We start from the raw sequence: 45681 nt of genomic DNA, 5'->3' as shown, positions 1-45681 counted from the left end.
ACGATCGCCTCCCAATCCACTATTTCCTGATCGAGAAGGCAATCGAGTGCGCGCGCCAGCGTCATCTCCGCGTTGTGCGCAGGAACCACGATTGAAACCAGGGGAGCCGCCACGCCGTCTTACCCGCGCCTGGCTCGGAGGTAGAACAGGAGCCCCGAAACATAGCCGGCGATTTCCTGCCAGAGGAAACGGTCCTCAGCGACGCTGCGTCCGAGCAGTCTCCTGCGAACTCTTCCGAGATACCAGAGCGGCATCCTTTTGAAGGCTTGTGCCAAATTCGCCCTGACACCAGTCCGCTCATGCTGGACGAGCAATGCGGCCGAATGGCCGCGCATATAGAAGTAGATTTGCTTGGCCAGGCTCTCCATTGTCCGTCTGTGAAAGTGGAACGCGACCGAGGCAGGCTCGTAACGGCAGTCATACCCATTGGCGAGCAGCCGATACCAATATTCGGAATCGCCCGAACATCCGGCCTGACCGACGTCAAGGCGCTCGTCAAACATCCCGGCGCGGTCGAATACTTCACGTCGGAACGCCATGCTGGCGCCGGCACCAATTTTCCAGGAAGGAAACACCTCGTGCTTTCTCGCGGCGAAGTCGTCCGCGCGGAAGGTTTGTGGAGTATAGCCCTGCCCGAAGCTCCAGAATGTCTCGAAATGCCGCTGGGCTTCGGTGGCAATCTCGGCGGGCAGCACAAGGCCCGTCACGGCGCCGACCGAGCGGCTGTCGAACGCAGCAACCAATCGCTCAAGCCATTGCGGATGAAGCAGAACATCATCGTCAGTGTATGCAACAATAGCCGAGGACGCCCTCTGGGCTCCTCGGTTGCGCGCAATATCCAGGCCGGGTCGATCCTCGCGCAGGTAGATTGCACCCGCCGCCAGAACGACTTGGCGCGTTTCGTCGCCTTTCGATGCGTTGTCGACCACGATGATCTCTGTCGGCGGCAAACTTTGCTGAGGAAGCGAAGCCAGACAGCGCCGCAACTCGTTCGGCCTGTCGCGCGTGCAGATGACCACACTGGCGCTCGGCAGGTCCAGAACCGGTGAGGTCGGTCTCGAGTCTCGAGCGGCCGCAACCGGGGTTGCGCGGCACTGACCATCGCTTCCCCTGAGCAAATGCCCAACTGGCAGCCCGCAGCGCCACAAGACGATCATGCCGGGATCGCAGTCTTCCGGAGCAACGTGGATGTCTAGATCCATGTGGCGCACACCTGCGCAGTCAGCCACGCCGAACATTCTCCGCAGATCTGCCTCCAGCACATTTGCGCGCCAGTTTGGCGACATCTTCACCGACTCATTTCATCATAAAGCGGCCGAAATTCGGCGTTGCGCATCCGTTTCACCCCAACCTTCATCCAGCGAGGAACCAACCTGGCCCTGCAGTAAATGTCCACCATGTTGGGCAGGCGAGAAATCGCAGTGCGCGGATCCAAGATGAAGAGTTTCTTCGATAGTTCGCAGGCCGAGTAAAGCTGCCCGCCGATCAAAGCTCTTACCGCAAGCCAATGAATCATGTCGACCAGATGGGCGTCGAGATCGTTGCGGAACTGCGGATATTTTTCACGAAACTCGGCCAGAACAATCTCACACGAACGAAGCATCTGTATGACATCGCTCGACATGTTGACGTTCGTCATCCGGTAACCCACGAGGTGCTGGGGAACGACGCGGAATTCGTAACTTTCCGCTATTCTAAGGCACATAAGAAGGTCCTCGCAGCCTTGTGCATTCCTGGCCCTCAGGGAAGGATCGAATTGTCCCGCCCGCTCGAATGCGGAGCGACGCAGCAGCATCGAACTTCCGTTGCCGACAAAATTCATTCTGCACATCCGTTGCAGAACGCGGCCATCGGCATCGGGTCGGTATAGCGAGAATACCCGGCCGTTCTCATCGATTTGCGCAAACCAGCAATATGCCAGGCCCGCGGAAGAACCGCCTTCCTGCAGGGCGCGCAGTTGCAATGCGATCTTGGAAGGCGCCCACAGATCATCCGCGTCGACAAACGCCAGAAACTCGGCATCGGTAGAGGCCGCACCGCTGTTGCGGGCGTGCGCAACACCGGCGTTCGGCTGCCTCATCAGGCGTATACGCCGGTCTTTCTCAGCACAGGAGGCGACGATCGAGGCGGACTTGTCCGTCGACCCGTCGTCCACCACGACAATGTCCAGCGCCTGATGGTCCTGCTGGCTGATGCTGCTCAAGGTGGCGCGAATGGTGCGCTCGGCATTGAACATCGGCACCACGACGCCTACCCTGGCATTGTCCTGGATCATAGGAGCCTTTGTTTTGTCTGCAGGAGTTGGTAAACCGATGGCGCCAGCATTGCAATCAGCACCGCTCTTCAATGATCGGAGCGAATTCGAGGCAAATGAGGTCGGTCATTCAGCCTGGCCTACCGTAGCTGGCGGATTCGGACCGCGACGAAAGCAACGCCAAATCGGAAAAACAGACACAAGGATCGGTCGCGTAACGCTGCCTTATTAGCCTTTACTGAAGCCGGTCACCTGGCGCGGCGCGGATTGGCGGCCGCCCGCACGCCGGCCTGCGCGCGCGAGGCCGCGCTGGTCTTTGTTGAATGATGATTGGCAGCGACACTATGCCACTGGGCACGGGTCACCCGCCGAGGCAGCGTCGAGATCGACGATACATCACTCGGCCCGGCGCGAATAATTTGTCGCCGCAGCCTTGCCTCGTCGTATCGGTCGCTTCCCCGACTGCGGTTCGGATGCCTCCGTGCGATCCGGTGCCGAGACGTTTCCGACGAGCGATGCAAGTTCAGCCTCGCTGAGCGTCTCGATTTCGAGCAGCTTGCGCGCCGTCTTTTCCAGCAGATCCCGTCGCTCAGTGAGGAGCCCAACGGTTCGCGAAAAAGCTGTGTCGACGATGCTGCGAACCTCGGCGTCGATAGCCTCGGCGGTGGCCTCGCCGTAATCGTGCTCGCGCGGACCGCCGGCGAGTGGGTTGGGGCTCAGGAAGGAGCGCTGGTCCTTTTCCAGCGCCACATGGCCGAGCTTTTCCGACATGCCGTAGCGCGTTACCATGGCGCGGGCAATATCGGTCACTTTGGCCAGGTCATCGGCGGCCCCCGTCGACAGATGCCCGAACACGATCTGCTCGGCCGCCCTGCCGCCGAGCAGCACCGCCATCTTGTTCTCCAGTTCCTCGCGCGTCATCAGGAATCGGTCCTCGGTCGGCCTCTGGATCGTGTAGCCCAACGCGCCGACGCCGCGCGGGATGATCGATACTTTGTGCACGGGGTCCACTCCGGGCAGCGCCATGGCGACCAACGCATGGCCCATTTCGTGATAGGCGACGACCTCGCGTTCCCTCGGGTTCAACAGCCGGTTGCGCTTCTCGAGCCCGGCCACGATGCGCTCGACCGTATTGTTGAAATCGTCCATCGTGACGACATCCGCCCTCCGGCGCGTGGCGAGCAGGGTCGCCTCATTGACCAGGTTGGCGAGGTCGGCGCCGGTAAAGCCCGGCGTCAGCGCGGCGACTTTTTCGGCATCGACATCCGCCGCCAGCTTGGCCTTCTTCATGTGGACCTGGAGTATCTGGACGCGACCTTGCTTGTCCGGCCGATCGACCAGCACCTGCCGATCGAAACGGCCGGCGCGAAGAAGTGCCGGGTCAAGGATTTCCGGGCGGTTCGTCGCGGCGAGCAGCACGACGCCGATTTTCGGATCGAAACCATCGAGCTCGACCAGGAGTTGATTGAGCGTCTGCTCCTTTTCGTCGTGGCCGCCCATCATCGGGCCCGCACCGCGGGCGCGGCCCAGCGCGTCGAGTTCGTCGATGAAGATGATCGCCGGGGCTTTGGCGCGTGCCTGCTCGAACAGGTCGCGCACCCGGGCGGCGCCGACGCCCACGAACATCTCGACGAATTCTGAGCCCGAGATCGAGAAGAACGGAACTTTTGCCTCGCCCGCAACGGCTTTCGCGAGCAGTGTCTTGCCGGTGCCGGGCGGTCCGACCAGCAGCACGCCCTTGGGCATGCGCCCACCAAGACGGCCGTATTCCTGCGGGCTTCTCAAGAAATCCACGATCTCCTGCAGCTCGGTCTTGGCTTCATCGACACCCGCCACGTCGTCGAACCTCACGCCGGTATTGGCCTCGACATAGACCCTGGCCTTGCTCCTGCCGATTTGCATCAAACCGCCCATGCCACCGCCCATGCGTCTCATCAGCAGCATCCACAAGCCGAAGAAGACGACGATCGGGACGATCCAGGAGAGCAGGTCGCTCAGGAAAGTGCTTTCGATCTGGCCAGTGACGGTGACGCCGTGCTCCTGCAGCTGCCGCGCCAGATTCGGCTCGACGCGCGTGGTAATGAATAGCGGCTTCCCGTCCTGCGGCTCCTTGAAGCGGCCCTGGATGAAGCGATCGGAAACCTGCACGTCGGCGATCTTGCCGTCGCGTAGCAGGGTCTCAAACTGGCTATAGGGAATCTGCGCGACGTGCTGCGTGGCGGTGTAGACATATTGGAAAATCATCAGCACCGCGAAGGCGGCGATCCAGTACCAGATATTGAACTGCGTCTTCCTATCGCTCATGTCCATGGCGTGTCCTCCAGCGTCATATCGATGTAGGTCGCCGAACCGCCACGGCATCCGGGTCAATGAGGCCGAAGCACAAAAAAGCCGGTCCGGGGACATCCGACGGGCCAGTTGAGATCGGATCGCGAGGCCTGCCGTTCCCGGAGGCGGGGTCCGGCGATCATTTTCGCATGCCGGGTTGTAGATCAGTAAATCCGTCTAGTGCTCCGCCGGATACACGCCCTTTAGCACATCGTTGAAATGGTGGCTGACGGCGGCGTTGCACTCGCAAGCGAGCGATCGCAGCCTATCCACTTTGCGAATGGAAATGTGGCCGCGCCGTGTCTCGATAACCCCGCGCTGCCTTAGGTCGCGGATGACGCGGCTCAAATAGCTGCGCCCGACCCCCATCATGACGGCAAGCTGTTCCTGGGTCACCGTCATACCGTCGACTCCCGTCCGCTCGACCGCAGCCATCAGCCATCTCGCGGTGCGTTGCTCGATAGAATGCGCGGCGCCGCACGCGACCGATTGGAACACCTGGGCCATCAGGCAATCCGCGTAACGAGCGAACAGGTGGCGCAACGTCAAAGAAATTGATTTCGCTTCTTCCAAGTGGTTCAGATCGATTCTGAAGAACAAACCTCCCAGCTGAACTTCTGCTCGCGTGTAGGCCGGGAGCCTGCCTTGGCTGACGATGCCGCCCACAGCGCCTTCGCGTCCAACGAGCGCCGTCTCGAGCGCTCGGCCATCATTCAAGACGACAAGATACGAGACCAAGCTCGATCCACGGGGGAAATAGGCGTAACGAACAGTATCGCCGGGTTCATGCAGCAAGGTCCCCGTTGGCGCCGACCAGTGTTCGAGGCTCGGCCGCAATATCTTCCAGTCGTCGTTTCTGAGTGCCCGCAGCAGGTTATTTCCGATCGGCTCTCCTTGCTGGTGATTTTGCATCGCGCCCCTTTCTTCAAAATTCTGGCCGCTCATAACGCGGAGCCGGCAGAAATGTTCACTAGTGCGCAGACGAGTCGATCACGGCTATCTACAAATTACGCATAGGCGCTGATCCAGGCCTCACCGAGCGCAAGCCGTGGCGCATCGGCTTCCAGGCAAGACCGGCCGGTCGCCAGGGAGACAGGAATGCCGGCGAACTGGATTTCCTGGCGTGGCGCCTTGAGCACGCCGACCTGCAACATTCGTGCAGCCAGGCGTGAGATATGAGCCACAACAACCTGTCCGTCCTTCGCGGCGCGCTCCGACTCCATGACCACAGCTGATGTGACCCTCGTCGATCCCGTGCTCGACCGCGTCAAGACGGGCATCGAAGCGTTCGACGACCTTGTGATGGGAGGCCTGCCACGCGGGCGCACCACCATTGTCGGGGGCACGCCGGGCAGTGGAAAGACGGTGTTCGCGACCCAGTTTCTGGCCCACGGTATCACCGTTCTCGACGAACCGGGCATCTTCGTCACTTTCGAGGAATCACCGGCCGATATCGAAGTCAACATGGCCAGTTTCGGCTGGGATATTCGCCGCTGGCGCGAAACCAACAAGCTCGTCTTCGTGGACGCCAGCCCGCGCGACCACGACCAAATGATTGTCGGCAAGTTCGATCTGGCTGGCCTGTTGACGCGTATATTGCACGCGGCGCGAAACGCCGCCGCGCGGCGCATCGTGCTGGACTCGATAACCCAGCTCTTTGATCATTTCGTCGGAGAGCAGACGTCGGTACGGCGGGAACTCATGCGCATTGCGACGGCGCTCAAGAAGGAAGGCCTGACGGTGCTGATGACTGCCGAGCGCAACAGCGAATATGGCGAAATTTCCCGCCACCGGATCGAGGAGTTCGTCGCGGACACTGTGGTGATCCTGCGCAATGCGCTCGATCGCGAGCGGCGCAGACGGACCATCGAGGTTCTCAAGATGCGCGGCAGCCTTGTCCTCCCTGCGCCTCGAGCAGCAATCCAGCACGAAACGGGTGACGAGCGGCAATTCAGAGCTCGACCGGATGTGCGGCGGCGGCTTCTTCCGCGATAGCGTCACTCTTGTCAGCGGCGCGACAGGTACTGGAAAGACCCTGCTGGTAACCAATTTTCTTGCTGGCGGTGTCGCGGCCGGCGAGCGTGCGTTGCTGGTCGACTACGAAGAGAGTCGCGGTCAGCTGTTTCGCAATGCGCGCGGCTGGGGCGTCGATTTCGGGGCCATTGAGTCCGACGGCCGGCTGAAGATCGTTTGCATTTACCCGGAGGCCCAGAACTTGCCGGATCATCTTTTGATGATCCGCGAGCTTGTCGAGGAATTCAAACCTGACAGGATCGCGATCGACAGCCTGTCGGCTTTGGAACGGATCGCGCCGGAGACCGGCTTCCGCGAATTCCTGATCAGTCTCACCTCATTCATCAAGAAACGCGAGATCGCTGGTCTTTGTACCGCCACCGACAAGTCGCTTGTCGGCGGCCAAAGCGCCAGCGAACAGCATATCTCGACCCTCACAGACTCTATCATCCTGTTGCGCTACATTCAGGAGAGGCATCTCATGAACCGCGGGATCATGGTGCTGAAAATGCGCGGCAGCGAGCATGACAAGCAGATACGGCGCTTCACGATCGACGGCACCGGCATGCATCTCGGTGAGCCTTTCGACGGCGCACCCGACGTGTTCGGGGACTCCGCGGCGAGTTCTTCAGCAGCGTGAGGAGCAGGAGGGCATGGGCCAGAGCACCGCCGAAATCCTCAAACTATCCAACAAGGCACCGCTGACGGGCATCAGCCAACTGAACTTTCGACGTCTGATCGAAAACACGGCCGACGGGATCCTCGTCGTCGACCTGTCGGGCACAGTACTCTACGCGAATCCAGCGGCTGCACGGATCTTCGGCCATTCGCCTGACGATCTCATCCGAGTTCCACTCGGCCTGCCGGTCGTTTCCGGCGAAACCGCCGACATTACCGTCCACCGGCCGCGTCGGCCGCCGGCCGATGTGGAGATGCGGACGGTGGACGTGAGCTGGGACGCAAAGCCGGCGCTGCTTGCCAGCCTTCGTGACGTCTCCGAGCAGCGCGCGCAGGAGGAGCGCCGGCGGCAATCGCAGAAGCTCGAAGCGATCGGTCGCCTTGCAGCTGGGATTGTCCACGACATCAACAATCTGATTGCCGTCTACGAATCGGGGCTGCGGCTGCTTCAGAAGCAGCTGCGCGACGATCCCGCCAATCCGAACACGGCGATGCTGATCGAAGAGTTGCTCAAACGAACGCAAAACGGCGGTGCGCTGACGCAGCAATTGCTCGCCTTCTCCCGCGGACAGTCGCTGTATCCGGAGACAGTCGATCTAAACGCACGAATTGAGTCGCTTACCATGCTCCTGGAGCGGACGCTCGGGAGCGGAATCACGATCAGGCGCGATCTGGATCCTGCACTCGGCCCTGTTCTTGTCGACGCCAATCAGCTTGACGTCGCAATTCTCAATTTGGCTGTGAATGCCAAGGACGCGATGGCGGGGAAGGGCACGTTTTCGATCGAGACCAGCAATACTCCCGAAGACATCGAAGATGTGCGTTCTGGGGCCGTGTCATTTGTCCGCGTGACAGTTCATGACACGGGCTGCGGCATGAGCAAGGAAATTCTGGCTCAGGCATTCGAGCCCTTCTTCACCACCAAGGAGGAGGGAACGGGACTTGGGCTCAGCCAGGTTTACGGTTTCATCAAGCAGTCCGGGGGACATATACGGATCGAGAGCGCAGTTGGCGAGGGAACAAGCGTTCACCTGTTTCTTCCACGCCACCAAGAATGACGAGCCGCGAGCGCCAGCGGTGGTGAATAGCGGCTGCCGCGAATGTCCACGCCAGCCAGCCCGGCAAAAGAAGCCTTGATCAATCAGGCAAAAAAGCGGCCTCGATCAATCAGGCCAAAAAAGCGGGCCCGAATCCAGGCCCGCGAAAAGACCGTGGTCAGGCCGTCGAGTGCGGACGGTTGCCGAAGAACCAGAGGCTTCCGGCAGCGAGTGCCGCACATAATGCGACGCCTGCGACACAGCACCGTCGCTGCTTTGCAGCCAAGCCAACTGAAGGCGGTTCCAGACCACATCTGCACCGGCCTGCAGCCCTTTCTCAGCATCTGACGATGGGCAGCCGCGTGTTGCGGCCGCCGAATTACCATGGACGACATAGGCAAGGCCTTGGCGTTCGGCATAGTCGATGGCCGCCTGAAGCGTCGGAAAATCAAGCTCGACCTGGGTCAGCGTGTCTCCGCCTGCGGTGTAGCCCATCAGTGGTTCGATGACCGGCGCAGTACGGCGCTCGAACACCAGCCGTCAGCCCTTTGGCCGCGCACGGCCCGAGGTCATGACTGAGCGGCAAGGCTTGTAGATCCGCGCGACCGCCTCGCGCGGGAACTCGCCCTGTCCGAAAGACAGCGCTCTCCTGCTGATGTCGTTTGCCGGTTCGAGATTTTCTACAACTCGTGTGACTTCACTTTCTTGCTTCTGCATCATCCATCCCTCCCATTTTGGCGAAGGATGCGCCGGAGGCAGCGGCCTGCCGCCTCCGACTTTTCCATGCGTCAGTGGTTGATCGGAATGCGCTTCACCTTCGACTGCGCGTTCGGGTTCTTCGGCAGCGTCAGGGTCAAGACGCCATTGGCGAACGATGCGTCGACCTGGTCGTCCTCGACCTCGTAGCCGAGGGGTATGCGCCGCTCGAAGCGACCGTAGAAGCGCTCGGAATAATCCTTGTCATTGGTTTCCGACCGCCTTTCGCCACGCAGGGTCAGCACGTCGTCATCGAGCAGGACTTCGATGTCCTTCTCTTCCATGCCGGGGACCTCGGCGGTGACGCGAAGCTCGGTATCCGCTTCCGAAATCTCCAGCTTCGGCCAGCCGCCGTTGAACGGCGAGAGCTGTCCCAGCGAAGGAAAGCGCGTGCCAAACGTCCGCGAAACGTCGTCGAACAACCTGTTCACCTCGCGATGAAGCGAAAGGAACGGGTTCTGGTCGGCGCCGCGATAGACGCTCGGGGCCTGGCTGTCGTTGCGGCCCCACGGAATGAGATCACGCATATTCATGGTCATTACCTCCATGTTCAGCAGACATGCCTCTGCAAGGCACCGACGACCCGCCGGTGCCTTGCCGTTTCAGATGTGCGATGCATCACGCCGCGTTTTTACGCCGCGTTTTTCTCGCCTTCGATCTGCTGCGGCTTCGCCTTTGCCGCGCTGCCGGCGATAGCGATCCGGCGCGGTTTCATCTCTTCAGGAATCTCGCGCTTGAGATCGACGGTGAGCAGCCCGTTCTCGAGGCTGGCGCCGGCTACCTTGACATGGTCGGCCAGTTCGAACCGACGCTCGAAGGCGCGACCGGCAATGCCGCGGTAGAGATACTCGCCATTGTCTTCACCGTTCTGCGATCCGCTCACGACCAGCATATTGGGCTGGTGAGAGATCGTCAGCTCATCCTGCGAGAACCCGGCCACCGCCATTGTGATGCGGTAGTCGTCCTCACCAACTTTGGCGATGTCGTAAGGCGGCCAGTTATCGATCGTGGCGGCGCGGCTCGCATTCTCAAGCATGTTGAAAATGCGGTCGAAGCCGACGCTTGATCGGAACAGGGGTGTAAAATCGAGATTCGTCCTCATAGCCACATCCTCCTTTGAGCAACATGGAGTCAGGATGGCGCCAAGAGCCTTGACGCCTCCTGGGCTTGCGCCGGCCCCATGCGGCGACCGGCGATTATTGATTTAGAACAGTATGTTGCGCCTTCAAGAGGCACATAGGAAAATTTTCAGAGAGACGCAGCCCGCTAATGCATGTCGCGCAAAAGTGTGCAGCGGTTTTGCGATAACAACACACATGAAACAACAACTTAGAGCGCGTCGCATGAGGCCGGTCGAACGCGACGCGCTTTAGAGCTGGTCGACGTTTAGAGCTGGCCGACCGGGGCTGCGAAGCCGGTCAGTGTTGAGCCGTCAGCCTCGCGGCCACTGCCGGTGTGGCGGGATAGCTCGTCCAAATGGCGCAATGCGTCCATGATCGCATTGAAGGTGACCGGTGCGGTCGCGCCCGCCGGCATGCGCAGCGCCGGCACCGATTCTACCGCACAGGCGTCTGACGCCCAGGATGAAAGGATGGCGCGCTTTTCCTGGACGTCCAGCGTCATGTCGGTGAGCACGTCCTGCGGCCGCTCAAAGTGCCGCGCCGGGTGGAGCAGACGGTCGAGAAAAAGATCAGGGGTTTCAGGCGCAATCGGGGGAACAGCAACTTCTTCCATCGATGGTCCTCCGCTTCAAACATTCTCCTTCGTTGACGTTCTTCGGCGGCTCGCGAGAGTTTCACCTGACCGAAATTTTGGACGCCTTCGCCGAAATTTCAATAGGGTCCGATGGCTGCGCGCTCGCCATTTTCCGCACGCCCGCCTTGAACGCGAAAAATATCAAACCCAGTTGGATACCGCGAGGCCTACAGGAGCGGCCAGCACCGCCGGGAGGAGGATTTAGGGATTGCGGAATGCCGCCTCCGACCCGAAGCACTATTCAAGCAAAAACCCGCCCCGGTCTCCGGAGCGGGTCTGGTGCCTGAGGCGGAACTCAGCACATGTCCGCAGCCGCAAAGTCGCCTCGCGATGCTGAAGATCTGGTTAACCGGCCATATTTGATTCAAATCCAGCTGTGGATGTTCGGCTTTGGGTAAATCGAATTGGGCCATGCTTCTCGAACGGCGGGCAAAAGGAGAATCCATGACTAGTGACTTTGCCGCAGCCCACCTCCATCTTGAACGAGCCTGCCACTATTTGCGCGGCGATGACGAGACGAGCAGCGCGGCTCGCGCCGCCCTGGACATCCTGATCGATGCAATTGCCGCAGCCCAGTACAAGCGCCCGCCGGCGGACGTCGTGGAATTTCCCAAAACGGCAAGACAGCGTTAGTCGGCGAACTCTAAGCGGCGCATCCGCAGGATTAATGCTTCGCTTCAAGTTCTTGTTTCTATACATGTCGTTGTCTTGACATGTCGTTGTCTTGATACCGCTGCGCGCCTTGGCCCACATGCAGGTGCGGGTGAAACAAATGGAGCGGGATGGCCAGTTCAATTTAAACGCATCCCGCTTTGGGTCCGCCGTACCCTCTCCCAACGGCTGATGCTCGGTAGCAGGAGCTACCGACGACGCCGGATTGACTCTTATTTGGGCCCGTGCTGATGTTGCAGTGCAACATAGAGCAGCGGTTCCGAAGGCGGCAAGTCGTCCTCAGTTGGACGCCAAACGAACCTGCAGGGGAACTTGAGGGGCTTAGCTGGTGTTTATTGGGCAGTCGCAGTACTCAAGCGCGATACCGTTATGGAACGTTGGCCGCGGCAAAATCACGAAAGTCAGCGGACGGGACGATACATTTGACGGATTGACCGCATTTACCCCTTTCTGGGCAATGGCGGCGATCTTCAGTATCGCCGGTGATATCTACTCCATGCTTGGCTACAAGGGGCCGCTTTTTGCCGCTCTGAGCTGGTCGGTCGTCCTGTTCAGCCTGCTACTCCTGCTGTACCCGCGGCGGACCGAGTTCTTGATCGGGCTCGTGGTGGTATCGCTTGTGCTGTACGCGCTGCGCATGCCCGTCGCTTCGAACAACAAGACGATCACGGCGGTGATGAACGGGGCTATCCTGCTCAGCGCAGCGGTGCTCTATCTGCGGGCCGCCGGCCGCGGCGTCGCGCTGGCCCGGATGGAGCTTTATCAGCAGATCCGGATCGTCGCCCGATCGCTGCTCGCCATCATGTATTTCTACGGCATCTTCCACAAGATCAACACCGATTTCCTCGATCCTTCTGTGAGTTGCGCGGTGGGGCTCTACGCGCCGCTGGCTCGTCCGTTCGGCCTCGAGGACAATCTGTTTGGCCGGTATCTTGCGATCTTCGCCACCTTCGTCATTGAGGCGATCGCGATCGTGTCTCTCTACTGGAAGCGCTATTTCGCCGTGGGGTTCATCCTCGCGCTCGTCTTCCATTACGTGATCCCGATCTCGGCCTATTCCTGGTACATGGACTTTTCCAGCCTGGTGTTCGCGCTGTATGTGCTGAGCATCCCCACGCCCGCCAGCGAGGCGCTCTATCGCAGCTCGCTGGAGTTTACCAATCCGCTGCGCGAGATGTTCGGCCGGGTCGGGATCTTGCTGCCGGGCGCGGCCGTGATGCTGTTGGCGGTCACTCTCGTCATTGTGCTCACCTATGCTTTTCCCGGGCGCTCGTTCGACATGATGGTCCACTCCGTCTGGATCCTGATTTGGGCGGTAGTGGGCGGCGCGGCGATGGTCGTGCTGGCCAATGTGGCTCTGCAGAACCTGCCTTGCCGGACCGTTTCCTCGCCGCGCCAGCCGCTCTGGGTCTATTTGGTGCCGGGCTTGTTCTTCCTCTCCTGCCTGTCACCCTATGTCGGGCTCAAGACGGAGAGTTCCATCAACATGTTTAGCAATCTGCACACGGAAGCCGGCCAGACCAACCATCTGCTCTTTCCCAAGCCACCATACCTGTTCAACTATCAGAACGAGGTGGTGAAGATCGTTGATTCCTCGGAGCCCCATCTCGTCCGGCAGTCGCTGGCGGGCAATTACCACGTCCTCCTCGATCTGAAGAAACAACTGCGCCGGAAGCCCGAGGCTTGGGTGACTTACGTGAAGGATGGCGAGACGATTACCCGCGCCAACGCGTCGACCTTCGCGGGCGAAATGCCCAACCTCATCGAACGCAAGTTGCTTTTGTTCAAGTTGGTGGATTTCTCGCGGCCGAAGGCCTGCACCCACTGAGCGCCGCTCTCACGAATGAAACTGGTAGATGTCGCCGGGCAGTCGATTTAAGCCAACCATTTCGCCAGGAAATGTCCAAAGCGCGTCGCGATTGTAAGATTCACGCGTCGCTTTAAGTTGGCGACATGCTTTAGCGCCGTTCGAGGTCGGCAGGGATGAGCGAGCGGCCGCGAAGCCGCAGGGTGGCCCGGCGTCCGAGCTTGAGCGCCGGATAGATCAGCCGCGCGGCCGTCCTGTTTGAGAGAATCCTGCGGTTGAGCCAGCCGAAAAGCGTCGAAGAGGAACTGAGGATCGCCAGGAGATTGATGGCTTCCTCGCCGTGGTAGACGCGGTCCTCGAAAACGAAGAGCATGCCCTCGTTCAGGTCGAAGCCCTGCCGCTGAAACCCGACAACGCGCGGGTCGCCGGAGCGCGCGTCGAGCAACTCGACAGGACCGACCGCGTCGCGCAGCCGGGCAAAGCGGACATAGCTCTGGCAGAAGATGCAGTCGCCGTCATAGACGATAAGCGCCGTTTTGCCGGGTGGCTTCATTGCACCGTCGGATCCTGACTGTGCTCGATCGGTGCTTCTCCGGAGCCATCGATCGCGCAATTGCCGTAGAACGCGCAGCCGGAGACGACGGGCAGGTTGCTGAAGGCGTCGAGGATGGCGACGAGCACCAGCCCGACAATGCCGAGCATCAACATTTTCTTGTAGGCGGACAAGTCGCGAAGCATTCTGGTCCTTTGCTGCTTGAATCGGACCTAGTCGATCCGATGTCAAAGCGCGATCGATTTCAACAGCCGGCTGGCTGCACGAACGGCAGCCCGTGCCGGTTAAGGTTTCCTATCGCAAGCTCTTGAACTGCCATAGTCGGCGCCAGCCTGATATTGTGCAGCGCAACAATGGGTGAAGATCGGCGGAAAATCAAGCGAAATGCTGAATTTCGCCGACGGCATGTGACATTGCGTCGGCGGCAATTTCGATCGGCAATCCGGCAATCCGAGCCAATTCGCACTTGCAACAAAGTATGATGCGATGCACAATCGCCTTCGAAACCGAAGGACCGGGCCGGCCGATAGGCCGTATCCAGGACACGCTGAAGTTGAACCTGCCCCTACGTGAGACCTGGCTGGACACCGCCAAGGGCTTGGGAATCACCCTCGTCGTCATGGCCCACGTCCTCGACCACAGCACCTGGCAATGGGCGCAGCCGTTTCACTTTGCGGCATCGCTGTTCTTCATGCCGTTCTTCTTCATCATATCCGGCTACCTTTTTGCCGTCACGGAAAGGAAGGCGCTTTTCCGGAAGCGCGCCCAGGGCCTGCTCATCCCTTATGTGATGTTTCTCGGCGCGATCATGGCGAGCGTGCTCGTTGTCGACTTGTTGCGCGGCGACACCCCGGCGCCCTGGCAGATCAGGGAACTCATCACCGACGCCCTGCTGGGCGGTCGGCACCTGACGCGCGAACTCGGCGTGTTCTGGTTCGTCACCTGCCTCGTCGCCACGCAACTTGTCTACAACGAGGTCGCGATCAGGACCAGCGGGCCGACCGATCCCGGCATGCTGATCTTCGTCGGCGCATCCGTCGGCCTCGCCTATTCAATCCAGGCCTATTGGCAGGAGGTGCGCGCGCCGCTGGCTCTGACGAACGTGCCGCTCGCCATCGGCGCATTCTGGTTCGGACATTTCCTGCGCGAACGCGGCATGAGCGCGCTGTGGTCGGCGGTATTTGTCGTGGCGGTTGCCGGGGTCGCGCTCGCGGCGGCGCTGACGGGGTCCGACTTTACCTTCAGCATGAAGAACGCCATCTTCGGCCCCCCACTTCTCGGCCTGCTCGTTGCATTGGCGATCTCGACCTTTATCCTCGGCCTCGTCCGCTTCATGGCGATGCCGAGCTTGCGCATCGCTCCGTTGGCGGAAATCGGCGCGGCCTCCCTGGTGATCATGTTCGTCCATCAGTTCGTTCATTTCACGCTGCGTGACTTCGGAATGTCTTCCGAGTTGGCGCTGATCGCCCTGTCGCTCGGACTTCCCTATCTGCTCTATCGCGGACTGAGATCGTCCCGTATACTGTCACCCTGGTTCATCGGAAGCGGAGACCTGTCGCTCAGCATCCAACTGATGAGGCGGAGCCTCGCCTTCCGGGCAGGCTGAGCACGAACGCGTCCGGGTGACGGCAGCAGCGGTTTCCTTCCGGATCGGAGACGTCCAGCGCCCGGATCGTCGGCCCTGCCGGCGCGTTTCGGCCGAGCGTGTCGCATCCGAGGACGATCCCGGGGCAGGCCTTCCTGGCCCCCTGTTTCCGCGAGCGCGGCGGGCGTATTCTCGCGGTCCGACGGGTCGAAATTATCGGGGGAGCAGAGTTGCGATGGCTGAGGGAACGCGCCACGACGCCTGGCAGGCCGGGGATAGCTACGACCTCTATATGGGGCGCTGGAGCCGTCAGATCGCTCCACCCTTCCTGGATTGGCTCGATCCGGCGGAGGGTCTCGACTGGCTGGAGGTGGGTTGCGGAACCGGGGCGCTCTCGGCAGCCATCCTGGCCCGCCGCAACCCCACGAGCCTGATGTCCATAGACCCATCTGAGGGTTTTCTCGCCAAGGCGAGGGCAAACGTGCCGGACAAGCGTGTCGAGTTTCTCGCAGGCGACGCGCAGGCCTTGGCAGTCGAATCGGGCAGCAAGGACATGGTCGTGTCGGCGCTTGTCCTCAACTTCGTCCCCGGCAAGCAAAAGGCGCTTGCCGAGATGCGGCGAGTGGCCCGCCCTGGAGCGACGATCGGATTTTATGTGTGGGATTATCCTGGCGGCGGGGTGGAATTCATGCGGGCCTTCTGGACCGCTGCGACGGCGCTTGACCCCGCTGCCATCGACCTTACCGAGGACAGGCGTTTTCCATTTTGCAAGATGGACTGACCGATCTTGCGGAGAAGGCGGGCCTTGTTTCCATCGAGTCCACCAGGATTGAGATGCCCGCTGTGTTCAAGGACTTTGAAGACTATTGGCATCCCTTCACCCTGGGTGCGGGGCCGGCGCCCGGCTATTGCATGAGTCTCGACCCCGCAGCTCGCCAGAGATTGATGGAGAGGCTACGCGACAGTCTGCCGCGCGGCGAGGGCGGGACCATTCCCCTGAAAACGAGAGCCTGGGCAGTCAAGGCGAAGGTGCGCTGATGACTGCCAGCCCATGTCGCGCCAGACCGGCAGGCCGCAAACTGCTGTCCGGCTAAGAGCTGTCCAGCGCAAAGTTCGGGTTGACCGGCCTTGTGCGCGAAGCGACTATTCGTCTGGACAGCCGAGATGCCGGCATCAGGAGGAAATGCGATGGACGAGCCCGATCGGTGGCGTCACATGTCGAGCGCGCCAAGGGATGGCAGCCGAATCCTCGTCACGGTTCGGCCGTCGGAACAGGGGCCGGCGGAAGTCGACCTTGCTTACTGGTCTCGAGCCGACCAGTTCGGCAGCGAAGGCTGGCGCGCTTCCGACTCGTCGCCCGGACGCGTGGTTGAATACGCCGAACCCGAGCTGAAATGCTGGATGCCGCTGCCGACAGCCAATCTGAGCAAGGGTTCGTTGCCGAGCCCCTGGGACGAAGAAGATGTCCCGCTGCTCGATGGGTCGGGCATATGAGGTGAGCGGAAAGGGAACCTCCCCCAGTGGGGGAGATTGGCAGCTTCGCCCGTCGGCTCCTTCTCTTCAAGCTTGCCTCAGAACAGGAAAGCAGCCCTGGCCGGGTTCGCGCCCGTACGGCCGTCTGATGAATCCATGCCTCGAATGAGTTCGAGGTCCTTTGAATCCAGCTCGAAATCGAAGACGTCGAAATTGGCGACAATCCGGTCCTGATGGATCGACTTTGGAATGACGATCAGCCCTTCCTGAAGATGCCACCGGATGATCACCTGCGCCACGGACTTGCGGTGCCTTCCGGCGATCTTTTCGAGGGTCGGGTCGCTCAACAGCCGGCCGCTGCCCAGCGGGCTCCAGCTTTCGATTCGGATGTTGTGCGTGCTGTGAAATTCTCTGGTATGGCGCTGTTGAAACCGGGGATGGAGCTCGATCTGGTTGACTGAGGGTGTGACACCAGTCTCGCCGATGATCCGCTCCAGATGGTCCTGGTTGAAATTCGAAACGCCGATCGACTTGATCCGGCCGGATTGCCTGAGTTCGATCAGCGTCTTCCACGCCTCGACATATCTATCCTGGCTGGGCACTGGCCAGTGGATAGCGCAAGAACGAGCAGATGACTGTCGTGACCAAGGGCTTGAGCGATGAGGATATAGCTGATGTCGCCGCCTATTATTCATCGATCAAGGTCACCGTTCAGGTTCCGCCATGAGACCAGATCGCAGAACGTTCGCCGCCTGGCTACGTCACCAAGCGATCACGGGTTCCATCCGCCGCTGCCGTACTGACGGGTAATGATCTCGAGAAGATGACCGTTCGGGTCCTGGAAATAGACGCCGCGGCCGCCGTCGTGGCGATTGATCTCGCCCAACTGCGTCCGGCCAGGATCAGCCCAGTAGGGGAGGTCCCGTTCGCGAATCCTGCCGAAGATCTCGTCGAATTCGGCTTCGCTGACCAGGAAGGCGTAATGCTGCGGCGTGATTTCGCCACCGGTATCCATGTAGTCGAGGTTGGCGCCGTTTTCGGTGGTGACCATCTGGAATGGCCCCCAGCGCCTCGGAGCTGGAAGGCCAAGCATTTCCGCCAGGAACTTTGCCGACGCCGCGCTGTCGCGGGCCGGCAGTATTGTGTGGTTGAAATCGATAGCCATGCGACCACTCCCCTTTCTCCTCGTACGTCGTTGTCCACGACTGAAGCGATGCTGCACGAGATGGGGTTGAGGGCCATGATGCTCAAGCCGGCGCGGCAACCTGGCCGATGACCTGCACGGGGCCAGCTTCCGGAATACGGGCGATGGTCATTTCGCCGCTCTCCGGCACCTCGCCGGTCAAGCCGGTGATGTTGACCTGATGCGTGACAAGCACCACAGGTCCGCCGAAACGCTGTGCGCGAAGCCAGGCCAAAAGAGCCTCGGTGCGCTGCTCTGCGGCCGAACTGTCGCCAAAGAACGAATTGAGCAGCTCAAGAGGCACGACGTCGCCGATCCCGAGCAGGCGAGCGGTTTCCAGGCAGCGGCACCACTGGCTCGAATAGACGGCTGCCGACGAGATGCCATTCGCACGCAACAGGTCGCCGATCGCACGGGACTGCGCACGACCTTCTTCCGATAGGTTCCGCTGGGTGCTGCAATCGCCGAGCCTGAAGCCGGGCGGATCGCCGGAGCCTGGGGCCGCGGCATGGCGCAGCACGGCAATGGCTTCTCCGGATCGCAGGGCCGCCCAGAGTGGCTCGGAGGCATGTGCCCTGCCGAAGGCAGCCGCCCCGAGCGACAGGACTAGAAATCGCCGACGTCCAATTCGCATCTTGCTTCTCACCTTTCCAATAGCGGCCTCGAGTGCCGGCAAGCTACTGCAGGTCGCGAGCCTCGTCGAGCAATGCCGGGTCCCAGTGCTCGACGGCTTTGCCGTCCACGATCCGCCAACGAGCCGGTTCGACTTAGGCGTCCTCGCACTCGGGCGCCGTCGCGCTCTTAAGTCCAGGCACTCACAGGCATCATGCCGGACGCTGTCGAATGGGGAAGGCTTTTCGATAGAAGCCCGCTCATCCGGGGATGTCGGCGAACCGGAACAATGGTATCCTGCGGGGAGCATTCGGGGAGGCGACTGCATTGACCGAGAGCTTGGAAGCCGAAGGGGCGAGAGGTTGGTCGAATCTGCTGGTCGCGGCAGAAAGCGGCGATGCGGAGACCGTTCGCGCGGAATTGGCTGCCGGCGCAAATATCAACGAGGCGGACGGCGGCGGCTGGTCAGCCCTTCATCTGGCAGCCCTCAATGCCCGCACGGCGGCGGTCGAGGCGCTGATCGAACACCCAGCAATCGATGTGAATTCCAGAAACAAGTGGAAGAGCACGCCTTTGAGCCTTGCTTCGGCCAGGGGCCACTACGAATCGATTTTAGCTCTCGTGAAACATCCCGAAATAGAGATCAATGCAAGAGCCGACTACTACGGCAGAACGGCCCTTATTGAAGCAGCAAAGAACGGGCATCTGGATGTCGTCAAGTTGCTTGTCGAAAATGGCGCCGACGTGAATCTTACTGACAAGACCGGAAGAAACAACGCGCTCATCGAGGCTACCAAGGGACGGCACTACGAGGTCGCGGGATACCTGCTTGATTCTCGGAAAATGAACTTTCTCAACAAGGATATGAGACTGAACGCCCTGATCTGGGCTGGAAGCTGCCATAACCCACAACTCATCGAAAAGCTGGAAGTCTCGATTCATACTTTCTTCGAAGGCAAGTGAAGGTCTCGTTTCCGCTTCCGCCACGGCGATTATGTCCGCGGTCTTGCACTGGCCGAATGTCATCGAGCGCCGCAGGCCGCCTGTGGAGCTTCCTTGCAACATCATTCAACCGATCGGTTGACAATCGGAAAACGCAGCTCTATGTTCAACTACATGGTTGAATTAGAGACACCCCAGATGGACGCGGTTTTTCACGCGCTTGGCGACGCCACCCGCCGGCACATGCTTCGCGATCTCGCCGGCGGCGAGCGAACGGTGAGCCAGTTGGCGGAGCCTTTCGCCATGTCACTGGCGGCCGCCTCCAAGCACATCAAGGCGCTGGAGAATGCAGGGCTTATTCGTCGAGAGGTGAGGGGCCGCACACATCTCTGCCGCCTCGAACCCGGACCGCTGGCCAGCGCCCACCAATGGCTCGGCTTCTACGAGCGCTTTTGGACCAACCGTCTCGACGTCCTCGAGCGTCTGCTTCGCGAGGAGGACGCACGCAAAGCCCCGGGTGATTCCAGGGCCCAGGATGATTCCAGGAAATCGCCCACCTAAAAGGAAGGAGACGACCAATGAACCAGATGAAAACCATCGAAGCCTATGGCGAGCTGACGGAAGCCGCCACGTTCACCATCCAGCGGCTTTTGCCCGGCCCCATCGAGCGGGTCTGGGCTTATCTCACCGAGAGCGACCTGCGCCGGCAGTGGATGGCTGCCGGCCTGATGGAAATGAAGGCCGGCAGCCAGTTCGAATTGGTCTGGCGTAACGACGAGCTGACCGATCCGCCCGGCCAGCGCCCAGCGGGCTTCCCCGAAGAGCATCGGATGGAGGGCCGGATCACCGAGCTCGATCCGCCTTACAAGCTCGCCATCACCTGGGGAAACACCGGCGGGGTTTCCTTCTTGCTGGAGCCGAAGGGCAACGATGTGCTGCTCACCGTCATCCATCGCCGGCTGCCGGAACGCGCAATCCAGCTCAACGTCACCGCCGGCTGGCACATGCACCTCGACATGCTGGCCGCCCGCCTCGCCGGCAAGACGCCGACCTCGTACTGGGACGGCTGGAGCCGCCTGCGGGCAGAATACGACCGCCGCCTGCCGGCCTGACACGATCGCGTCGGCTGAAGTCACCGCCCAGCTTCCACCGGCATTCGCCCATGGAGGCTCGCACGCCAGCAACGATGAAACGATGAAACGTGCTTGCATTGGGCAAGCCTGAAGGAGGAAGTCATGCGCAAATTGATCGCCGGAATGAAGATTTCCGTCGACGGCAAGATGGAGGGGCCGGAGGGTTATGCCGATTGGGTCGACGCGTGGTCGGAGGACTATGGGCTGACGCCGCAGATCGATGCCTGCCTGCTCGGGAGTGCTATGTACGCCGGCTACGAGCGCTACTGGAGCGCCATCCAGAATGAGCCGGACAACCCGCTGCCGATGACCGGCAAATTGCCGATGCCGGCCGAGCTCGAATGGGCCCGCTTTGCCGAACAGACCCCGCACTATGTGCTGTCGAACACGATGACTTCGGCGCTTTGGCCAAAGACGCGCTTCGTGCGGAGCTTCGAAGACATCGCTGGTCTCAAGCAGCAGCCCGGCAAGGATATCTATCTCATGGGCGGTGCGCGAATGACCTCGAGCCTGATCGATGCCGGCTTGGTGGATGAACTGCGGCTTATCCTCTATCCGCTGCTCGTCGGCGAAGGGAAGGCGCTGTTTGGAACAACGCAAGCGCGTTGCGGGCTCGAACTGCGGAAGGTTCAGCAACTCACGGATGGGCGCGTGAGCCTGGTCTATGGGATTGGGTAAAGCGCGTCGCGCCTGCGAGGATTCATGCGACGCGCTTTAGGTTTTTGTTTTTATGCATGTCGTTATCCCAAAACCGCTGCGCACCCTCGGGTCAGGCCCGGGTCAGGCCCGAGGGCATGCTTTTGGGCGACATGCGTTAACTCAGCCGGTCTTCGCAGGCATCGCAGCGCTGCCCGGCGGAAACTTTCCTGAAAAGTACTTCGCGGGTCAAAGCGAGACCGATAGCCCACCGTCAACGGCCAGCACATGTCCGTTGACATAGGCGGCAGCGTCGGAGGCGAGAAACACCACGGCTCCGCCGAGCTCCTCAGGCTGGGCCCAGCGGCCCGCCGGGGTTCGTGCCTCGACCCATTTGGTGAAGGCCTCATCGCTCATAAGTGCGGTATTGAGCTCAGTGGCGAAATAGCCGGGGGCGATCGCGTTGACGGTGATGCCGTGACGGCCCAGTTCGGCGGCGGTCGAGCGTGTCAGCCCGTGCAGGCCCGCCTTTGCCGCCACATAGGCGTGAATGGTGGGACGGCCAAGGATCGCTGCAACCGATCCGGTGTTTATAATACGCCCGAACTTGTTTGGCAGCATCAGGCGCACCGCGTCGCGCATCATGCGGAAGCAGGCCGAAAGATTGACGGCAATCACATGGTTGAAATCTTCGTCCTGCCATTCGACCAACGGACTTCGATGCTGGATGCCGGCGTTGTTGACCAGAATATCGAGGCGGCCGTGGCGTTCGACGATTTCTTCGAGCGACGCCCTTGAGATCGCCGCGTCGGTGACATCGAACGGCAAGGCTTCGGCACCGATCCTTTCGGCCGCCGCGGACAACGCGGCCGGATCGCGGGCATTGACGATCACCGTCGCGCCGTTTTCCGCAAGTGCCTTGGCCATGGCGAAGCCGAGACCACGCGAAGCACCGGTGACCAGCGCGACACGGCCGTCGAGCGAGAACAATTCCGACATTGAGACTTCCTATGAAAAGGGCGGGCTATGAAAAGGGCGGGCTATGAAAGGGCGGGAGTTTCCTCCCGCCCAATAACGCTATTTGGCGATGCAGGTATCCGCTGTTTCCGGCGTGCAAATGTCAAGGCCGGTGTAGGTCGGGTCGGCCGGTGGAGCCTTGCCGTCCTTCATTTCCTTCAGCGCCATCATCGTCTTGTAGCCCATTTCGAACGGCCGCTGGCCGACCTGGCCAAGCGAGAATCCTTCCTTCATCTGGTCGATCTGAACGGGAAGCGTGTCGGCGACGACCAGGGCCAGGGCCTTCGAGGCGATCTTGTCCTTGTACGGCGCGACCGCGGCGCGGTTGGCATCGGGGATGAACTGCGGGAAGCCGCCGGTTGGGATGAACGCATCGAGGTCCGGGTTTTTCGCCATGATGTCCTCGAACTGCTGCACCGAGCGCGGGAAGTCGTCGTCGGTGTAGAGTGGGCAGCCCTCGATTTCGGTCCAGCCGTTCTGTCCGGTCAGGCGGTCGCCGGGTGAGGCAGCCGATTTGGTCCCCGAAAGCGTGTCGCGAATGCCCTGCATGCGCTCATTGTGGTTGGCCGCCGCCGCGCCGCCCGACTGGATACAGATCGTGCCGCCTTTGGGCTTGATCTGCATGGCGAGCTTGGCGAGGTTCGTGCCGATCTCATAATTATGCGTGCCGATATAGGCGACGCGCAGGTCCTTGTTCTCGGGCAGCAGATCGGAGTCCCAGGTGAGGACCGGAATGCCGGCGTCCTTGGCGGCCTGCAGCGCAACCGCCATCGCCGCGGCGTTCGATGGCGACACGGCGATGCCGTCCACCTTCTTGGCCACGAGATCCTGCACGATCTGTACCTGCTCGTCGCCGCCGCCGTGCTCGCCGGGGCCAATATACATGCACTCCAGGGCACCATTCGATTCGGCTTCGGCTTTCTTGCAGCCGTCGCGTGCCTGGTCGAAGAAAGGATTGTTCATGTTCTTCGGCACCAGGGCGAAGGTGTATTTCGCCTCGGCACCGGAAACGGCAAGCACCATTGCGCCAAGCGTGACGGCCGCCGTCAGCAGATGTTTTTTCATGTGATGTTCTCCTCCTTGGTGTGATGTCCCGCAGGCCTCCCGCCGGCGGGTTTCTAACGGCTTTTTTTGGGCATCAAGGTTGCCAGCGACGCGGCGAGGATCGATTTGCCGCCGGTTTGCATGCCCAAAAGAACCGCAAGAACGATGAAGGCGCCGACGAAGGCACCCTGCCAGTTTGAATCGATGCCGGCCATCAGCAGCGCATTCCTGATCACCTCGAGGAACGCCGAACCGATGATCGCACCGAAGGCCGTGCCGGCGCCGCCCATCAGGCTGGCGCCGCCAATCACCGTCGCCGCAATGACGCGCAGCTCATAGCCCTGGCCCATGGCATTGATGGCCGAGCCGTTGTAGCCGAGCAGCAGGAGCGAGGCGATCGAGGCGGTGAAGGCCGAGAAAAGGTAGGCCTGGAATTTAATCCAGTCGACCGGAACGCCGGTGAGCCGCGCCGCCTCCTCATTGCCGCCGATGGCGAACAGATGCCGGGCCCAGGCAGTGAAATTGAACACGAAGCCGACAATCAGCGCCAGGATCACCATGGTCCAGAACTGCGACGACAGTTCCGGTATCCAGTGCGGCGCCCAGTCCTCGGGTCCATGCCGCGGCCATTTCGCCTGGCCGATCGCCTTCACGATCGGAGCATCGGGCCCGAACTGGTAGAGCATCTGGTTGGCCGAGAATACCACCGCCAGCGAGCGCGCGACGGACAGCATGCCGAGCGTGACGACAAAGGACGGCATTCCGACGTAGGCGACAAAGAATCCGTTGACTGCGCCGCAGGACAGGCCGGAAAAAAGGCCCATGGCGAAGGCGATGTACCAGGGATAATGCCAGGTGAGGAACAGGCCGGCGACGATGACCACGAGGCCCATGATCGAGCCGACCGACAGATCGATGCCACCGGTGATGATGACGACCGTCATGCCGAGCGCCATGATGCCGAAAGGCGCGAAATTGCGCGTCACATTGGCGACGTTTTCGGAGGTGCCGAAGCTCGGCTCCATCGCCGTCATCAAGATGACCAGCGCGATCAACGCGATCGTCACCCAGAACGGCTGACTTGAAATCACGCGTTGGAACGCTGTCTGTTCCTTGGTCGGGACGAAGTCCGACATGGCCGACTGGCCGGCTTTCCCGGCTGGCTCCTGAGCAATAACCTGCTCCTGAACGCTATTCGCCACGGATGGCCCCCGTTATCAGTCCTGTTATTTCCTCGGGCGATGTGTTGCCGGTTTCCTTGTCGGCAACCTTGGAACCTCGCCTGAGCACGATGATGCGATCTGCGACGGCAAAAACGTCAGGCATGCGGTGGCTGATCAGCATGACGCCGACGCCTTGCGCTTTCAGGCGCCGGATCAATTCGAGCACTTCGGCCACCTGGCGCACCGAGATGGCGGCGGTCGGCTCGTCCATCAACACCAGCTTGGCGTTTGAAAGCCGGGTTCGCGCGATGGCTACCGCCTGGCGCTGCCCACCGGACATCTTCTTGACCAGGTCGCGCGGCCTGGTTTCCGATTTGAGTTCCCTGAACAGCGCTGCCGAGCGGTCGATCATCGCCTGCTTGTCAAGCACCCTGATCGGCCAAAAGCCTTTCTTGATCTCGCGGCCAAGGAAGACGTTCTGCGCGGCGGTTAGATTATCGGCGAGCGCCAGGTCTTGATAAACGACTTCGATCCCCTTGGCGCGGGCCTGGACGGGTTTGTGGAAATGGCAAACCTCGCCATCCACGACAATTTCGCCGTCGCTCGGCGGGAAGTTCCCAGCCACGGTCTTGACCACGGTGGACTTGCCGGCGCCGTTGTCCCCCATCAGACCCACGACCTCGCCTCGCTCCACCTGGAAGCTGACGTCGCTCAGGGCCTGGATGGCCCCGAAATTCTTGGAAACGCGGCGAATCTCAAGCACCGGCATCGCGGTCCTCCCCGGACAACATTTGCCAATCTTGTCCCGGACTTATGCCAGACAGCTAATCAGCGAAATGTATTCGACACAATCCTTATTCGAAGGAGACCCCTTATTCGAAGGAGACGGGCATCCATTGTTAGAGAGGGCAGGTGGACGGAGCAGATCGTCACTGCGCCGGCTTCGCTTGGAACGAGCTTCGGTTCTATTCGAGGTCAACAGCAGAGACGTCTTCTTAACCGACCGGCCTTTGAGGAGGCGAAGGATCTGGAATCGGGTTCAGGCCGATGAAGAACATGTTCCAAGCGGCCACATTAAACACCGGCTCCGGCGGGGTAGGCGGATTTCGGCGCCGAAGCGATGATGGCCCACCAGGACGAATGGAACTTGCGCAGTTGTAGGATGACCGTATGATCGGACTCCATGCGGGAGCGGCAGCTTCATATCGCGATCGATCAAGGCAGCCTTCGATCCGGCAGACCTGTTCAATCCGACATGTCTCATGCCTGAGCCGGGCGATTTGTAGGGGAAAGCCGCATGAAGCAGCGTTCGTCCATCATCGGCAGCGTGGAGGCGCTTCCACATCGCGTCGCGTCGCATCTGAGCCGCGAGATCGAGGGCGGCGACATCATCCCCGGAGCCCGGCTTCCTACCGAAAGCCAGCTCGCCGACAAGTTCGGCGTCAGCCGCAATGTTGTCAGGGAAGCGATTGCCCAGCTTCGCGCCGACGGCATGATCGAGGCGCGTCAGGGCATAGGCGCATTCGTCATGGCGCCGGAACAGCGGACAGCCATCCGGATCGACCGCGAAGCGCTGAAAGACCAGCGCAACATGGAGCAGCTGTTCGAGCTGCGCAGCATCCTGGAGACCGAATCCGCCACGTTCGCCGCAGCGCGCTGCGCATCCGACGATCTTGACGCCATCAAGGCTGCGCTGGACCGCATGGGTGGCGAGGAGCGCTGGGAGGATGGCAGCATCGAGGCCGATCTGCTTTTCCATCGGGCGATCGCCCGGGCCACCGGCAATAGTTACATCTACACCTTCATTTCGTTCGTCTGCGAGCAGATCCGCCAGTCGATCCACTATGCCCGCCTCACCAACCCGCTCCACGACCTGGTCGAGGTCAACGTCGCCGAGCACGTGCGGATTTACGACGCGCTCGCCGCGCATGATCCGCAGGCCGCCGGCGAAGCGATGCGCCGGCACATCGAGGGCGCCGCAGCGCGCGTGGGCGTCGAACTCACCGCGAAGCTCAATCGGGGCAAATGACCATGTCGCTCGGCCAGACCAAGGCAATCACCGATATCTGCCTGCTTGTAGAGGATATCGACCGCACCATCGACTTCTACACCCAGAAACTCGGCTACCGGATCAGACGCCGCGCCGAGGGCTTTGTCGATTTTCATTCCGAGCGCGTGACGCTCGCCGCATGGCAGCTGGACCACATCAATCGCCACTGCGGCGTCTCGAATGTCCGCTCACCCAAGCAGGCGCACAAGGCATGTGTCGCCATGGAACTCGAAAGCGCCGGCGAGGTCGACCGGCTCTACGCCGAACTGTCGGACAAGGGCGTGCCGTTCGTCGGGCCGCCCGGCGACTATGTCTGGAACGCGCGCTGCGCCTACTTCCACGATCCGGACGGGACGCTGTGGGAACTCTATGCCTGGACCGGCGCGGGACCCGGCGACTATCACGACACGCAAGTCTGATCCGATCGCGACGGCCTCGCAAGAAGGGCCGCGCCGCATGCAAACAGTCCAACAAAGGAGCAAGAGGATGAGTGGGAACACATCGCAGTGGAATCGCAGATCGATCCTGAAGGCCGGCGCCGCCGGCCTGGCGGCTTTCGGGCCGGGACTTCAGCTGTTTGGCGCCAGCGCCTCGGCAGCCGCCAAGCTCGTCGTCCAGTATGACTGGCTGATGTCGAATGGCCAGATCGGCGACGTCGCAGCTGTCGCCAATGGCTATTTCAAAGAGGCCGGGCTTGAAGTCGAGTTCAGCCCCGGCGGTCCGAACGCCGCCACCGTGCCGCCGGTGGTGTCTGGTGCAGCTCAGCTCGGCCAATTCTCCGAATCGCCTCAGCTTTATGCCGCGCGGGCGAACGGCGTTCCGATAAAGATCATCGCCTGCGGCTATCGCACCGGACCCTATGCGCTGACGTCGAAACCGGCGAAGCCGATCCGGTCGGTGGCGGACCTGAAGGGCATGCGGATCGGCACGCAGCCGACCGCGCGCTTCGCCATCGACGCGATGCTCGCCAAGAACAAGATCGACCCTTCCGAGGTCACCATCGTCAATGTCGGGTTCGATAAGGCGCCGCTCGTTCGTGGCGACGTCGATGCGATCGGCGGCTGGATCACCAACACGCAGGCGCTCAGCGTCGTCGGTGATGATCGGATCGATCTGCTGCTGTCGGAGCTCGGCCTGGCGTCCTATGCCAATGTCTATTTCGCGACCGACAGCGCCATCGAATCCGATTCCGAGACCCTGGCAAAATTCATCGGCGCGGTCGCCAAGGGGTGGGGCTGGGTCCACGCCAATCCCGAGCAGGCGGTCGACAAGCTTGTCGCGGCCTATCCCGAGATCGACGCGGGCTGGGAAAAGAAGACGATCCCCCTGGTGTTGAAACTGTCGTTCGACGACAACACGAAAACGGATGGATGGGGGACCTTCGATCCTGCCTCGATCGAGAGCCAGATCGCACTGCTTGACCAGATTGGCCAGTATCCGAACGGCAGGCCGAAGGCCGAGGACGTCCATACGATGAAGGTTCTCGAACTCACTGCGGCTGAACGGCCGAAGCTCGGCGCGCCCGCCGCTTGATGGCCGCGCCGGCCATCGAAACCTCCGGGCTCGACCTCGGCTATACCGGCCGACGCTCGGCCGTGACGGTGATCTCCGGTCTCGACCTGACGGTCGAGGCCGGCACGTTCCTGTCGATCCTCGGGCCTTCGGGCTGCGGAAAGTCGACGTTTCTGCGGGTTGTCGCCGATCTGCTGGCGCCACTCAAAGGCACGATACGCGTGATGGGCGAAACGCCGTCGGCGGTGCGCTCCGGTCGCGGCGTGGGTTTTGTCTTCCAGGACTCGACCCTTTTGCCGTGGCGCACGGCGCGCGAGAATGTGCGGCTGCCGATCCAGGTCGGCCGCCGCAGCCTGTCGCGCATGATAGACGACCGGGCCGACGAGCTGCTCGAACTCGTCGGGCTGTCGGCGCTCAGCAAGCGCCTGCCGCATCAGCTTTCCGGCGGACAGCGCCAAAGGCTGGCGATCGCCCGGGCGCTGCTTGGCGAGCCACGTCTGCTTCTGATGGACGAGCCGTTTGGTGCGCTTGACGAGATCACCCGCGATCGCCTCAACGACGAACTGCTGAGCCTTTGGCGGCGGACCGGAACGACCGTGCTGTTCGTCACGCATTCCATTGCCGAAGCCGTCTATCTCGGGCAGCGGGTGATCGTGCTTGCAGCGCACCCCGGACGGATCGTCGCCGACCACGACCTTCGTCCGCTGAAGGGGCCGGACAACAGATGCTCGCGCGAGGATCCGGCGATCGTCGCGGCAATGGCCAGGATGCGCTCCGCCCTTGGAGCGGCGTCGTGAACCAGGGCGCGCTTTCGCCGTTCGCACAGACTGCGCTGCCGATCCTCGGCGCCGGCTCGCTTATTCTCGCATGGCAATTCCTGCTGCCGCTCGCCGGCGTGCCGGCATACATCGTTCCAACGCCGACCGCGATAGCGGGCGTGTTTTCCCGGAACGGATCGCTTCTCCTGTCGAACCTCTGGCCGACGGCCATTGAGGCGTTTTCCGGCTTCGTGCTCGGCAACCTCGCCGCAGTGCTGCTGGCGGTGGTCTTCGTGCACAGCCGTACACTGCAGGCGGCCTATTTTCCGGTCGTGCTGTTCTTCAATACGATCCCGGTGCTGGCGCTGGCCCCGGTCGTCATCCTCATCTTCGGCCTCGGCATGCTGCCCAAGATCGTGATCGCGGCGGTGATCTGTTTCTTCCCAACGCTCATCAACATGATCCGGGGGCTGGAATCGGCGAGCCCCAGCGAGCACGAGCTGTTCCGCGTGCTGTCGGCGACGCGCTGGGAAATATTCTGGCGCCTGCGCCTGCCGCGTGCGCTGCCAATGCTTTTCGCTTCGCTGCGGATCGCCTCGGCGACCGCGGTGATCGGTGCGATCGTCGGCGAATGGATCGGCTCCGACAAGGGTCTCGGCGCGCTGATCATCCAGGCGACCTTCAACTATCAGTCCGACCGGCTCTACGCCGCTATCGTGCTCTCGTCGCTGTTGTCGATAGGGTTCTTCATGACGGTCGTCGCCGCTGAGCGATGGTCGGTTCGATACCGTTGACCGGCTGGCTCTCAAGGATGGCCGCTTGAGGTTGCGCAGCAGACTTCGCTTCAACGCGCAGGCGAGGATTGGCCTTTCCTGTGTCGGCCTGTACTATGACCAGTGCTTACAGGGGACAGGGGGAGCTCGAGCGTGGGCCTGGGTCGGAATTTCCGCCGTTGGGGGATGCGGGCCTTCATAGCCGTCTTGGTGCTTTCGCCGCATGCGGCGTCGGCCGACACCATTACGCCCGACCGGATCACTGCGGCCCTGTCGAAGCTCGAGGCGCTCGCTGAAGGCGTCGTCGCGGATGGTGGGGTGCCCGGTCTCGCCATCGGGGTCGTCCATGACGACAAGGTTGTCTTCCTCAAGGGGTTCGGGCATCGCGAGGCCGGCAAGCCGGAGGCCGTCGACGCCGACACGGTGTTCCAGATCGCCTCCCTGTCCAAGCCGGTCTCGGCAACGATCGTGGCGGCGCTGGTCAGCGACGAGATTGTTTCCTGGGATGCGAAAATCGACGACCTCGATCCGGCCTTCCGGCTTTCCGAGCCCTATCCGACCAGCGAACTCACGGTTCGCGACCTGTTTTCGCACCGCAGCGGACTTCCGGGCACCGCCGGAGACGACCTCGAGGACATTGGCTACGACCGCGCGGAGATCCTGCGCCGTCTGCGGTTCGTGTCGCCATCATCGAGCTTTCGTGCCGGCTACTCCTACAGCAATTTCGGACTGACCGAGGGTGCCGTCGCGGCTGCGAGGCCGACGGGCAAGCCCTGGGAGGAGATTGCCGAGGAGAAGCTCTATCGTCCGCTTGGAATGACCTCGACCAGCTCCCGTCATGCGGACTTCATCAAGCACGCCAATCGCGCCGCGCTCCACGTCAAGGTCGACGGCGTCTGGGCCGCGAAGGTAAAGCGCAACCCGGATGCGCAGGCGCCCGCAGGCGGCGTCAGCTCCACGGCACGCGATCTCTCGCAATGGGTGCGCCTCGTGCTCGGCAATGGGGTTTTTGCCGGCGAGACACTCATTAAAGCCGACGCGCTGGACCAGACGCATGTTCCGCTGATGGCGCGCGGCAAGAACCCCGTCTCCGGCGGCGAGTCCTTCTACGGCCTCGGCTGGAACATCGAATTCGGCCGGCACGGTCTAAGCTGGGGTCATGCCGGCGCGTTCAGCGTCGGCGCCCGCACCCTGGTGACACTTTTTCCGGAGGAGAAGCTTGGCATCGTCATCGTCGCTAACGCCTTTTCGACAGGCGTGCCGGAAGGGTTGTCCGAGAGCTTCGCTGATCTCGCCTTTGACGGAACGGTCGAGAAGGACTGGATCAAGGCATGGGACGATACCTTTGCGAGCCTGTTCGGCCCGGCAATCGCGGCGGCCAAGGCCACCTATGCCGCGCCGCCGTCTCCGGCAAGGCCGGCCGGGCTGAACAGTGCCTATGCAGGCCGTTACTCCAACGACTTCATCGGCGATGCGGTCGTGTCGAGCGCGGGGGACGCTCTTGTGCTCAAGGTCGGGCCGGCCGGCGCCCGGTCCTATTCATTGAAGCATTTCGACGGCGACCTGTTCCTTACCTTCCCGGACGCCGAGACGCCGGACGTGCCGTCTGGCGTAAGCTTCGTCATCGGTCCCGACGGCAAGGCGTCGGCTATGACGATAGAATTTCTCGACGGCAATCATCTGGGCACGCTGGCGCGCGTGGGTGACTAGGGTCAAGGGTCGTGAGACGGTTGTCCCAGTTATCCCCCTGGAAGAGGCGGTATCAACACTGCCTCGACAGGGCCGACCTTCCATACTTCGGGTCTGCCGGACGCCATAGTCGTCGAAGGAGAGCACTGAGGTGAACGAAGACGCCGCCAGTCCAAGGCCGGGTTTCGGAAATTGCCAGCTATCACGCGCATATCTACTATGACGGGCAGGCCGAGCGGCAGCATGCCGAATGGCTGCGCCTGCGCATCGGCGAACGTTTCCGCGTGCGCCTGGGCAACTGGCGCGATCAGCCGGTCGGCCCGCACGCGCAAGCCATGTACCAGGTCTCGTTCGCGAGCGAGATTTTCGCCACCCTCGTTCCATGGCTGATGCTGAACCTGGCGGACTGAGCATCCTCGTCCACCCGAACACCACCAACCCCAAGCGCGACCATCTGGTCGACCAGATCTGGATCGGGCAAGCGCTAGCGGTGAAGGGCGAGGTGCTTGGCGAGGAGGACGAGGCGGAAGAGGCGCTGGAGGTAAATACTGAGCCGACGCTGGGGGCGTAGGGAGGGGCGCCGTTCGGCATGTGAGGTTCGGCGTCGGAAATCGCGTGTGCCTGCAGTGCAGTTCAGGCGGGCATGACCGGCCGCTTTGCGCCCCATGTCGGCCCTTGAGGCGATCTTTGCGATTGCCGGATAGCAGACGCTGCTGGCGACCACCCTGGACATCTTATTGCGCCAGAAGCAGACATTTCTGATCGTGGGGCAGGCTGCCCGGATGGGTCGCTGCTTCGGCATTGGGAGGAGACTTATGAAGTCCGATCCCTCTCCGCCCCCAGATCGGTATTGATGTACCGACACCAGGTAGTCATACTTACGGGGCAAGTGAGGAGAAAACGAGCCACAATGCGTCTGCTGCCAAATCTGCTCTCCCGTTTTGTAAAAAACGGGCGCCTGACTGTCATATTCGAGGACGGTTTCAGGCAAGCCTTCGGCAGTGGACAGGATGGGCCCGACGTGACGATCCGCCTAACCGACAAAGCGGTCGAACGCGAGATCTTCTTCAATCCGGAACTGAAGGCGGCCGAAGCCTACATGGATGGCCGCTTGGTGATCGAGAACGGTGGCAAAGCACTTGACCTCTTGTCACTCTTTTCCGTCAACCGCACTGGGTTGGCAGCCCACCCTGTTCAGAAGGCGTTGCGGAAAGTCTGGCGTGCGTTGCGCCGGCGCCAGCAGAACAACAAGCTCGGTCTCGCCGCCAAAAACGTTCAGCATCACTACGACATCCCGACGAAATTTTATGAGCTATGGCTCGACGAGACAATGACCTATTCGTGCGCCTATTACACGGCACCGGACAACAGTCTGCAGCAAGCGCAGATGGACAAGCATCGCCACATTGCCGCGAAGCTCAAGCTAGAGCCGGGCATGCATGTGATGGAAATCGGCTCAGGCTGGGGCGCTCTCGCCATCTATCTCGCCAAGTATTGCGATGTGAAGGTCACGGCGATCAACGTTTCGTCGGAGCAATTGGCGGCGTCTCGGCTTCGAGCGATCGAGGCCGGGGTCGCTCATCAGATCGATTTTCGCGAGGTCGACTATCGCGAGGTCAGCGGACAGTTCGATCGTGTTGTCTCGATCGGAATGATGGAGCACGTGGGCGTCGTTCATTTCGACAGCTATTTCACGATCATTGGTAGATTGTTGAAGGAGGGCGGCTTCGCATTGGTTCATGCGATCGGACGCATGTCACCGCCTGGTACGACGGCGCCGTTCATCCGCAAGCATATCTTTCCAGGTGGGTATGTGCCGGCTTTGTCAGAGGTGTTTGCCTCGTTGGAGCGCACGGGGATCTGGTGCGCCGACTGCGAAAATTTGCGGCTGCACTATTACTGGACGATCCACGATTGGCGTCTCGGTTATGAGGCCAGGCGCGAGGAGGCAGTCGCCATGATGGGCGAACGATTCTGCCGTATGTGGGATTTCTATCTGGCGTCGGCCGAACTCGGCTTCCTAAACGGTTCAAATTTTGTCTTCCAGATACTGATCTCGACTCGCCGTGACGATGTCCCGATCATCCGCGATTATATTGTCGAAGAAGAGCGACGCCTACTGAGCTCGATGCAGACGAGTGCGTAGTTTCGCTATCTACACCAGTAGGCCCGGTCCGCTTGTTAGCTCGCCCTGCAGGACTCGGATGACATCATCCCGCCGGTCAATCTTCGTCCGACGGAAGCGCCAGTGCAACCAATAGACAAGTCCGCAGATCAAAGCGGCCGGCCACGAATGACAGCTTTGCGCCGCATGTCAGCCGTTCTTCGACGCTGGCGCGCCGCCATGATCTCCACGTGACCCTTCAAGGATTGTGCGTAGTAGGAAATGCTGGTGCAACCTGCCACGCTGGACACCACAATCATCGCAGCAACCGAACGAAAAAAACATGCATCACGGTTTGCCCACGGGATTGCTCACACGTCCGGATGGGGCAATGTCGCAACTACGCCCGGTCCCAAACAGTCGCGCCAATTTGGTTAAGGTCCTGGATGGGGTTTAGGTTAGACGTTCGTCCTCGGCAAGATTGTCACAATTCGGTCACTCGCCGCCTAATTGCCGACTGTCCGGACACGGCGGCATGCGGACCCTCCGCCTAGGAGGCGTTTTTTCCTGAAGCTTCCGGTCCGCATACGGCCCGGCCATATCCACGCCGAAAGTGGACGAAGCTCCACAGACCGCTGACAGCTTTGTGTTCAAACGAAACGAACGGACCTAGCGTGGTGGAGACATATGAGTGGTGGAGACATATGAGTGGTGGACGCCCCCACCCATACCAATTGGACGGAACTTCGAGTATCTTTCTCCATTGAATTGTCCGACGTCTCGTCGGTCGCTTTTGTGGGGCCAAAGCCGCTCCCATGCGTCGATCGCTATTCCGGAAATACTTTCTGGTTTTGTTCGCGGCGGTCGTTTTTCCGATGGCTGCGAGTGGCATCAGCGACATGTGGTTCAGCTATGTCGACCAGCGTGCGATCCTCAGTGCCCTGCTGCGGTCCGAGGCAACATCGGCGGCTGACAAAATTGAGAGCTTTCTTGACGGCATCAAGATTCCGCTCGGCTCCACGATCCCCGAGGACGTGTCGGCCAATGCCGGCGTGAAACAGCTTCGGCTTCTTTTCCTGCGCGTGATGCACCAGGTCCCGGGAATTCTCAGCATCAGTTTCGTCGACGGCGCCGGCGCGGAACGGCTGCACGTCTCTCGCACGGGCTCGAACAGGACGGAAGGCGGGGCGGACCGCTCGGGCGATCCCGCTGTCGTGGGCGCCAGGACGGCGAAGGTCTGGTACGGCCCAGTCATTTATCGCCAGGGTTCCGAACCGTCGGTAACCATGGCGATGGCGAATTACGACGATACAGTCCTAGAAAACACGATCATCGCCGAAATCAGTCTGAAGCCCATCTGGCTCATCGTTTCCGAAATCCGCGTGGGCCGCAGCGGCCAGGCACTTGTCGTCGACCAGACCGGTCATCTCATCGCTCACCCCGCGATCAGCAAAGTGATGCAGGGCGCCGACGAGAAAGCAGCTTTGGCGCTACGCGGATTGCGGGATGCGATCGCCGCCGCGGGCGGCACTGCGATTGCAAACCGCAACGCTGAGAATGAACGCGTTGTGACCGCTAGCGCGCCCGTTGCCGCGGCCGGGTGGACGGTATTTGTCGAGCAGTCGCAGGCGGAGGCTTTTGCACCCCTATACGCTTCATTGTGGCGGACCGGCGGGTTGTTCCTCGCCGCCACAGTCCTTGCGGCGGTACTCGCCTATTGGCTTGCCAGACGGATGAGCGGACCCATCCGATTGCTGGAAGAAGGCGCCCTCAAGATCGGTGCCGGGCAATTCGATCATCGGATCAACATTGTCACTGGAGACGAACTCGAGCGGCTGGCTGCGCGGTTCAACGAAATGGCGGAGGAACTCGCCATATCGCGGGACCGCGCTGAGCGAATGACGCGTTTGAAGCGCTTCCTGGCACCCCAGGTGGCGGAGCTCGTAGAAAAGGCCGGCGACGAGAGAATACTCGCCGGGCAGCGCGCGGAAGTGGTCGCTGTTTTTTGCGATTTGCGTGGCTTCACCGCATTTTCGGCGCACGCTGCGCCTGAGGACATCATGCAGCTCTTACGTGAGTACTACGCGGCGCTCGGCGCGATCATCACCCGGTATGAGGTGACGCTGACCAGTTTTTCGGCGGATGGATTGATGATTCTCGTCAACGCCCCGGTTCCATGTGAAGAGCCGGCGCTTCATGCCCTAAAAATGGCTGTCGACATGCAGGAAGCAGTTCAAGGACTCATATCTGGGTGGCGGCAGCGTGGCTATCAGATTGGCTTCGGCATGGGGCTTGCGATGGGGTGGGCAACGGTGGGTCGCATTGGTTACGAAGCCCGCGTTGACTACACCGCGATCGGCAATGTCGTTAACCTAGCGTCGCGGCTGTGTTCGTCCGCTGAGGATCGACAAATCCTCATCGATTATTCCGTAGCGCGCCATCTGCATGACAAAATACCGATCGTCGACCTCGGCACTCGCCAACTCAAGGGCCTCGACGGGCTCATTCGCGTCTTTAATGTCGAGACGAAAGACAGACCGGATTTGGCTCCCAATCCGAATGGTGTGCCGCGCAAGGCTAGGCTCTAAGCTTGATGTCCGCTTCCCTGCCTTTGGCAAACACGAGCTGCCAGTCTGGTTTCGGCCCCATCAACGACGTTCGAGACCTTGATGCTAGGCGAGGGTGGAGGCAGGTCCCCATCACCCCCCAGCCAACCGCGGCAGCAGGAAAATCTCCGCCCCCTGCGGCAGCTCCTTCGACCACGTATCCCGATAAATCGTCCCGTCAATGGCCACCGCGATGCCCTTCTCGATCAAGGGCTCGAAGCCGGGATACTGCTCAGCGAGCTTCCTGAACAGCTCCCGAATATCCTTCGCCTCGATCTCGACCTTGCTCTTGCCTCCGGCGATTGCGCCGAGCGATCCCCAGAGCGTTACTTCGACCATCGGCCTCCCCGTTCCGCCTCGATCGCCGCGAGAATCCGCGGCGGCGACATCGGGATATGCGTCATCCGCACGCCCGCGGCGTTCGACACCGCATTGGCGATCGCCGCCAGCGGCGGCACGATCGAGGTCTCGCCGACGCCACGCACCCCATAAGGATGGTTGGGATTGGGGATCTCCAGGATCTGTGTGTCGATCATCGGCAGGTCGGAGCAGACCGGGATGCGGTAGTCGAGGAAGCCGGGGTTCTGCAGCCGCCCGTCCTTGCCGTAGACGTACTCTTCGTTGAGCGCCCAGCCGATGCCTTGCGCAGCACCCCCCTGGTACTGCCCCTCGACATAGGTCGGGTGCACCGCCTTGCCGGCATCTTGCACGACTGTGTAGCGCAGGACCCGGGTCGCGCCCGTCTCCGGATCGACCTCGATATCGCAGATATGGGTGGCGAAGGAGACGCCGGCGCCATCGGCTACGAGCTCGCTGTGGCCGGCGATCGGTCCGCCCGTCTTGCCTGACGCGGCCGCGATCTCCCTTAGGGACAGCGCCGCAAGGTTGCCGTACTTCTCGCCTTTGGCGATGGCGTGGCCTTTTTCCCAGACTACGTCGTCGATGGGAATGTCCCACATCTGGGCGGCGCGTTCGCGCAGGATCTTGATGGCGTTGCGGGCGGCCGAGATCGTTGCCATCGAGGAGGAGAAGGTGCCGCGGCTGCCGTCCGTCATGTCGTTGTAGCCGAGGCTGGAGGTGTCGGCCACCACCGCCTTGACCTGCTCATAGGCGATGCCGAGCTCCTCCGCCGCCACCAGCGACAGCGACGCGCGGGAACCACCCACATCGACCGTACCGACGGCAAGCGAGACCGAGCCGTCCATGCCGATGTTGAGGTCGGTGCAGGTCTGGCCGCCGAAGTTGAACCAGAAGCCGCAAGCCATGCCGCGGCCCTGGTTCTTGCCCAGCGGCGCCTTCATGTGCGGATGGTTCTTCGCCGCTTCCAGCGTCGGGCCGATGCCGATCGGGCCGTATACCGGGCCGTAGGACGATCTGGTGCCTTCCTGGGCGGCGTTCCTGATCCGGAACTCGACCGGATCCATGCCGATCTCCTTGGCCAGCTCGTCGATCGCGCTTTCCACCGCAAACGCCGCCATCGGCGCCGACGGCGCGCGATAGGCCGCCGTCTTCGGCCGGTTGACCAGAACTTCGTAGCCAACCGTCCTGACGTTCTCGAGCCGATAGCAGGCGAACGCCGTCATGGCGCCGATCTCAGCCCACATGCCGGCATAAGGGCCGCAGGAATAGCGCAGCGTCGCCTCGGCCGCGGTGATCGTGCCGTCCTTGCGGGCGCCGATTCTGACGTCGATCGAGGTGGCGCTGGTCGGGCCGGAGGCGCGAAACACCTCGTCGCGCGTCATCACCAGCTTCACCGGCCGTCCGGCCTTGCGCGACAGCGCCAGCGCCACCGGCTCGGCCCAGACATGCGTCTTGCCGCCGAAACCGCCGCCGATCTCCGACGAGGTGACGCGCAGCTTCGAGGCTTCCATGCCAAGCAGTTGGGCGCAATGCTGGCGATAGACGAAATGGCCTTGCGTGCAGACCCAGAGGTCGGCGGTGCCGTCGGAGCTGACATTGGCCACGCAGGCATGCGGCTCGATATAGCCCTGGTGCGTCTGCTCGGTCTTGAAGGAGCGTTCGACGACGAAGTCGGCCCGGCCGAAACCTTCATGGATGTCGCCATGGCCAAACTGGGTGCGTTTGGTGACGTTGGACGGCTTGGCGGGCTTTTCCTCGAGGCCCTCGGTAAAGATGGCGTCGTTGAGCAGCGGTGCCGTGTGCTTCATCGCCTCGTCGACATCGGTCACGTGCGGCAGCACCTCATAGTCGACCTCGATCAGCTTCAGCGCCTGCCTCGCCGTCCGAGCATCGACCGCTGCGACTGCGGCCACGGCATGACCGTCATAGAGCGCCTTCTCGCGCGCCATGCAGTTATCGAGGATGTCGTACATGGCAGCATCGCCGTCGGTGAGGTCGGGCAGGTCGGCCGCGGTGATCACCGCCTTCACGCCGGCGAGCTTCTCCGCCTTCGAGGTGTCGATTCTCCTGATCGTGGCGTGCGCGTGCGGGCTTCTCAGAACACGCCCGACCAGTTGGCCGGCCATATTGAAGTCCGCGCCATAGCGCGCGCGGCCCGTGACCTTGTCGACGCCGTCGGGGCGGAGGGGACGCGTGCCGACGGAGGTGAAATTGCGTCCGGAATAGCGCGGATCGAAGTTCATCGTCATGCTCCCTTCATCACACTTGCCGCGTCCTGGACGGCGCGCACGATCTTGTCATAGCCGGTACAGCGGCAGAGGTTCCCAGCGAGGCCGAAGCGGATTTCCTCCTCGGTCGGGTCGGGGTTCTTGGCCAACAGGTCCTTGGCCGCGATCAGGAAGCCCGGCGTGCAGACGCCGCATTGCAGCGCTGCGTGCTCGAGGAACTTCTGCTGCAGCGGATGCAGCCTGTCGCCATGCGCCATGCCCTCGATGGTTTCGACGCGCCGGCCTTCGGCCTCCGCGCCAAGCACCAGGCATGAGCACACCAGCCGGTCGTCGAGGATGATGCTGCAGGCGCCGCAGTCGCCGGTGCCGCAGCCTTCCTTGGCGCCGGTCAGCCCGAGGCGGTCGCGCAGCACGTCGAGCAGCGTCTCGTCCGGCTGGCAAAGGTACTCGACATTGTCGCCGTTGATTGTCGTTGAAACTGCTACACCAGCCATCATTTGCCTCCTGCTCGCGCATAGGCGGTCGTGGCGGCCCGCCTGGCCAGCACACCCGCAACTTTTCTTCTGAATTCGACGGTGCCCCGCTTGTCGTCGATGGGGCGGCAGGCCCCCGAGCAGACCTTGGCGAGCCGCTCAAGTGCTGCTTCGTCCAGTTTCCTGCCGATCAGGGCCTCGGCCGCCTCTTCCACCAGCAGCACCGTCGGCGCCACGGCGCCTAGTGCCACGCGGGCCGATTTGACGACACCTTGTTCATCGAGCGTCAGGTTCACCCCGGCGCTGACCACGGCGATGTCCATCTCCGTGCGTGGAATGAAACGCAGATAGGCATCGCCGGAGCGCGGCGCGCGCCTGTCGAGCAGGATCGCCTCGATGATCTCGCCCTTGGCGAGCGACGTCTTGCCCGGCCCGGTCGGCACTGCCTCTACCGCGGCGGTGCGCCTGCCTCCTGGCCCGGCTATCAATGCCATGGCGCCGGCGGCTACCAGCGCCGGCACGCTGTCGGCTGCCGGCGAGGCGTTGCAAAGATTGCCGACGATGGTGCAGCGTCCCTGTACCTGCTTGGAGCCGATCAGCTTGGCCGCTTCGACCACGCCCGGCCATTCCCTCTTCAAGGCCGCGCTCTCTCCCATCAGGGCGCAGGAGACCGCAGCACCGATGATGAAGCCCTCCGCCGTTTCCCTGATTTCGCCCAGTCCGTCGATCGCCTTGATGTCGACGATCAGGTCGGGCTCGATAAAGCCGCCTTTCATTCTCACCAGGAGGTCGCTGCCTCCGGCGAGAATGGCGGCGGTGCCAGGCGAACTGGCCAACTGGCCGACGGCATCTTCCATTGAAAGCGGACGTATGTAGCGCATCGTCTCCCCTTGATCATCGCAATTCTGTCGGCCTGTTATAGAGCCTTGGATCGGAATGGTCATCCGGTTCTGCATGAGCAGCGATTGGGCCAGGCGCCGCAAGACAAATGGCAACATTCCACCGCCATATCGGCCAGCGGCGGCAGCCAGCTGCTGAGTCTGAGTCCTGGAGCGGCGGGGCGGCGGGCCTTTTGCCGGCGCGTTCTCAATTCAGGGCGCCGGGTTGAACTGGAGCAATTTGAAACAATCGCCGCTTCCCGACTTCAACCGCGTCAGGAAGCGTTTCGACCGATCGATCCATTCCTGGTGCGACCTGGCATCGGCCTCGATCTCGTCGACCGGTCCAAGCTTGACGAAGCTGCGCCCCTTGCTGAAAAGCCAGCACGCACGGCCGAGAAGTCTTCTGCTGCGCTGGCGCAAGAGGTCAGCATCATAAAGGATGTCGAGCACCTCCTGCTTGATCTTTGCCTCCTTTTCAGGATTTGCGATCGCAACCGCGATCGGCTCGCCGCCGATCGCATCCTGCAGGTCTTTGTAGTCGAGGGCGAGCTGAGTGGTGGCATATTGGATCTCGCTCTCATCCCGGACGATGTTGAACCACAGCGCGGGATCGAGTTCGTTGACGACGAACGATGCTTCGAAATCGCGCGATAGGTTCAGGATCTCGAACCCTTGAACCTCAACATCGCGCTCAACCAAAAGGATCTCCGCGACCTGCTTGCCGAGTTCCGCCCCGTGCGCGCTGATCGCGTCATTCGTTCCACCGAGTTCCGGGCTTATATAGGGCCCGCCATCATCCAGCAGCGCATCGAATTCGCCAAGGTATTCGACGACGGCGGCGCCGCGAGCAATGCGCGCGGCCAGTTTGGCGAGAACCAGCTGGAGCTCCGTTTCGCGTTTGCGCTGGTCCTGATAATTCTGCTGAAAAAAGAAGATGAACAGGGAAACGCCAATTCCGATCAGGATCACCCCAAGCTGAGAAAAGATGTTTCGATAGTATTCCAGCAGCTTTTCACGATGGCGCATGTCGTGGCGCACGCTGTGTGCCACACGAACATTGACGATCAGCGAAAGGATCAGCAGCCCGGCACCGACCAGGATGAGGCCGCCGATGAGGAAATAGCCTTGCCCTGAACTGAAATCCATTCTTTCCTTTGCCGCGTCCCTGAAGCCCCAGACCGCGCAGCCTAATACCATTCCGTTTCAACGCCTACGGGCGATCCGAAGCGCGTGCTCGCCTAATACTTTAGTTGTAATCTCTCGCGTCTTTGATATCGTCACGGAGGGAGGAATTCAGATGGCAGTGGAGTGCATATCCGCGCCCCAAATGGGCGTCTTTTCAACCATTGAACTGGATCTCTTGAGGGATGTGGTTCGGGAAACTTTGCGGTCCGGCGAGGCGGAACTCGACAACGAGGACGCCGAAATGATCGCGCGCGTGGTCATCGCAACCTACAAGGACGGCGCCTCGGGTCGCGAGGAATTGCTTCAAGCCGCCCGGATTGCCGCCAGGCGCTGCGCCCTCGACCATTTTTACGATCGAGCAGTCGGCCTGTTCGCATAGGATTGCGCGTCTGACGCAATTCAGGGCGGAGCTGCTCGTTCGACATTTCGTTTCGCACGTCGATCTAGTCGAACGGCGGTTTGCGACGGGCGCGGCAGCCGCAAGAGCCGTCGATGCAACTGCTCAAAGCCCACTTCGTTCTAGAGCAGAGCGGGGTGCGTTCGAATTGAATTGGGAATCCCGCGCAATCTATTTGGTTTCATCCGCATTCCTGCGACGCCAGGCGATCCGACCTGGATGCAAATGCTCCCATCTGCAACTGTAGTACTACGCAGAAATGCCCAGCCTGAACTTGTCCGTATCTTTCATCCTGCCTTGCCTCGCGGCCAGGTGGTTCGTCAGCAGATTTTCTTCGATGGGCTGTGACATGAAAAATCCTTGAGCGCTGTGACAACGCTCGGCGATCAGGAAATCAAGCTGCGCTTCATTTTCCACCCCCTCTGCCAGAACGGTCAAGCCGAGGGAATTGGCCAGCGCTATAATGCCGCTAACAATGTTCTGTTTTTTCTTCGACCCTTCCAGACCGCTCAAGAACGATCGGTCGATCTTCAGCCGATCGAGGTTGAAATCGGCAAGGTAGCCGAAACTTGAATAGCCGGATCCAAAATCGTCGAGTGCCAGACCGACGCCGATATTTCGAATTTCCGTCAGCATGTTCAAGGCGCTTCGGCTGTTCTGGATAAGCACCCCTTCCGTTATTTCCAGTTGCAGGCGGGAGGGCGGCAATCCTGTTTGTTGCAGCACCAGAACAAGGTGCGCGAAGTACGCATCGTTCTGAAGGCTTTTGCCCGAAAGATTGACCGAGCAAACGAAATCATCGGCAGAAACAGGCGCCCATCGAGCTGCCTGCAGGCAAGCCTTGCTCAGCACAACCTTGTCGACTTCCAGTATCAGGTCGCTTCGTTCGGCAACTGGAATAAATGACATCGGCAGACGAATCGCGCCCGAAGCGGGGTCGCGCCAGCGCACGAGCGCCTCGGCGCCGATCATGCGGCCGGTTGCCAGCTCGAACTGCGGTTGCCAAACCAGAAAGAACTCGTCGCAGTTAAGCGCACGCTTGATCCCAGCTTCTTCGCCGAGCTGCATATCGAACTGATTGAGGATTGCAGGCGAGAACGTCACGAAGCCAGAGCGTCCTTCCGCTTTGGCGACATAAAGAGCGCTATCTGCGTTGCGCAACAGCGTGGAAATATCCGAACCATGTTCGGGGAAACATGCCATGCCGATACTGGCTCCCATACGCACGTGGTGCCCCGCGAGTTCGGCAAACCGGTTCAATTGCTCGCGAAGCCGATTTCCGAGAGCATCGGCTGCCGCGCGCCGGTCCCCGATCGCCATGACGGCAAACTCGTCGCCGCCCAGACGGATGGCGACCACTTCGTCCGGCCGTTCGACCGACTGCAGGATTTCGGCGACGGCTTTCAGCAGCATCACCGACGTGATGACCGAACGTATCGTTCACGCTCTTGAAATGATCCAAATCTATCAGGAAAAGTCGGAGTTGCTTGCCGGCCAGCCTTGCCCGGTCCAGCATCACATCCCTGTTGGCTGACATCCAGGCACGGTTCTTCAATTCCGTCGTCGCGTCGCGCTAGGCCAGAAACTCCAGTTTCCTTATCGTTTCCCGACGGCCGATAAGCAATACCGCAGTTCCGATCGCCAGCAGCGACAAGACCGCCAGTGCGAATGCAATCTGGTAATTGAATCTCTTCAGGCTTTTTTCCGCCGAATAGAGATCCACGTTGATCTCATCTCCATATTTTTAATATTCGTCGTTCATCCTCGCTACGAGATACTCGAGTTCCAGCCCCATTTCCTTCAATAGATTTTCGTCGAGGGGCGGCCCGGCCGCAATCATGGCATCAAGCCGCGTCACCGCGTCAACGACACGCGGAACGATACCTGCGTAGGCGGGAATCTCGCTCGCTGTCCCGGTGCCGTCGATCCGCTTGAAACGGATGTAGACCAGGTCGTTCGCCGCCGATAACTGCTCAAGGCTGTCTGCAGAGCCGGGGGCGGCCTGGGCGAGCGAGGTCATGTCCCTGAGGTGGGTCACATCGCGTATTGCAATGTGGAACTCGCGGATGGCGAAAAAGCCGAACCGCGGCAACGAATATTCGATCTTGCTGAGGCTGAGAAACAATACGGTGATCAGGACCGTAGAACTGGCTGCTGCAGCCGCAATGGCGGTCCCGTAGGTGACGGGAACGCGCCAGCCTCTCGATCCAAAGCGTGCCATTCGAGCCACGCCGGAGCTCGATCAGTCGCCAGGCTCGAGCGTCTTGATCAGCCAGACCCACCGTGGTTTGTGGATCGGCGTATCGAAGGCCGGGTGGTCGTTGAGCGGATAGACCAGCCGGGTCGGACCTTGCGTGCGCCGGGTCAGCAATTTTCCGTTCTGGCGGGTGGCAAGCAGGAGAGGACCTTCCGTCCAATCTTCGCGCGGAATTATCTGCACATATTCGTCCACCGCCCGCAGAACAACGGAATCCTCGCCTTCCAATCCAACGAGCTTGAGCACATCGCGGAACAGGACGCCCTCAAATGTAAGCTGCCCCTTTTCAAATGGACTTGGGGTGGTGACCCGGTAGAGACCAAGCTTTTCCAGCTGTCGCAACGTGACTGGGACCGACTTGCCGTTGTTTTTAACATTGAAGGCCACAGTGTCTGGCGATTCCGGGAGGTCAGCGGGCTCCAACGCCCTGGCCGGCAGGACGCCAAGCGCCAAGACTGCCACCATGATCAGACTGCGCCTAAGCGATGAAAATCCCGTGTTGAGCAAGGATGACATGCGCAATCCTTTTCTTCTCGATGGGCCAGCCGTCGCCTCACCTTCATTCGGGCAGGCGGGGTTAACATTGCCAAGAATGTCTAATTTTTCCGTTAGCTCTTGTTCGGCCGACGAACGGGGAGAGACGCGCAACGGTTTTTGTCGCGGCGGCTTCTGCCTTGTCTCCCAGAGGCGACCGGGCCGGAGAGGTGGTCTTCGAAGAGCGCGGCTCCCCCTCTCTCAATGGCGATTGGCGAATCTCCCCCGCAAGGGGGGAGATCGGCAGCTTCAACGCCCCGTTCTCCGCCACAACATCCATTGGCATGAAACGGGTGGTTTGCACGCGCTGTCTCACCCATCTGATGGCACAAGCGTTTGAAGCCAGAGGAGGCAAGGCCATGACCATTCATTCGATAGGTTCGAAGGCAGCGGTCCGATCGGCGGAAGCGCGCGTCGCCGGATATGATTGGCAGGCACTGGCCGAGGAGATGAGCGGCTATGGCTGCGCCGTGATGGAAAAGCTGCTGACACCGCAAGAATGCCGGGAGATCGCCGGACTCTATCCTGACGAAAGCCATTTCCGCAGCCATGTCCACATGGCGCGGCACGGCTTCGGCAAGGGCGAGTACCGCTATTTCCGCTATCCCTTGCCCGAGCTGATTGGCGGCTTGCGCACCGCGCTCTATCAGCGCCTCGCCGCCGTCGCCAACGACTGGAACCAGCGCATGGACATCGCGCAGCGCTACCCGGACGAACACGCCGCGTTCCTCAAGCAATGCCACGACCAGGGCCAGACGCGGCCGACGCCGCTCCTGCTGCAATACGGGCCCGGCGACTTCAACTGCTTGCATCAGGATCTCTACGGCGATCTTGCCTTCCCGCTGCAGGTGGCAATCCTGCTGTCCGAACCCGATAAGGATTTCACCGGCGGCGAGTTCGTGCTGACCGAACAGCGCCCGCGCATGCAGAGCCGCGCCGAGGTGGTGCCGCTGCGTCAGGGCGACGCCGTCGCCTTCGCGGTCCACAGTCGTCCGGTGCAGGGCAGCAAAGGCAGCTACCGCGTCAATCTCAGGCACGGCGTCAGCCGGCTTCGCTCCGGCCTGCGCCACACCGTCGGCATCATTTTTCACGACGCGAAGTGAAGGTGTTCCCTGCGTGGAGGCGACGAGCAACTTCGTGCCAAGGGGGGCAGTTGTCGGAGTCGGCGCCGCCCCCTCATCGCCCTGCCGGACACTTCTCCCCGTATAGAGACCTATCGGATTCACACATCAT

At 61.3% G+C, this 45681-nt stretch carries 51 protein-coding genes and 2 pseudogenes; 25 read left to right on the top strand and 28 right to left on the bottom strand.

Annotated elements, in window-relative coordinates; translation table 11 throughout:
• Positions 1-119 precede the first annotated feature (119 nt).
• From NMG70_RS17325 to NMG70_RS17305, 5 genes are all read right to left on the bottom strand, one after another.
• Entirely contained in the window at positions 120-1286 is a 1167-nt protein-coding gene (locus NMG70_RS17325; RefSeq protein WP_254025672.1) for a glycosyltransferase family 2 protein, read from the bottom strand.
• Positions 1287-1288: 2 nt separating this feature from the next.
• Positions 1289-2275 carry a glycosyltransferase family 2 protein gene (locus NMG70_RS17320; RefSeq protein WP_254025666.1) on the bottom strand — a complete coding sequence of 329 codons (987 nt, stop codon included), beginning with the start codon at positions 2273-2275 and terminating at the stop codon, positions 1289-1291.
• Positions 2276-2650: 375 nt separating this feature from the next.
• Complete coding sequence (ftsH, locus tag NMG70_RS17315; protein WP_254025665.1) at positions 2651-4564, bottom strand: ATP-dependent zinc metalloprotease FtsH; 1914 nt, start codon at positions 4562-4564, stop codon at positions 2651-2653.
• A 195-nt stretch (positions 4565-4759) separates the two neighbouring features.
• Positions 4760-5527, bottom strand: coding sequence for a Crp/Fnr family transcriptional regulator (locus NMG70_RS17310; RefSeq protein ID WP_436798412.1), 768 nt, complete (start codon positions 5525-5527; stop codon positions 4760-4762).
• Between the two features lie 62 nt (positions 5528-5589).
• Positions 5590-5736, bottom strand: a complete 147-nt coding sequence (locus tag NMG70_RS17305; protein WP_254025664.1) for a hypothetical protein — start codon at positions 5734-5736, stop codon at positions 5590-5592.
• Positions 5737-5803: 67 nt separating this feature from the next.
• Here NMG70_RS17305 and NMG70_RS17300 point away from each other — a divergent pair, with 67 nt between their 5' ends.
• Genes NMG70_RS17300 through NMG70_RS17290 form a run of 3 tightly spaced genes read left to right on the top strand, consistent with a single transcriptional unit; the run spans position 5804 to position 8331 of the window.
• The gene (locus NMG70_RS17300; RefSeq protein WP_254025663.1) at positions 5804-6577 is read left to right on the top strand and encodes an ATPase domain-containing protein; all 774 of its coding nucleotides are present in this window, start codon (positions 5804-5806) and stop codon (positions 6575-6577) included.
• Positions 6549-7235, top strand: a complete 687-nt coding sequence (locus NMG70_RS17295) for an ATPase domain-containing protein (protein WP_254025662.1) — start codon at positions 6549-6551, stop codon at positions 7233-7235. Before NMG70_RS17300 ends, NMG70_RS17295 begins: the two co-directional genes overlap by 29 nt.
• Positions 7171-8331, top strand: a complete 1161-nt coding sequence (locus NMG70_RS17290; RefSeq protein WP_254025661.1) for a two-component system sensor histidine kinase NtrB — start codon at positions 7171-7173, stop codon at positions 8329-8331. The genes NMG70_RS17295 and NMG70_RS17290 overlap by 65 nt, the downstream gene beginning before the upstream one ends.
• Positions 8332-8436: 105 nt before the next feature.
• On the opposite strand, the gene NMG70_RS33290 is transcribed toward NMG70_RS17290, so the two are convergent.
• The 4 genes from NMG70_RS33290 to NMG70_RS17270 form a co-directional block, all read right to left on the bottom strand.
• Entirely contained in the window at positions 8437-8844 is a 408-nt protein-coding gene (locus NMG70_RS33290; RefSeq protein WP_436798411.1) for an NADH dehydrogenase ubiquinone Fe-S protein 4, read from the bottom strand.
• Positions 8845-9098: 254 nt separating this feature from the next.
• Entirely contained in the window at positions 9099-9599 is a 501-nt protein-coding gene (locus NMG70_RS17280) for an Hsp20/alpha crystallin family protein (RefSeq protein ID WP_254025660.1), read from the bottom strand.
• Positions 9600-9697: 98 nt separating this feature from the next.
• Positions 9698-10168 carry an Hsp20 family protein gene (locus tag NMG70_RS17275; protein ID WP_254025659.1) on the bottom strand — a complete coding sequence of 157 codons (471 nt, stop codon included), beginning with the start codon at positions 10166-10168 and terminating at the stop codon, positions 9698-9700.
• A 284-nt stretch (positions 10169-10452) separates the two neighbouring features.
• On the bottom strand, positions 10453-10800 hold the full coding sequence (locus tag NMG70_RS17270) for a hypothetical protein (protein ID WP_254025658.1): 348 nt from the start codon (positions 10798-10800) through the stop codon (positions 10453-10455).
• A gap of 465 nt (positions 10801-11265) precedes the next feature.
• On the opposite strand from NMG70_RS17270, the gene NMG70_RS17265 reads away from it, so the two are divergent.
• Together NMG70_RS17265 and NMG70_RS17260 are read left to right on the top strand one after the other, a co-directional pair.
• Positions 11266-11454, top strand: coding sequence for a hypothetical protein (locus tag NMG70_RS17265; RefSeq protein WP_095496520.1), 189 nt, complete (start codon positions 11266-11268; stop codon positions 11452-11454).
• Positions 11455-11923: 469 nt separating this feature from the next.
• Positions 11924-13321, top strand: a complete 1398-nt coding sequence (locus tag NMG70_RS17260) for a thiol-disulfide oxidoreductase (RefSeq protein WP_254025657.1) — start codon at positions 11924-11926, stop codon at positions 13319-13321.
• Positions 13322-13451: 130 nt separating this feature from the next.
• On the opposite strand, the gene NMG70_RS17255 is transcribed toward NMG70_RS17260, so the two are convergent.
• Complete coding sequence (locus NMG70_RS17255) at positions 13452-13853, bottom strand: DCC1-like thiol-disulfide oxidoreductase family protein (RefSeq protein WP_128173058.1); 402 nt, start codon at positions 13851-13853, stop codon at positions 13452-13454.
• Positions 13850-14038, bottom strand: coding sequence for a hypothetical protein (locus NMG70_RS17250; RefSeq protein ID WP_436798410.1), 189 nt, complete (start codon positions 14036-14038; stop codon positions 13850-13852). Before NMG70_RS17250 ends, NMG70_RS17255 begins: the two co-directional genes overlap by 4 nt.
• A gap of 293 nt (positions 14039-14331) precedes the next feature.
• Here NMG70_RS17250 and NMG70_RS17245 point away from each other — a divergent pair, with 293 nt between their 5' ends.
• The 4 genes from NMG70_RS17245 to NMG70_RS17230 all read left to right on the top strand — a co-directional run bounded on the left by NMG70_RS17245 (position 14332) and on the right by NMG70_RS17230 (position 16932).
• On the top strand, positions 14332-15459 hold the full coding sequence (locus NMG70_RS17245) for an acyltransferase family protein (RefSeq protein WP_254025655.1): 1128 nt from the start codon (positions 14332-14334) through the stop codon (positions 15457-15459).
• 214 nt (positions 15460-15673) lie between these two features.
• On the top strand, positions 15674-16219 hold the full coding sequence (locus NMG70_RS17240; protein WP_254025654.1) for a class I SAM-dependent methyltransferase: 546 nt from the start codon (positions 15674-15676) through the stop codon (positions 16217-16219).
• Entirely contained in the window at positions 16204-16476 is a 273-nt protein-coding gene (locus NMG70_RS17235) for a hypothetical protein (protein ID WP_254025653.1), read from the top strand. The genes NMG70_RS17240 and NMG70_RS17235 overlap by 16 nt, the downstream gene beginning before the upstream one ends.
• Before the next feature lie 150 nt (positions 16477-16626).
• Complete coding sequence (locus tag NMG70_RS17230; RefSeq protein ID WP_023799134.1) at positions 16627-16932, top strand: hypothetical protein; 306 nt, start codon at positions 16627-16629, stop codon at positions 16930-16932.
• 77 nt (positions 16933-17009) lie between these two features.
• On the opposite strand, the gene NMG70_RS17225 is transcribed toward NMG70_RS17230, so the two are convergent.
• Positions 17010-17513, bottom strand: a complete 504-nt coding sequence (locus NMG70_RS17225; protein WP_254025652.1) for an aldo/keto reductase — start codon at positions 17511-17513, stop codon at positions 17010-17012.
• 29 nt (positions 17514-17542) lie between these two features.
• On the opposite strand from NMG70_RS17225, the gene NMG70_RS32990 reads away from it, so the two are divergent.
• The gene (locus tag NMG70_RS32990) at positions 17543-17638 is read left to right on the top strand and encodes a c-type cytochrome (protein ID WP_367185547.1); all 96 of its coding nucleotides are present in this window, start codon (positions 17543-17545) and stop codon (positions 17636-17638) included.
• Between the two features lie 45 nt (positions 17639-17683).
• On the opposite strand, the gene NMG70_RS17220 is transcribed toward NMG70_RS32990, so the two are convergent.
• Both NMG70_RS17220 and NMG70_RS17215 read right to left on the bottom strand, forming a co-directional pair.
• Positions 17684-18076 (bottom strand): VOC family protein, encoded by a 393-nt coding sequence (locus NMG70_RS17220; protein WP_254025651.1) that lies wholly within the window; start codon positions 18074-18076, stop codon positions 17684-17686.
• Positions 18077-18158: 82 nt separating this feature from the next.
• Positions 18159-18728 carry a histidine phosphatase family protein gene (locus NMG70_RS17215; protein WP_254025650.1) on the bottom strand — a complete coding sequence of 190 codons (570 nt, stop codon included), beginning with the start codon at positions 18726-18728 and terminating at the stop codon, positions 18159-18161.
• Positions 18729-19033: 305 nt separating this feature from the next.
• On the opposite strand from NMG70_RS17215, the gene NMG70_RS17210 reads away from it, so the two are divergent.
• The 4 genes from NMG70_RS17210 (at position 19034) to NMG70_RS17195 (ending at position 21459) form a co-directional block, all read left to right on the top strand.
• Positions 19034-19669 carry an ankyrin repeat domain-containing protein gene (locus NMG70_RS17210; protein ID WP_254025649.1) on the top strand — a complete coding sequence of 212 codons (636 nt, stop codon included), beginning with the start codon at positions 19034-19036 and terminating at the stop codon, positions 19667-19669.
• A gap of 153 nt (positions 19670-19822) precedes the next feature.
• Positions 19823-20209 (top strand): ArsR/SmtB family transcription factor, encoded by a 387-nt coding sequence (locus NMG70_RS17205; RefSeq protein WP_254025670.1) that lies wholly within the window; start codon positions 19823-19825, stop codon positions 20207-20209.
• 17 nt (positions 20210-20226) lie between these two features.
• Positions 20227-20760 (top strand): SRPBCC family protein, encoded by a 534-nt coding sequence (locus tag NMG70_RS17200; RefSeq protein WP_254025648.1) that lies wholly within the window; start codon positions 20227-20229, stop codon positions 20758-20760.
• A gap of 123 nt (positions 20761-20883) precedes the next feature.
• Positions 20884-21459, top strand: a complete 576-nt coding sequence (locus NMG70_RS17195; RefSeq protein ID WP_254025647.1) for a dihydrofolate reductase family protein — start codon at positions 20884-20886, stop codon at positions 21457-21459.
• Positions 21460-21666: 207 nt separating this feature from the next.
• Here the strand turns inward: NMG70_RS17195 and NMG70_RS17190 are convergent, their stop codons facing one another.
• The 4 genes from NMG70_RS17190 to NMG70_RS17175 all read right to left on the bottom strand — a co-directional run bounded on the left by NMG70_RS17190 (position 21667) and on the right by NMG70_RS17175 (position 25410).
• Positions 21667-22416: an SDR family oxidoreductase gene (locus tag NMG70_RS17190; RefSeq protein ID WP_254025646.1), complete on the bottom strand. Its 750-nt coding sequence runs from the start codon at positions 22414-22416 to the stop codon at positions 21667-21669.
• Positions 22417-22494: 78 nt separating this feature from the next.
• Positions 22495-23499 (bottom strand): sugar-binding protein, encoded by a 1005-nt coding sequence (locus tag NMG70_RS17185; RefSeq protein ID WP_254025645.1) that lies wholly within the window; start codon positions 23497-23499, stop codon positions 22495-22497.
• A 53-nt stretch (positions 23500-23552) separates the two neighbouring features.
• Positions 23553-24614, bottom strand: a complete 1062-nt coding sequence (locus NMG70_RS17180; protein WP_254025644.1) for an ABC transporter permease — start codon at positions 24612-24614, stop codon at positions 23553-23555.
• A gap of 55 nt (positions 24615-24669) precedes the next feature.
• Positions 24670-25410: an ATP-binding cassette domain-containing protein gene (locus NMG70_RS17175; protein WP_254025643.1), complete on the bottom strand. Its 741-nt coding sequence runs from the start codon at positions 25408-25410 to the stop codon at positions 24670-24672.
• A 528-nt stretch (positions 25411-25938) separates the two neighbouring features.
• Between NMG70_RS17175 and NMG70_RS17170 the strand changes: the two genes are divergently transcribed.
• The 9 genes and pseudogenes from NMG70_RS17170 to NMG70_RS17130 all read left to right on the top strand — a co-directional run bounded on the left by NMG70_RS17170 (position 25939) and on the right by NMG70_RS17130 (position 36115).
• Complete coding sequence (locus NMG70_RS17170; RefSeq protein WP_254025642.1) at positions 25939-26670, top strand: FadR/GntR family transcriptional regulator; 732 nt, start codon at positions 25939-25941, stop codon at positions 26668-26670.
• 2 nt (positions 26671-26672) lie between these two features.
• Positions 26673-27110 carry a VOC family protein gene (locus NMG70_RS17165; protein WP_023799114.1) on the top strand — a complete coding sequence of 146 codons (438 nt, stop codon included), beginning with the start codon at positions 26673-26675 and terminating at the stop codon, positions 27108-27110.
• A gap of 67 nt (positions 27111-27177) precedes the next feature.
• On the top strand, positions 27178-28224 hold the full coding sequence (locus tag NMG70_RS17160; protein WP_254025641.1) for an ABC transporter substrate-binding protein: 1047 nt from the start codon (positions 27178-27180) through the stop codon (positions 28222-28224).
• Positions 28224-29000: an ABC transporter ATP-binding protein gene (locus NMG70_RS17155; protein WP_436798409.1), complete on the top strand. Its 777-nt coding sequence runs from the start codon at positions 28224-28226 to the stop codon at positions 28998-29000. Before NMG70_RS17160 ends, NMG70_RS17155 begins: the two co-directional genes overlap by 1 nt.
• The gene (locus tag NMG70_RS17150; RefSeq protein ID WP_254017278.1) at positions 28997-29755 is read left to right on the top strand and encodes an ABC transporter permease; all 759 of its coding nucleotides are present in this window, start codon (positions 28997-28999) and stop codon (positions 29753-29755) included. The genes NMG70_RS17155 and NMG70_RS17150 overlap by 4 nt, the downstream gene beginning before the upstream one ends.
• A 132-nt stretch (positions 29756-29887) precedes the next feature.
• Positions 29888-31444, top strand: coding sequence for a serine hydrolase (locus NMG70_RS17145; protein WP_436798408.1), 1557 nt, complete (start codon positions 29888-29890; stop codon positions 31442-31444).
• 130 nt (positions 31445-31574) lie between these two features.
• A pseudogene (locus NMG70_RS17140) lies at positions 31575-31994 on the top strand (DOPA 4,5-dioxygenase family protein).
• A 339-nt stretch (positions 31995-32333) separates the two neighbouring features.
• Positions 32334-33569 carry an SAM-dependent methyltransferase gene (locus tag NMG70_RS17135; protein ID WP_254025639.1) on the top strand — a complete coding sequence of 412 codons (1236 nt, stop codon included), beginning with the start codon at positions 32334-32336 and terminating at the stop codon, positions 33567-33569.
• A gap of 773 nt (positions 33570-34342) precedes the next feature.
• Positions 34343-36115: an adenylate/guanylate cyclase domain-containing protein gene (locus NMG70_RS17130; protein WP_254025638.1), complete on the top strand. Its 1773-nt coding sequence runs from the start codon at positions 34343-34345 to the stop codon at positions 36113-36115.
• Between the two features lie 111 nt (positions 36116-36226).
• Here the strand turns inward: NMG70_RS17130 and NMG70_RS17125 are convergent, their stop codons facing one another.
• The 5 genes from NMG70_RS17125 to NMG70_RS17105 all read right to left on the bottom strand — a co-directional run bounded on the left by NMG70_RS17125 (position 36227) and on the right by NMG70_RS17105 (position 41221).
• Entirely contained in the window at positions 36227-36472 is a 246-nt protein-coding gene (locus NMG70_RS17125) for a MoaD/ThiS family protein (protein ID WP_254025637.1), read from the bottom strand.
• Positions 36460-38736 carry a xanthine dehydrogenase family protein molybdopterin-binding subunit gene (locus NMG70_RS17120; RefSeq protein WP_254025636.1) on the bottom strand — a complete coding sequence of 759 codons (2277 nt, stop codon included), beginning with the start codon at positions 38734-38736 and terminating at the stop codon, positions 36460-36462. The genes NMG70_RS17125 and NMG70_RS17120 overlap by 13 nt, the downstream gene beginning before the upstream one ends.
• 2 nt (positions 38737-38738) lie before the next feature.
• A complete protein-coding gene (locus NMG70_RS17115; protein WP_254017289.1) occupies positions 38739-39215 on the bottom strand; it encodes a (2Fe-2S)-binding protein in 477 nt (158 codons plus the stop codon).
• Entirely contained in the window at positions 39215-40075 is an 861-nt protein-coding gene (locus NMG70_RS17110; RefSeq protein WP_254025635.1) for an FAD binding domain-containing protein, read from the bottom strand. The genes NMG70_RS17115 and NMG70_RS17110 overlap by 1 nt, the downstream gene beginning before the upstream one ends.
• A 210-nt stretch (positions 40076-40285) precedes the next feature.
• Positions 40286-41221 (bottom strand): hypothetical protein, encoded by a 936-nt coding sequence (locus NMG70_RS17105; RefSeq protein ID WP_254025634.1) that lies wholly within the window; start codon positions 41219-41221, stop codon positions 40286-40288.
• Positions 41222-41372: 151 nt separating this feature from the next.
• Here NMG70_RS17105 and NMG70_RS17100 point away from each other — a divergent pair, with 151 nt between their 5' ends.
• Complete coding sequence (locus NMG70_RS17100; protein WP_254025633.1) at positions 41373-41639, top strand: hypothetical protein; 267 nt, start codon at positions 41373-41375, stop codon at positions 41637-41639.
• Between the two features lie 267 nt (positions 41640-41906).
• Here the strand turns inward: NMG70_RS17100 and NMG70_RS17095 are convergent, their stop codons facing one another.
• The 5 genes and pseudogenes from NMG70_RS17095 to NMG70_RS17080 form a co-directional block, all read right to left on the bottom strand.
• A complete protein-coding gene (locus tag NMG70_RS17095; RefSeq protein ID WP_367185548.1) occupies positions 41907-42725 on the bottom strand; it encodes a putative bifunctional diguanylate cyclase/phosphodiesterase in 819 nt (272 codons plus the stop codon).
• 93 nt (positions 42726-42818) lie between these two features.
• Positions 42819-43173, bottom strand: a pseudogene (locus NMG70_RS32985) (GGDEF domain-containing protein); the annotation flags it as partial.
• Between the two features lie 57 nt (positions 43174-43230).
• The gene (locus NMG70_RS17090) at positions 43231-43380 is read right to left on the bottom strand and encodes a hypothetical protein (protein WP_254025632.1); all 150 of its coding nucleotides are present in this window, start codon (positions 43378-43380) and stop codon (positions 43231-43233) included.
• A 21-nt stretch (positions 43381-43401) separates the two neighbouring features.
• On the bottom strand, positions 43402-43878 hold the full coding sequence (locus NMG70_RS17085; protein WP_254025631.1) for a hypothetical protein: 477 nt from the start codon (positions 43876-43878) through the stop codon (positions 43402-43404).
• Between the two features lie 21 nt (positions 43879-43899).
• Positions 43900-44562 (bottom strand): putative pterin-binding protein, encoded by a 663-nt coding sequence (locus NMG70_RS17080; protein WP_254025630.1) that lies wholly within the window; start codon positions 44560-44562, stop codon positions 43900-43902.
• Positions 44563-44807: 245 nt separating this feature from the next.
• Between NMG70_RS17080 and NMG70_RS17075 the strand changes: the two genes are divergently transcribed.
• Complete coding sequence (locus NMG70_RS17075; protein ID WP_254025629.1) at positions 44808-45551, top strand: 2OG-Fe(II) oxygenase; 744 nt, start codon at positions 44808-44810, stop codon at positions 45549-45551.
• Positions 45552-45681: the final 130 nt, after the last annotated feature.

This window comes from Mesorhizobium ventifaucium (assembly GCF_935822925.1).
GTDB classification, from domain to species: Bacteria; Pseudomonadota; Alphaproteobacteria; order Rhizobiales; family Rhizobiaceae; genus Mesorhizobium; species Mesorhizobium ventifaucium.
This window is presented reverse-complemented; position numbering and strand designations above follow the sequence as displayed.

Excerpts from the sequence above, each read along its gene's own strand:
- NMG70_RS17300 (WP_254025663.1), top strand. The coding sequence starts at position 5,804 with ATGACCACAGCTGATGTGACCCTCGTCGATCCCGTGCTCGACCGCGTC.
- NMG70_RS17205 (WP_254025670.1), top strand. The coding sequence starts at position 19,823 with ATGGTTGAATTAGAGACACCCCAGATGGACGCGGTTTTTCACGCGCTT.
- NMG70_RS17170 (WP_254025642.1), top strand. The coding sequence starts at position 25,939 with ATGAAGCAGCGTTCGTCCATCATCGGCAGCGTGGAGGCGCTTCCACAT.
- NMG70_RS17325 (WP_254025672.1), bottom strand. The coding sequence starts at position 1,286 with ATGTCGCCAAACTGGCGCGCAAATGTGCTGGAGGCAGATCTGCGGAGA.
- NMG70_RS17130 (WP_254025638.1), top strand. The coding sequence starts at position 34,343 with ATGCGTCGATCGCTATTCCGGAAATACTTTCTGGTTTTGTTCGCGGCG.
- NMG70_RS17220 (WP_254025651.1), bottom strand. The coding sequence starts at position 18,076 with ATGGCTATCGATTTCAACCACACAATACTGCCGGCCCGCGACAGCGCG.
- NMG70_RS17120 (WP_254025636.1), bottom strand. The coding sequence starts at position 38,736 with ATGAACTTCGATCCGCGCTATTCCGGACGCAATTTCACCTCCGTCGGC.
- NMG70_RS17305 (WP_254025664.1), bottom strand. The coding sequence starts at position 5,736 with ATGTTGCAGGTCGGCGTGCTCAAGGCGCCACGCCAGGAAATCCAGTTC.
- NMG70_RS17155 (WP_436798409.1), top strand. The coding sequence starts at position 28,224 with ATGGCCGCGCCGGCCATCGAAACCTCCGGGCTCGACCTCGGCTATACC.
- NMG70_RS17100 (WP_254025633.1), top strand. The coding sequence starts at position 41,373 with ATGGCAGTGGAGTGCATATCCGCGCCCCAAATGGGCGTCTTTTCAACC.
- NMG70_RS17115 (WP_254017289.1), bottom strand. The coding sequence starts at position 39,215 with ATGGCTGGTGTAGCAGTTTCAACGACAATCAACGGCGACAATGTCGAG.
- NMG70_RS17175 (WP_254025643.1), bottom strand. The coding sequence starts at position 25,410 with ATGCCGGTGCTTGAGATTCGCCGCGTTTCCAAGAATTTCGGGGCCATC.
- NMG70_RS17160 (WP_254025641.1), top strand. The coding sequence starts at position 27,178 with ATGAGTGGGAACACATCGCAGTGGAATCGCAGATCGATCCTGAAGGCC.
- NMG70_RS17265 (WP_095496520.1), top strand. The coding sequence starts at position 11,266 with ATGACTAGTGACTTTGCCGCAGCCCACCTCCATCTTGAACGAGCCTGC.
- NMG70_RS17075 (WP_254025629.1), top strand. The coding sequence starts at position 44,808 with ATGACCATTCATTCGATAGGTTCGAAGGCAGCGGTCCGATCGGCGGAA.
- NMG70_RS17095 (WP_367185548.1), bottom strand. The coding sequence starts at position 42,725 with ATGCAGCTCGGCGAAGAAGCTGGGATCAAGCGTGCGCTTAACTGCGAC.
- NMG70_RS17310 (WP_436798412.1), bottom strand. The coding sequence starts at position 5,527 with ATGAGCGGCCAGAATTTTGAAGAAAGGGGCGCGATGCAAAATCACCAG.
- NMG70_RS17240 (WP_254025654.1), top strand. The coding sequence starts at position 15,674 with ATGGCTGAGGGAACGCGCCACGACGCCTGGCAGGCCGGGGATAGCTAC.
- NMG70_RS17125 (WP_254025637.1), bottom strand. The coding sequence starts at position 36,472 with ATGGTCGAAGTAACGCTCTGGGGATCGCTCGGCGCAATCGCCGGAGGC.
- NMG70_RS17185 (WP_254025645.1), bottom strand. The coding sequence starts at position 23,499 with ATGAAAAAACATCTGCTGACGGCGGCCGTCACGCTTGGCGCAATGGTG.
- NMG70_RS17085 (WP_254025631.1), bottom strand. The coding sequence starts at position 43,878 with ATGGCACGCTTTGGATCGAGAGGCTGGCGCGTTCCCGTCACCTACGGG.
- NMG70_RS17245 (WP_254025655.1), top strand. The coding sequence starts at position 14,332 with ATGATGCGATGCACAATCGCCTTCGAAACCGAAGGACCGGGCCGGCCG.
- NMG70_RS17320 (WP_254025666.1), bottom strand. The coding sequence starts at position 2,275 with ATGATCCAGGACAATGCCAGGGTAGGCGTCGTGGTGCCGATGTTCAAT.
- NMG70_RS32990 (WP_367185547.1), top strand. The coding sequence starts at position 17,543 with ATGACTGTCGTGACCAAGGGCTTGAGCGATGAGGATATAGCTGATGTC.
- NMG70_RS17200 (WP_254025648.1), top strand. The coding sequence starts at position 20,227 with ATGAACCAGATGAAAACCATCGAAGCCTATGGCGAGCTGACGGAAGCC.
- NMG70_RS17165 (WP_023799114.1), top strand. The coding sequence starts at position 26,673 with ATGTCGCTCGGCCAGACCAAGGCAATCACCGATATCTGCCTGCTTGTA.
- NMG70_RS17180 (WP_254025644.1), bottom strand. The coding sequence starts at position 24,614 with ATGTCGGACTTCGTCCCGACCAAGGAACAGACAGCGTTCCAACGCGTG.
- NMG70_RS17135 (WP_254025639.1), top strand. The coding sequence starts at position 32,334 with ATGCGTCTGCTGCCAAATCTGCTCTCCCGTTTTGTAAAAAACGGGCGC.
- NMG70_RS17110 (WP_254025635.1), bottom strand. The coding sequence starts at position 40,075 with ATGCGCTACATACGTCCGCTTTCAATGGAAGATGCCGTCGGCCAGTTG.
- NMG70_RS17275 (WP_254025659.1), bottom strand. The coding sequence starts at position 10,168 with ATGAGGACGAATCTCGATTTTACACCCCTGTTCCGATCAAGCGTCGGC.
- NMG70_RS17195 (WP_254025647.1), top strand. The coding sequence starts at position 20,884 with ATGCGCAAATTGATCGCCGGAATGAAGATTTCCGTCGACGGCAAGATG.
- NMG70_RS17190 (WP_254025646.1), bottom strand. The coding sequence starts at position 22,416 with ATGTCGGAATTGTTCTCGCTCGACGGCCGTGTCGCGCTGGTCACCGGT.
- NMG70_RS17105 (WP_254025634.1), bottom strand. The coding sequence starts at position 41,221 with ATGGATTTCAGTTCAGGGCAAGGCTATTTCCTCATCGGCGGCCTCATC.
- NMG70_RS17215 (WP_254025650.1), bottom strand. The coding sequence starts at position 18,728 with ATGCGAATTGGACGTCGGCGATTTCTAGTCCTGTCGCTCGGGGCGGCT.
- NMG70_RS17270 (WP_254025658.1), bottom strand. The coding sequence starts at position 10,800 with ATGGAAGAAGTTGCTGTTCCCCCGATTGCGCCTGAAACCCCTGATCTT.
- NMG70_RS17255 (WP_128173058.1), bottom strand. The coding sequence starts at position 13,853 with ATGAAGCCACCCGGCAAAACGGCGCTTATCGTCTATGACGGCGACTGC.
- ftsH (WP_254025665.1), bottom strand. The coding sequence starts at position 4,564 with ATGGACATGAGCGATAGGAAGACGCAGTTCAATATCTGGTACTGGATC.
- NMG70_RS17230 (WP_023799134.1), top strand. The coding sequence starts at position 16,627 with ATGGACGAGCCCGATCGGTGGCGTCACATGTCGAGCGCGCCAAGGGAT.
- NMG70_RS17295 (WP_254025662.1), top strand. The coding sequence starts at position 6,549 with ATGTGCGGCGGCGGCTTCTTCCGCGATAGCGTCACTCTTGTCAGCGGC.
- NMG70_RS17250 (WP_436798410.1), bottom strand. The coding sequence starts at position 14,038 with ATGCTTCGCGACTTGTCCGCCTACAAGAAAATGTTGATGCTCGGCATT.
- NMG70_RS17280 (WP_254025660.1), bottom strand. The coding sequence starts at position 9,599 with ATGAATATGCGTGATCTCATTCCGTGGGGCCGCAACGACAGCCAGGCC.